Here is a 57,671-nt window from a genome sequence, read left to right as displayed (position 1 = left end):
GGTGCGGTGTGCGGTGCGCCGGCTTCTGCCGGAATTTGCAACGTGGGCAAGAGCTTCCGACGGTGGGTGCGGATCGTTGCAGTTGACGCTCGGTGTGCTCATCCGTTCGACCCAAAGTGGCGCACGTCACAGCATCCCGGTTGCCAAATCCGCCGAGGTCCGGAAGATGGGATGTACGAGGCACTGACGCTCGGTCGTCAGGCTCTACTGGAGGCTAAAAGTGAATGCACTGAGCCCGCTGCTGACCCGGGACGATCTCTTCGAGGGCGAGTTCGAGGAAGAAGAAGTTCTCGAGGAGTCCGAACCCTTCGTCGCCGTCACGCGCGATTCGGAGACCGGCTACGTTTCCGTCGTTCTCAACGAGCGCGCCCGTCAGGCCCTGTCCGCCGTGGTGAACTGCATCGACGACGACGGCCTGAACGAGAAGTACGATCACGCGTGGGACGCCGAGCACGTTCTGGCTCGTCTGCGCGCAGCTCTGTAGCTACAAACCTTTTCGGCGTCATCAAGCCACGGTGGCCCGGACCCGGTCGAGAGACCGCTGGTCCGGGCCTTTTTCACAGCCGTGATCAGAGGCCGCGCAAAGCAGTCGCGCCTGAACGAATTTCGCCGGTGAAAAGTTCCGGCTGTTCCCAGGCTCCGAAGTGCCCACCGCGCGGCGGTTCGCCCCAGTGCACCAGCTGGGGAAAGCGGTGCTCGGTCCATCGCCGTGACGGCCGGGGTACTTCCCGCGGGAAGACGGTAGCGGCGGTCGGCACCAGTACGGGCTCGATCGCGTCCGGGTCGGTGAACCAGCGCCCGACCTCGGCGATGCTCTCGGCGTAGAGCCGGGCCGAGGACGCGCCGGTGCGGGTGAACCAGTAAAGGCTGAGATTGTCCAGAATCTGCCGACGACTCAGGGCGTCTGGGCCGTCGGTCCAGCTCAGCAACTTCTCGCCGATCCAGGCCGCGAGGGCGGCAGGGGAGTCGGCCAGCGCGTAACCAATGGTCTGGGCCCGGGTGCGGTGAACCTCGGAGTACGCCGACGCGTCACCGGCGCGCTCCGAAAGTTCCTGCAATGCAGCTGTTTCGGCGGGGGTAAGATCTTGTCCGGACACAGGGGCAGCTAGCGGTGGTACCAGATGCAGCCCGAAAAGCCGCTGCGGATGCTGCCGGCCGATGCACGTGCTGATGCTCGTGCCCCAATCGCTGCCGGCAGCTATGAACTTGTCGTATCCCAGTCGCGTCATGAGTTCGGCCCAGGCGTCAGCGATGCGGTGGACACCCCATCCCGGCTGGGACGGCTGACCGCTGAAACCGTAGCCCGGCAATGACGGGACCACTACGTGAAAGGCCGGCTGGCCGGAGGTCAAAGGCTCCAGGACGTCCTCGAACTCGAGGAACGATCCGGGCCAGCCGTGGGTGAGCAGGAGCGGGGTAGCCTCTGGATCAGGCGAACGCAGGTGCACAGCATGGATCTTCAGGCCGCCGATCTCGGTGACGATCTGCGGTATCCGGTTGAGTCGGGCCTGGGTGGCCGGCCAGTCGTAGCCGTTGGCCCACTCGTCGCACAGGTCCTGCACCAGGTGCAGCGGCAGACCCTGCGAGGAGTCCGGAGCCGTTCCGGCGTCAGGCCACCTGGTGTTCTGCAGGCGCTGACGCAGCTGGTTCACTGCTTGCGGGGACACGCTGATCCGGAATGGACGCATCACTCGATGATGACTTCCGGGGCGTGCGTCGGCGAACCGGTATCGGCCCGGGCTTGAGCGTGAGCTGCAGCTCGCCGGGCCTGCGGGGCGGGGACATCGCCAGCAGACACATCGCGATCAGGCCGGCCAGGGTGAGGACCACCAGGTCGTAGCGCTGCTGGCCGAACCACACGCCCGGGTACCCGAGTTTCGGTACGTTCAGCTTGGCCACCCCGATCAGGTTCTCGATCGGCACCTCGGCGGTGTCCTGGGTCGGGTTCGCGTCGCCCTTGGTGATCAGGTGCCCGTCCTCGACCGCCTGGATCCGGTGCGAGAGCACCCGCCCCGGTTCGGACGGATCGTTGAAGACAGCCACCATGCCGGGCTTGAGCTCGGACTCCTTGACCGGGCCGGAAACCAGGATGTCGCCGACCTTGACCTTGGGGGACATCGAGCCTGAGGCGACGGTGTGGGCGGACCAGCCGAAGATCAGGGGAACCACCGCCCACACCATCATGCCGCAGATCATCGAAAGGACGTTGATCGACAGGAAGCGGCTGGCGATGAGCAGGCCGCCCCCGAGGCGCCGCGCGATCATCAGGCGGGGTTGCTCTTGGCGGTCCAGACGAACTCGGCTCCCGCGGTCTTGCCCTGCGCGGCGTTGGCGTTGGCGGCCACGTCGGCGGTGAAACGGTACCGCTTCGTGCTGTTGTTGCTCGCAGCGTTCCAGCTGATGGTGGTGCCGTCTCCGGTCGACTGGGAGACCTTCTCGTCGAGCGTCGTCGCTCCGGGCAGGATCTCGTTGGCGCCGGTCTGGCTCGCCCCGGCGCAGCCGCCCGCCGTGTCCACCTCTTCGATCTTGAAGTTGAGGTACTGCCCGAGGTCGTTGTTGCCCGACGGGTACTTCACCGACAGGGTGACCGTGGAGTCGACGCCACCCGTGTAGGTGACCACGACACACTCGGTCTCGGGGTGCCCGGGGGCCATGTTCGTCGCTGAGAAGTTGGAGACCCCCACCATGTTGGCGTTGACGTCTACCTGTGCCGCTTCGAACGTGTTGCCGCCAACGGTGCTCGAGGCGCTGAACGCCGCGTAGGACGTGTGCCAGACCATCATGCCGCTGGCGACGAGACCGGTGGTGATGGCGGCCGGTACGGCGAGGTGCTGACGGAGTACGCGCACTGAAACCTCCCAGTTCAGGCCGGAAGAACCTGTGCGGTCCGGCCTACCAACTTTCTTCGGGGAGCCTTGTCGTCGGCGCCGTGAAAGTCATTACGCAACGTGTTGCATCGGCCTTCGGCTTTATTCTTTCGGAGTAGTCGACCCCCGATCGGCAGCGCACCGTGACCGCAGGCCGGAAGTCCTGAGTTCGGACATTCCCGGGCGAGAAGGTCTGCCACTAGGCCGGTCGGGGGTCCCGGGCTCAAGCCGCCAGCAATCCTTGAGCCGTTCCTGAAGGTAACTAAATCACTGGGGCAGAGCAGATTACGTAGCCCTTCGGGTCCCGCCACACCCTCCCGCCGGGCTCGAACCAGGCTTGCGCTTCCCGCCGGATCGCCCCGATTACCTCGTCACGGTGCGGAAAGTCCGCGGCCACCCCGCAGAACGTCAGGGCTGCCTCGGCAAAAGCCGTCAGCGGAGCGGGTTCGTGGAAAACGAGCGCATTGTCCACGCGCACGACCCGCACTTCGCCGTAAGCAGTTGTCATCAGATCGGGCAGAGAGCCGGAGTTGACGTCGTTCAGCCCGGTGTCGTTGGTGTCGGCGCCGAAACGGGCGGCGACGTGGCGCACCCAGTCCATCGTCCGGGCGCAGTTGCGGGCGTGGTTCACCACCACCGTCACCCGGCCGCCGGGCCTGGTCACCCGGCCGAACTCGTGCAGCGCGGCCAGCGGGTCCGGCACGTGGTAGAGCATGTGGCGGGCGGTACAGATATCAACGGTGGACGTTTCCAGCGGCACCTTGAGTGCACTGCCGCGTAGTGCCTGCACCCCCGGGATCCGGGCCGCGGCGCTGACCGCTGCCTCCGAGGTGTCCAGCCCGATCAGCCGGCCGCGGTGCCCGGTCGTGGCCAGCTGCTTCAGGAAGGTGCCGGTGCCACAGCCGACGTCCAGCAGCGACTGCTCGGAGGGCAGGCCCAGCTCCGCCATCACCTCGGCCTCGGGATCGTTGGCCTGTTCGCTGAAGTGCTGGTGGGTGGCGATGCGGACCTGGAGCGGAGAAAGGTCCGCGTACTCCTTCAGTACTGCCGCGGTGTCCAACCCGGATCCCTTCTGATGGGTTATGGTCACTCTCAGCGTCGCGTGTCGATGGCCGTCCGGGCCAGGCATGGAGGCGCCGGATGGCAAGGAGCACGACGATGACTACGTCGTTCCCTTCGTCCGCCCGTGTCTGAGGGCGGAGAGAAGGCCAGGCTGATCGCCTGGAGTCAGGAACTGCTGCGGGTGCACGCCCGGCTGCGGGAAGCCCTGCAGATATCCCGTGCCGCGGGGGTCGAAGACCTGCTGCTGTACTGCCACGGCTTCTGTGCGGCACTGGACAGGCATCATCGGGGTGAGGACCGCACCCTGTTCCCGGCCATCGCCCGGGCCCATCCCGAACTGCGGGGCACCCTGGAGAAGCTGCAGCAGGACCATTCGATGATCGCCTACCTGCTGAGCGGCCTGCAGGCAGCGGTGGACCGCAAGGCCGGCCCCGAGGAACTGCAGCGGCACATCGAGGGGGTCGGCGCGATCATGGAGAACCACTTCCGGTTCGAGGAAAAGGCCCTGCTGGCCGTGCTGGAAGGCCTCGGCCTGCAGGCCCGGCCGGAGGACGCCCTGGGACCTTTGTGACTTTCGGCCCCCGACTACGATGCCTCCCGGTAAGCATCACCGAACTTGCGGGAGCAGCAATGACTCAGGAGAACCTCTGGCTCCGGCGGATCGCCGAAGATCCGGGTCATTCCCAGTGGTACATCGAGCGGTTCCGGGCGATGGCGGCCCAGGGCGCCGACCTGAACGGTGAAGCCCGGCTGATCGACGCGATGCTCGGGCGGGGCTCCCGGATTCTGGACGCGGGCTGCGGCCCGGGCCGGGTCGGCGGCTACCTGGCCCGGCAGGGGCACCAGGTGGTCGGCGTGGACGTGGATCCGGCCCTGATCGCCGCCGCCGAGAAGGACCACCCCGGCCCCACCTGGCTGACCGGCGACCTGTCCGAGCTGGACCTGCCCGCCCAGGGCATCGCCGAAGGTTTCGACGCGATCGTCTGCGCCGGTAACGTGATGACGTTCTGCGCGCCGAGCACCCGCCCGGAGATCCTGCGCCGCTTCCGCCTGCACCTGAACGAGCGGGGACGGGCGGTGGTCGGTTTCGGCTCCGGCCGGGGCTACGAGGTGGACGACTTCCTGAACGACGCGGTGAAGGCCGGCCTGAACACCGACCTGCTGCTCAGCACCTGGGACCTGCGCCCGTTCTCCCCGGAGGACGACTTCGTCGTGGGCGTGTTCTCCATCGCCTAACCAATCCGGGGGTCCACGTGCAGCTTGGGCCCGGCACCGGCTGGACGGGAGCCCTTGAGCACCTCGCTCACCCCGTCCAGCCCCACGGTGGTGGCCACCAGCGGGCGCGGATCCACCGCACCCTGGGCGAACAGCTCGACCACGCCGGTCAGACCACCCGAACCGGACAGCACGCCCACCGCGGTAACATCTTTCAGCGCCAAGGATCGGCTGTCCAGGAGACTGGGCTGCGCGGAAAGACCGATGAACACCACCCGCCCGCCCGGATCCACCACGTCCACGGCCAGGCTCGGCACCCCAGAACCGTTCGACGCGTCCAGCACCGCGTCGAACCCTGGGGCGTCGCGCACCGCATCCCCGGCCAGCAGCTCCGAAAACCCCAGCGAGGCAGCGAAAGCCAGCGAAGCGTCCGTTGTTCCGGCGATCGTCACCGAGAAGCCCAGCGCCTGACCGATCTGCGCGGACAGCAGGCCGATCGTGCCCGGCCCGATCACCAGCAGCCGCTTGCCGGGGCCAGGATCAGCCCCGCGAACCGCTCGCAGCGCATTAGCCGCCGGTTCCACCAGGGCGCCGGCCACAACGTCCACTGTTGGAGGCAGTTCGACCAGCGCGGTCACCGGCACCGGAAGCTTCTCGGCCAGCGCCCCCGGCCAGCCGTTCCGGATCCCGATCTCGTACCGCTCAGCGCACAGGTGCTGCCGATTGCTGGAACACAGCCGACACGAACGGCAACCGAGCATGGTGTCCGCCGCGACCCGCCGCCCCAGCCACGCCTCGTCCACCCCAGGACCGACCGCGCTGACCCGGCCGCACCACTCATGCCCGATCCGCAACGGGTACGCCGCCTGACCGGTGTGCAGGTAGGACATCTCGCCGGAGAAGAACTCGGCGTCGGTGCCGCAGACCCCCGCGCGTTCCACGTCCACCACCACCTGGCCAGCAGCGGCCTCGGGTTCGGGCACGTCCCAGACCTCGCCCACGCCCGGCGCGGTGATCACGAAAGCCCTCACAGCACCCGCTCAAGGGCCTGGATGCCGCTTTCGCTGCCGAACGCCGATCCGATCGCCACCGCCCGACAGCCAGCAGCCAGGAAATCACTCGCGTTGGCGGCCGAGATCCCGCCGGTGGCGACGAACCGCACATCGGGGAAGGGGCCGAGCTGAGCGCGGATCCAGCCTGGCGTGAGCTGCTCGGCCGGAAAGGCCTTGAGCCAGTTCAGGCCGTAGGAAAGCGCTTTGGCCACTTCGGTGGAGGTGGCCACACCGGGCAGGATCGGCACACCCCGGCGCAGGCACTCGGTGACGACCTCCTCGTGCAGACCTGGACAGACCACGAACGAGGCGCCGAAGGCCAGCACCTCCTCCAGCTGGTCCAGCCGCAGCACCGTGCCTGCCCCGACCAGCGCGCCACGCTCCTGCGCGGCCTCCACCGCGGCGCGCAGACTGGGCACGGCCGCGGGCGACTGCACCGGGACCTCGACCAGTTCCACCCCGCTGTCCCAGGCCCGATGGCACAGCTCGACCGTCCGTTCCGGGCTCTGGCCACGGAAGATGCCGATCACCCGGCGCCGGGTCAGGTGCGCTGCGAAGAAGTGGTCCACACCGGCACGCTACAGCTCGCGCACTTTGTGTGAAAGGGTCGACGGGGTAAGCCCGTAGCCAGCCGAAAGGGCGGTTCAATGCCGAATCTGCGCAGCGACGCGTGGTACGCCGGAGAAGATCGCAACGCCTACATCCACCGGTCCTGGATGCGCCGGGGCGTTCCGAACTCGGCCTTCGAGGGCCGGCCGCAGATCGCCGTCGCCAACACCGCCTCCGACCTCACCCCCTGCAACTCGCACCTGAACGAGGTGGCGCAGTCGGTGAAGAACGGCGTGTACGAGGCCGGGGGCATCCCGCTGGAGCTGCCGGTGGTGTCGCTGGGCGAGACCAATGTCCGCCCCACCGCGATGCTCTGGCGCAACATGGCGGCGATGGCCACCGAGGAGATGCTGCGGGCCAACCCGATCGACGGGGTGGTGCTGCTCGGCGGGTGCGACAAGACCATTCCCTCGCTGCTGATGGCCGCCGCCTCGGTCGACCTGCCCGCGGTGGTGGTACCCGGCGGGCCGATGCTGACCGGCACCTTCCGCGGTGTCCCGCTGGGTTGCGGCACCGACGTCTGGCGGCTGTCCGAAGAGGTCCGCGCGGGCACCCTGTCCCAGGAGGACTTCCTGCTCTCGGAGTCGGCCACCATCCGCAGCCGGGGGCACTGCAACACGATGGGCACCGCGTCCACCATGGGCCTGGTCGCCGAGGCATTGGGCACGGTGATTCCCGGGACAGCAGGCACGCCCGCGCCGGACAGCCGACTGCTGGCCGCCGCGCACCACACCGGCAGCCTGGCCGTGCAACTGGTCGCCGAAGGCCGCCGCCCCAGCGACTTCCTGACCAGGGCCTCGTTCCACAACGCGATCGTGGCGCTGGCGGCGATCGGCGGCTCGACCAACGCCGTGGTGCACCTGCTGGCCATCGCCGGGCGCCTGGGCATCGACCTGACCTTGGACGACTTCGACCGGATCGGCTCCCGGGTACCCCTGCTGGTCGACCTCGCCCCGGCCGGCCGGTTCCTGATGGAGGACCTGCACCGGGCCGGGGGCCTACTGGCGGTGCTGAAGCAGGTGGAGGACCTGCTCGACCCCAGCGCCCTGACCGTCACCGGTAAGCCCCTGGTGGAATACCTCGGCGCGGCCGCCATCTGGGACGAGCAGGTGATCCGCCCACGCCCCACCCCGCTGCTCGACGAAGGCGGAATTGCCGTGCTCAGGGGCAATCTCGCTCCCTCCGGCGCAGTGATCAAGCCTGCCGCCGCCTCCGCGCACCTGCTCAAGCACCGGGGCCGGGCGGTGGTCTTCGACAGCATCGAGGACTTCCACGCCCGCGTCGACGACCCCGAGCTGGAGATCGACGCCACCTCGGTCATGGTGCTGCGCGGATGCGGGCCCAAGGGCTACCCGGGGATGCCCGAGGTCTCGAACATGCCGCTGCCGAAGAAGCTGCTGGAGGCCGGGGTTCGCGACGTGGTGCGGATCTGCGACGGCCGGATGAGCGGAACTGCCTACGGCACAGTCGTTCTGCACGTCGCCCCGGAGTCCGCCGCCGGAGGGCCGCTGAGCCTGGTCCGCAACGGCGACTGGATCGAGCTCGACGTGGCCCGGCGCACCCTCACCCTGGACGTGCCCACCGAAGAGCTGGCCACCCGCCGGCACAGTCCCGAGGCGGCCGCCGGTTACGCCGCTCCGGGCCGGGGTTGGGAGAAGCTCTACGTGGAGCACGTCATGCAGGCCGACACCGGCGCCGACCTGGACTTTCTGATCGGCTCCAGCGGTGACCAGGTGGCCCGCGAGTCGCATTGAGGTAGTGCCTGCTGTACCTCGGCGGTAGGGCAGGCCCCCGGCCGGAGTGGGCAGCAGGAGGCAATGATCTGACCGCTTCCGGCCGACAGGCTTGAACCCATGACGACGACAACCACCAAGACCAAAGCGATCGCCCTCACCGCAGCCGCCGTCCTGGCCGGCTCTGGAGCAGTCATCACCGCGAGCTCGGCCTCGGCGCACCAGAAGCACCGGGAGACCATGGACCAGGTCGCCCGTGAGGTGCTGAAGTCCGGCGCCCCCGGGTACATGGCCCGGATCGACAACGGCCGCCAGGTCCAGCTGACCGCGCAGGGCGTGGCCGACCGCGAGACCGGCCGCAAGCTCAAGGCGAGTGACCGGTTCGAGATCGGCAGCAACACCAAGACCTTCATGTCCGCGCTCACCCTGCAGCTGGTCGACCAGGGCAAGGTCGAGCTGGACAGCAGCATCGAGAAGTACCTGCCCGGGGTGGTGCCGAACGGTGCGAACATCACCGTGCGGATGCTGCTCAACCACACCAGCGGCCTGTTCAGCTACACCGGCGACGAGGCCTTCGCCGAGGGGCTGTACAGCGACCCGGAGCGGGTCTGGACGCCGGAAGAGCTGCTGGAGGTGGCGTTCGCGCACGATCCGAACTTCGCCCCCGGCCAGGACTGGTCGTACTCGAACACCAACTACACGCTGATCGGGCTGCTGCTGGAGAAGAAGACCGGCAAGAGCCTGGCCGACCTGGTGCAGCAGCGCATCGTCAAGCCACTGGGCCTGAAGAACACCTACTACCCGGAACCGGCCGCCACCAACACCGGAAAGGGCTACGCCCGGGGCTACGCGATCAGCTTCGCCGACGGTGAGCCGACTTACGCCGACACCTCGTCCTGGCCGATCGGTGGCTGGGGCGGCGCGGCCGGCGCGGTGATCTCCGACCAGCGCGACCTGTCCAAGTTCTTCTCCGGGGTGATGCAGGGCAAGCTGTTCTCGCAGCAGCAGCTCAAGGAGATGAAGAAGACCGTCGAACTGCCGGCCGACTACCCGATCCAGGGTCGTTACGGCCTGGGCGTGTTCACCATCGAGTCGGCCTGCGGGCCGGTCTGGGGTCACGGCGGCGACACCAACGGCCACCACAGCACGGCGCTGGTCACCGCGGACGGGCGGCGCACGGCGGTCAGCGACACCACCGCCGGCCCGGCCGACCTGACCACGAATCCGGGTGTCGAGCGGTTCGCCCAGGTGGCCTTCGCGGCCCAGGACGTCACCGCCTGCAAGATGCTCGGCAAGCCGGTTCCGCAGACCGTCCTGGACGCCCTGCACGGCAAGGCGAGCTAGCATCCTTCGGGGAGCCGGGCTCGAGGGCTCCCGGCTGGTACGGCCTCAGGCCGGGCCGGACCGGGAGCCCAGCCGGAAACCGTTCCTCACCGAAACCTCATGATCGCTGCGCGAGAGTCTTCCCATCGAGATCACCCTCTGACCGGGAAGGACCGGAGATCATGGACGAGACCTTCGTCGACATCACCCACGAGCGCACCCCCAAGAGCCGCCCGGACGGCGCGCCGGGCTGGATCTTCCTGTCCCTGACCTTGGTGAACGCCGCGCTGACGGTGGTGGCCTACGCCGCGCCGGGCACGTTCTTCCTGCTCTGGCTGGCCGCGGCGGTGGGCTGGCTGGTGCTCGGGGCGGTCTTCGTGATCAAGGCCGGACTGACCCTGGTGTTCGCCGGCTGGAAGTGGAAGCACCTCTGGCGCTGGCTGGCCGTCCCGCTGGTCGTGCTCACCCTCGGCCTGGTGGTGACCACCGGTCTGCCGCTGCGCGCCGGTCTGGCCACCGCGCAGCCGGCGATGATGGACTTCGTGTCCGACCCGCAGGCACCGGCTCCGGAGAAGGCCGGCGTGTTCCAGGTTCTCTCGGCCGAGCGCAGCCCCGACGGAACGGCCCGGTTCATGCTGGCGGACACCGGTTTCATCGACGGCACGGGCTTCGCCTACAGTCCTTACCGGGCTCCGCAGAACAGTTCCGAGGAACTCTACGAGCACATCACCGGCCCTTGGTACGCCTGGACGCAGAGGTTCTGATGAGAGTGCTCCTCCTGGAAGACGATCCGGATCTCGCCCTCGGAGTTGCCGGGGCTCTGCGCCGGGCGGGGCTGTCGGTGGACGTCACCGGCACCCTGGCCGCCGCCGACGAGGCCTTGAGTGTGAACGCCTACGACACCGCAGTTCTCGATCGGATGGTGCCTGACGGTGACGCCCTGCAGCTGGTGGCCCGGATGCGGCAGCGCGGGTTCGGCGTGCCGGTGCTCTTCCTGACCGCCCGCGACCAGATCCACGACCGGGTAGACGGATTCGAGGCCGGGGGAGACGACTACCTGGTCAAACCCTTCGCGGTGCCGGAGCTGGTGGTCCGGGTGCGCAGCCTGTGCCGCCGCTCGGGAACCCTGCGCCCAGCCGTGCTGGAATGCGGCGACCTGCGGATCGACTCGGCCCGGCACGAGGTGGCCCGGGCCGGCATCGAACTCTCGCTCACGCCGAAGGAGTTCGCCGTGCTGGAGTTGCTGGCCACCCGGCCGGGCCAGGTGGTCACCCGCTCCGAGCTGGTCGAGCACTGCTGGGACGAGATGGCCGACCCGGCCTCCAACGTGGTCGACGTGGTGGTCGGCCAACTGCGCCGCAAGCTCGGCCCACCCGCGGTGCTGAGCACCGTGCGCGGGCGTGGCTACCGGCTGGATTCGGCATGAACCTGCGAGCCGGTCCGGCTCCGATGCCCACCGTCCAGGCCCTGAACCGGCTGCGCACGCTGCTCACCGTCTGGTTCACCGCGGTCCTGGCGCTCGGCGTGGTGATTCTCGTGGCCTCGGTGTCCTGGGTCTCGCAAAGCCCAAGTGGCTCCGATGCCTACGCCGAGGAATCCGGTTCCGCGGGCCAGACCCTCGCCCTGATCCTGGCCGGGCTGGGGTCCTTGGCGGTGGCCGGCTTCGCTCCGCTGACCTGGATGCTCCTGGGCCAGCTGCTCAACCCGGCCAACCGGGCACTCACCGCGCAGGAGTCGTTCCTCGGCGCCGTCGCGCACGACCTACGCACCCCGCTGGCCACGCTTTCGGCGCTGATCACCACGGCCCGAGAAGATCCCGAAACCAAGGACGAGGCCCTCCAGCGAGCTTCTCGGCTGATCGAGCGCAGTGGAGACACGGTCGAGGACCTGCTCCTGCGCGCCCGGCTGGCCTCAGGCACTCTGCCCGTGCGTCCCCGTGCCGCCCGGCTCGATCAGGTGGTGGAAGCGGTGATCGCCGACCTGTCGCCGGTCGACCTCGAGGTCGAGATCACCGACGAGGGAGCAGCTTCGGTCCGGCTCGAGGTGGACGGTCACACCGTCAGCCTGCTCGCCGAGCCCACCGTGGCGTTGCTCGACCCGGTCCTGGCCGAGCGGGCGGTGGCCAACCTGGTCGCCAATGCGTTGCGCCACGGCCATCGGCCCGGCGAACCGGCCCGGATCGCAGTCACGGTCGGCCTGCAGGAAGGCCGGGCCGTGGTCACGGTGGCCGACGCAGGCCCGGGCCTGCGCCCGCCCGTCGGGCCGGCTGGCCTAGGGCTTTCCGTTGTGCGGTGGGTAGCCCGGGCGCACGACGGTGCCCTGCTCCTGGGCGCCGGTCCGCAACCGGGCACCCGAATCCGCCTGGCCTTCCCGGTTCCCGCAGGACAGGCCCTATGCTGATCCAGATCGGACAAATGGGGGCGTTGAAGCATGAAGCTTGACCACCAGCTGCACCGGATCGGCAACGACATCGTCGCCGCCTACCTGGTCGTGACCGACGAGGGCATCACCGTGATCGACGCGGGTCTGTCCGGGCAGTGGCGCGACCTGCTCGCCGAGCTCTCCGGCCTGGGTCGCGCACCGGCCGACATCCGGGGCGTCGTGCTGACCCACGGCGACGGCGACCACCTGGGCTTCGCCGAGCGCCTGCGCCGCGAGCACGGCGTGCCGGTGTACATCCACGAGGCCGACGCGGCTCGGGCCCGGGGCGAGGTCAAGGTCAGTCCTACGTTCGGACGCGTGCGGCCCGGTCCGATCGCCCGTTTCCTCTGGTACGCGGCCCGCAAGGGCGGACTGCGCACCACCTACCTCACCGAAGTTCAGGAGATCACCGCAGGCCAGGTGCTGGACCTGCCCGGCGCCCCGCGGATCATCGGACTGCCCGGCCACTCGCCCGGCAGCGTCGCGGTGCACGTACCCGCGGTGAATGCCCTCTTCGTCGGCGACGCCCTGACCACCAAGCACGTGCTGACCGGTCAGGAAGGCCCGCAGCCGGCTCCCTTCACCGACGATCCCGAGCAGGCCCTGGCCTCGCTCGACGAGCTGGCTCAGGTCGAGTGCAAGTGGGTACTGCCCGGTCACGGCACTCCCTGGAGCGGTGGTGTCTCCGAGGCCGTGATTCGAGTGCGCGCGGCGCAGGGGTAGACCCCCGGGCTGACGTATTCTGCGCTGGTGCAGCAACCCCACCCTCTCGACAACCCGGTCTGGTTCACCCTCACCGGCCCGCACGCGTCCATTGCTCTGGGCGATCCCGCGACCAAGGTGCGCCGCTACCCGTCCGAGATCTCACCGTTCATGGCGATCGGCGACCTGGCAGACCCGCAGGCCTGGGCCGACCTGGCCGCGCTGGCCGGCCCGGACCGCCAGGTGTTCCTCAGCGAGATCCCGGAACTGCCCGACTACCTGCCGCCCGGCTGGGAGATCGTGCAGCCGTACCTGGGCATCCAGATGGTCGCCACCGACGCCCTGATCACCGCTCCCGACCCGGAGGCGCTGCGGCTGGGACCGGCCGACGTGGACGACATGCTCGACCTGGTGGCCCGCAGCGAGCCCGGACCGTTCGAGCGCCGCACCGTCGAGCTGGGCAACTACTTCGGCCTGCGCCGTGAGGGCAAACTGGTGGCGATGGCGGGGGAGCGGCTGAACCCGCCCGGCTGGCGCGAGATCAGCGCCGTCACCACCGACCCCTCGCACCGCCGCAAGGGTTTCGCCGGCCGTCTGATCCGCGCCGTGGCTCACGAAATCGTCGAACGCGGCGAAACCCCACTGCTCCACGTCGATTCCCGCAACGCCGGGGCAATTCGCCTGTACCAGTCCATCGGCTTCGCCATCCGCCGCCGCCCCACCTTCTTCCTCCTGCGAGCCCCCGAACCGGCGTAGAAGCTCACAGCTTCGGGGCCGGGCAGGTGGCGCCGGCCGCGGGCGTCTTCAGGTCGACGAGGTAGCCGGTCACGGCATTGGCCACGCAGGAACCGGCGGCCTTGCTGCCGACCACGCCGTGGCCCCAGCCCTCGTAGGTGAGGAGGGTGGCGCCGCTCTGGCGGGCCGCGTTCTGGGCCCACTCGTAGGGCGTCGAGGGGTCGAATCGGCTGTTGACCATCAGCACCGGCGGCACGTTGTTCCAGATCATCGGGGCCTGCGGGTTGCGGACCGGGGTCGGCCAGTTCTGGCAGCTGAGCACGGCGCCGATGGCCTGGCCGGAGACCCGCATGTCCGGGGCCACCGCGGCCGAGGCCTTCAGATGACCGCGCAGGGCGGCGGCGTTGGGCAACTGCACGTTCCAGTCGGCGCAGAAGATGCCGTCGGCGGTCTTCTCCACGCTCTGTTCCGAGGCCCCCGGTGCCGCAGCCTTGGCCGCGGAGGCCTTGGACTCGGCCAGCTTGGCGTGCCAGGTGGACAGCTGCTCCCAGCTCGGCGAGAGCAGGTACGACTGGGTGCTGTCGAGCAGCGTGCTGCTGCCGACCTTCTCCTCGGAGTCCGGGTCGACCAGCTTGCCCTGCGCGGCCCGGGTGCGGAGCTGGGCGAAGGTCTTGCGGGCACCCTGCTGGTGCACCGCACACTCGGTGCTGGTGTCGCACCACTTCACGTACTCGTCGAAGCTGTCCTGTGCCGCCTTGGCCTCGCTGACCAGGAAGGCGCGCAGCGGCAGGCTGTGGTCCATGTTGCTGTCCAGCAGCAGCGCCCGCACCCGATCGGGGAACAGCTGGGCGTACTGCTGGCCCATCAGGGTGCCGTAGGAAACGCCGTAGAACGTGAGCTTCTCGTCGCCGAGAGCCGCTCGGATCGCGTCGATGTCACGCACCACGCTCTGGTTGTCCAGGAATTCGAGCACCTTTCCGCTCTCCTGGCGGCAGGCTCGTCCATCCTGCTGGTTCGCCTTCTTGATCAGGCGTAACTGCTGTTCGTTCAGGGATTTTCCGGTGAATACCGCATCGATCAGGTCTTCGGTGAGAACGGTGCCGCGTACGCCGGGGACCGGGCACTTGACCGCTGCGCTGGATCCCACTCCGCGCGGGTCGAAGCCGACGATGTCGAACTGGCTGCGGATCTTCTTGCTGAACGCTTCGGCACCGCTGCCTTTCAGCATGTCCACACCGGAAGCACCCGGGCCGCCGGGGTTGTAGACCAGTGAGCCGATCCGCCGGCCCGGATCGGTGGCCGGCCGGCGGGCCAGTGCGATCTTGATCTTCTCGCCGTTCGGCTTCGACCAGTCCACCGGCACCGAGATTTTCGCGCAGTCGACCTCGGGCTCGTCTTTGCAGGGTTTCCAGTCGGGAGACTTCACCGAGGAACTGGGGACGCTGGGGGCTGGGCTTGCGTAGGCCGGCAGGACTCCCGTTGCGGTCAGGGCGGCGGTGACGGCCAACGCCACGAGGCTGCGATTTCTCATGGTCGGAACGCTAGTAGCCGACGGACGCCGGGCGCGTCGCCCCGAGGGACCAGAAGGACCCGTCATACCTGGGTTTGACGGGTCCTTCTGTGGTCGTACAAACCCTAGGCGTTGGTGTCCTTCAGGCCGTCCAGGAACGCGAGATCCTCGGCGGAGATGGTGAAGTCGACCTCGGCGTTCTCGACGATCCGCGAGGGGGTGACCGACTTCGGCAGCGGCAGGACGTCCTTCTCCAGCAGGTAGCGGATGCAGACCTGGGCCACCGACTTGCCGTACTTCTCGGCGATCCGGCCCACCTCGGGGTTGTCCAGGATCGCCCCGGTGGCCAGCGGCGAGTAGCCCTCCACCAGGATGTCGTGGGCCTTGCAGTAGGCCGTGGTCTCGTCCTGGGTGTAGCCGATGAACCAGCGGATCTGGTTGACCATCGGCTGGACCTGCGCGGTCTGCTTCAGCGACTCCAGGTCGGCGACCGAGAAGTTGGACACGCCGATCGAGCGGATCCGCCCGGCGGTGTAGAACTCCTCCATCGCCCGCCAGACCGCCTGGTTGCCCTCGGCGCAGTCCTTGCCCCGTTCCTCCCACGGCCACGGGGCGTGGATCAGGTAAAGGTCCACCGGGCCGAGGCCGAGCAGCGAGCTGGACTCCTCGAAGCTGGCCTTGGCCGCTTCGTAGTCCTTGATCTGGGCCGGGAGCTTGGTGGTGATGAAGATTTCGTCGCGCGGGATGCCGCTGTCGCGCACCGCCCGCCCGACGCTGGCCTCGTTGCCATAGGCCCGGGCGGTGTCGATGTGCCGGTAACCGCTCTTCAGCGCGTGCGTGACGGAGTCGTAGGTGTCGGCGCCGTCGGGGATCTGCCAGGTGCCGAAGGCGACCTTGTGGATCTGCACACCGTTGGCCAGGGCGAAGTATTCGTTGAGCACGGACATGCTGCTCACCCTACGAGGGCGGGCCGGGCCTGCCACCGCGGATACCGTAGAAAGCGTGATCAGTGACGTGCAGGTGTGGGCCCAGGAGCTGGCCCGGGCCGACATTCCGCCGATGCGGGCGCGCGGGCCGGTCGCCGAGGACTTCCGGGCCCGGCTGTCCACCACGGCGCTCGGGCCGGTCCGGCTGGCCGAGCTGGCCACGCCGGGTGGTGAGTGTTTCCGCGACGAGTCCCGGGTGCGCGAGCGGGACCAGGAGTTCTGCCAGCTCTACCTGACCGTGCACGGCCACACCCGGCTGGAGCAGAACGGACGGTCGGCCGACCTGGAGGTGGGGGATCTGGCCGTGGTCGATCCGGCCCGGCCGCTGCGGGTGGTCACCACCGACACCCGGTACCTGACGGTGCTGGTGCCGCGGCGTCTGCTCGGCATCGAGGCGAACGATCTGGCCCGGCTGTCGGGTGAGCGGATCCCCGGTACGCAGGGTTCGGCGGCGCTGCTGGCGGCGCTGGCCCGCACCGCGATCGGGTCCGCCGGCGAGTTCGATCCGGAAGAGGCAGCCCGTTCAGGTGTGGCAGTGGCCGAACTGACCACGGCGTTGCTGGCGGCGCGGCTGCCCAGGGCCCGGTACTCGCCGGACGAGGCGCTGCGCAGCCGGATTCGCGCGTTCGTGGCGGCCCGGTTGCCCGATCCGGGCCTGAACCCGGCGACAGTGGCTGCCGCCCATCATGTTTCCGTGCGCCGGCTGCACCAGCTGTTCCAGCGTGAACCGCGCACCGTGGCCGCGCTGATCCGGCACAGCCGGCTGGAGCGCTGCCGGGCCGAGTTGGCCGCTGAGGCGCACCGGCACCGGACGGTCGCGGCCGTCGCGGCCCGCTGGGGGTTCACCGACCCGGCTTACTTCAGCCGGCTCTTCCGGAGCGTCTACGGCTGTACGGCGAGCGAGCATCGGCGTAACGCGCTCATCTCCAACTGATCCTGCGTGCGTCTCCATGGCCGTGGCCCGGGCGGGCGCAGACGATGAAGCGGTCAGATCAGCGGGAGCAACAGGAGCAGAGAAGTTGGAACAGACTGTCGAGACGTTGAGCGCGGTCGCGTCCCGGATGGGCCGGGCCTGGAACGACGGGGACGCGGCCGGTTTCTTCGCCGACTTCGCCGAGGACGGCAAGCTGGTGGAGTTCGAGGGCACGATCGGTCAGGGCCGCCAGGCTCTGGTCCAGGCCCAGACCCCGCTGTTCGAGACCGTGCTCAAGGGCTCGCGGCTGGTGGACAGCTCGGTAGAGTTCGCCGAGATCGTCCAGCCGGGCGTCGGGATCGTGCACCACCGGGCCGTCCTGCTGATGGCCGGCGAGACCGATCCCTTGCCGACCCGGTACCTGTCGCAGCTGTACGTGCTGCACTGGCGCGACGAGCGCTGGCAGATCGTGGCCCTGCACAACTCCCGGGTGCTGTCGTTCCGGAGCATCGCCCAGCTGGACGCGCTGGCCGGGTAGCAGCGAACGTGAGAACGGCGGGTACGCCGCGCCAACAGCCCCCGCCGTTCCCACGAGTTCTTCGGCCCTGATCCACAGGACAGGCCCTAATCAGTAGCGAGCAACTCGAGCGTGTCCACCACCCGGTGGGAGAAGCCCCACTCGTTGTCGTACCAGGCCACCACCTTGATGTGATGTCCGTCCACCCGGGTCAGGGCCGCGTCGAAGATCGCCGAGGCGCTCTGCCCGGTGATGTCGCTGGAGACCAACGGCTCGTCCGCGTACTCGAGGATGCCCTTGAGCTTGCCCTCGGCGGCCGCCCGGTACGCGGCCAGCACCTCGTCCCGCGAAACCTCGCGCTCGACCGAGGTGTTCAGCTCGACCAGCGATCCGACCGGAACCGGTACGCGGATCGAGTCGCCGGAGAGCTTGCCGTCCAGTTGGGGGAGGACCTTGCCGATCGCCTTGGCCGCACCCGTGGTGGTGGGCACGATGTTGACCCCGGCCGCCCGGGCCCGGCGCAGGTCGCGGTGCGGGCCGTCCTGCAGGTTCTGCTCCTGGGTGTAGGCGTGCACCGTGGTCATGAACCCGTGCTCGATCCCGGCCAGTTCGTCCAGCACCGCGGCCAGCGGGGCCAGCGCGTTGGTGGTGCACGAAGCATTGGAGACGACGACGTGCCGGGCCGGGTCGTACACCTCGGTGTTCACACCGAAGGCCAAGGTGACGTCGGCCCCTTCCGAGGGCGCGCTGACCAGAACCTTGCGGGCTCCGGCGCTCAGGTGGGCCCGGGCCGCCTCGGCCTTGGTGAAGCGGCCGGTGGCCTCCAGCACCAGGTCGACCTCCAGCTCGGCCCAGGGCAGGTTGGCCGGATCCCGCTCCGAGAGCAGCCGGATGCGGTGTTCGCCCACCACCAGATCAGCGCCGTCCAGGCGCACCGGCAGGTCCAGCCGGCCCAGGGCGCTGTCGTACTTCAGCAGGTGGGCAGAGGTTTCCGGGGTGCTCAGGTCGTTGACCGCCACCACTTCGAGCTTGCTGTCGCGCTCCAGCAGGGCGCGCAAAGTGTTGCGGCCAATCCGGCCGAATCCGTTCACGGCGATGCGGGTCATCGCTCCCCCTCTCCATCTCGCCACCCATCCTGAACGAGCTCCGAGCCAGGCGACAGTGGCCTGAACGACAGCATGCGCAAGCTTCACGCCAGCGTGAATGCCAGCGAGCGCAAGGATCAAGCCAACCAGATCGCCACTGAGCGCAAAGATCCAGCCAGCCGGAGCGTCTGTTGCTGGAGAAATCAGGCCGAGAAGGTGTGCCGGTACTCGGTGGGCGATGTGCCCAGAATCCGCTGGAAGTGCAGCCGCAGATTCGCCCCGGTGCCCAGCCCGACGCGTCCGGCAATTTCTTCTACCCCCAGGTCCGAGCGCTCCAGGAGCTCGCGGGCCACGTCGATCCGGGCCCGTAGTACCCACCGCATCGGCGTATGCCCCGTGCTCTCCGCAAACCGGCGCGAGAACGTCCGTACCGAGACTCCGGCATGCCGGGCAAGATCGTCCAAAGTCAGGGGTTCGGCCAGACGCTCCAACGCCCACTGCCGCGTATCGGCGAACAGTTCCCCCACCACTTCCGGAACCACCCGGGGCACGTACTGCGCCTGACCCCCGCTGCGAAACGGCGCTGCCACCACCCGTCGTGCAACCTCGTTCGACAGGGCAACCCCGTGATCGGTACGCACCAGATGCAGACACAGGTCGATCCCCGAAGCCGCCCCCGCCGACGTAAGTACCTGCCCCTCGTCCACAAACAGCACGTTCTCGTCCACCCGCACCAGGGGATGCTTCTGCGCCAGGGCCTTGGTGTAGTGCCAGTGAGTGGTCGCTCCCCGCCCGTCCAGCAAACCCGTCGCCGCCAGAGCAAACGCCCCCGTAGAGATGGCCGCCAGCCGCGCGCCGCGCTCGCGGGCCTCCAACAAAGCCCCCACCACGGACGCCGGCGGTTCTGTGTTCGCCGGATCGCGGTAGCCGGGGATGAAGATGGTGTCGGCGTGGCTCAGCGCCTCCAGTCCCTCGGCCACGTGGTACGACAGTCCATCGCCCCCGGTCACCAGGCCGGGGGCGGCGCCGCAGACCCGCACCTCGTAGGGCATGGTCGGACGGTTGGCGAACACCTGGGCGGGGATGCCGACGTCAAGCGGCTTGGCGCCCTCGAGGACCAGAACGGCGATGCGGTGGTTGCGTTCGCTCACCCGGCCACGATCTCACTCCACGCGTACTCCGGGCAGCGTGCGCTGCAGCCAGCGCGGCGCCCACCAGGCTCGCTCGCCCAGCAGGCGCATCACCGCGGGCACGATCAGGCAGCGGATCACCAGCGCGTCGAGCAGCACGGCGGTGGCCATGCCCAGGCCCATCATCTGCAGCATCCGGTCCGGGCTGAGGACGAAGGCGCCGAACACCACGATCATGATCGCCGCGGCGGCCGTGATCACGCTGCCGGTGGTGGCCAGGCCCTCGCGGACCGCAGTGCTCGCAGTGCCGGTGCGCAGCCATTCCTCATGCATCCGGGAGACCAGGAAGACTTCGTAGTCCATGGACAGCCCGAACACGATGGCGAACATCATCACCGGCACGAACGCCTCGATCGGGCCGGGCTCGGCCCACAGCAGGCCGTGCTGGAACACCAGGACCATCACCCCGAGCGCGGCCGAGATCGAGAGCAGGTTCAGCACCGCGGCCTTGATCGCGATCGCCACCGAACGGAACACCATCAGCAGAAGCAAAGCCGAAAGTCCCACCACCGCAGCCACGAACAGCGGGAAGCGCTCGCCGACGGCCGAGGAGAAGTCCACCGTGGCCGCTGTCGGGCCACCCACCAGCACGCCGTCGGGCAGGTCGGCCCGTAGTTGCGAGACCAGGTCTGCGGTCTCCTCGTCCTGTGGGGCGGTGGTCGGGAAAGCGAGAGTGGTGAACAACTGGCCATTTTCGGACGCCTGCGGCGGGGTTGCCGCGGCGACCCCGGAGTGCGCATTGAGGACGTCGAACGCGGCTTGCGCCTTCGTCTCGTCGGCGTTGCTGGTCACCACCACGAGCGGGCCGTTCGCCCCCGGGCCGAAGGCCTCGGCGATCAGGTCGTACGCCTGGCGGGTGGTGCTGCCTGGTGCGTCGTTGCCCTCGTCGGCGAAGCCCAGGCGCAGGTCCAGAGCGGGAGCGCTGAGCGCGAGCAGGGCGACGACAGCGATCAGCAGGGCCGGCAGCGGACGGCGCTGCACCAGGGTGGCCCAGGCCCGCCAGCGCTTGCCGTTGCCACGAGGGCGCTTTCGGATGCTGCGCTCGATCCGCCGGCCGAAGATGGTCAGCAGCGAGGGCAGCAGGGTCAGCGCGGCGAGCATGGTGGTCAGCACGGTCAGGGTGACGCCGAAAGCCACGCCCTCCAGCGCTTTCAGGCCGAGCGTGTACAGGCCCAGCAAGGCGATCACGACCGTCGCCCCGGCGAAGAGGACCGAGCGCCCGGCGGTGTCCAGGGCGATGCGGGCGGCGGTTTCCCGTTCGGCGCCGTGCAGCAGCTCGGCCCGGTAGCGGGCGAAGACCAGCAGCGAGTAGTCGATCCCGACGCCCAGCCCGACCAGCATCAGCACCGGCGCGGTGTAGTCGGGGATGGTCATCAGGTGCGAGAACAGGGCCACCGCACCGAACGTGGTGCCGACCGCGAAGATCGCGGTGATCAGCGGGAGTGAGGCCGCCAGCAGCGAGCCGAACAGGAACAGCAGAATCACCAGGGCCGCGATCACTCCCGCGCCCTCGGCGCCGCCCCCACCGCCTTCTTCCACCTCGCGGATCGCATCGCCGGAGAGCTCGACTCGCAGGTCATCGCTCTCGTGCCCGAGCGCGACGTCCAGAATCGCCCGTCGGTCGTCGGCCGGGATCGCCCCGGCGGCATCGTCGAGCAGCACTGTGGCCAGGCCGACCGTGCCGTCGTCGGAAACCGGATCGGGTGGCTGGACTGCGGCGACGTGATCCAGGGGGCGCAGGTCGGCCAGCAGCGAGTCGATCGGCGCCTGCTGCCCGGCGAGCCCGCCGTCGGCCTGCAGTGCCACGATGATGCTGTCGCCGGTCTGCTGCGGGCTGTGCTCGGCGTAAGTGTCCAGCAGCTCCTGTGATTCGGTGCCGGGCAGGGTGAAGTCGTTGCTGTAGTCGTTGCCCGCCACGGTGGAGCCGGCGGTGATTGCGACCAGGATCAGCAGCCACAGCCCGATCGCGCTCCAGTGGTGCCGCTGCGACCAGCCGGCCAGGCGGGTCATCCGGGTGTGCCGCTCGTGCGGTGGTGCCTCGCGGGATTCGGTGGCAGTCACGACGGTCCCCCATGTACGTAGGCTGTCTACCTGTAGGCTGCCAATGTATGGCGCGCTTATGTAGGCTGTCTACATGAAGGCTGATGCGGTCCGGGGCCACCTCGACGCCCTGATCCTGGCCGCGCTGGAGCACCGGCCCCTGCACGGCTACGCGATCATCGAGGCCCTGACCGCCCGCAGCGGCGGCGAGCTGGACCTGCCCACTGGCACCGTCTACCCGGCCCTGCGCCGGCTGGAGGCGGCCGGTTACCTGGACAGCGACTGGTCCGAGGCCTCCGGTCGCAAGCGCCGCACGTACACCTTGTCGCGCGCCGGGCACAAACGTCTGGCCGCCGCCCGGGCCGAGTGGCAGGTCTTCGCCCGGGTCGTCGGCGGTGCCCTCGGCCCCGCCTGATTTCAGGGAGTTCCCCGATGCGCCCCGCACCCTTGTTGCGTCACTCTCGTCAGGTGAGCTACCTCGGCGAGCTGGACGCTGCCCTGACCGGGCCGCGCCGGCTCAAACGCGACCTGCTGCAGGAGGCCGCCGACCATCTGGACGACGCCACCGAGGCGCTGGTAGAGGCCGGGCACGCCCCGTCCGAGGCCCGGGCCCGCGCCGAGTCCGACTTCGGCCCGGTCGCCGAGGTGGCCGATGCCTACGCCGGCACCCTGGCGGTGGCGTCCGCCCGGCGCACGGTGGGCCTGCTGTTGTTCGTGCTGTCGTTCCAGCCGTTCCTGTGGGACAAGGGCGTCAACTTCGGCAAGATGTTCTCCAAGGAGAGCCCGGACACGTGGTGGTACGCGGTGCTCGACCTGAGCATGGAGATCGGCGGCGGCATCGCCCTGTTCGGTGCCGCGCTGGCCCTGGTGGTCACCGGCCTGGGCGGCCGCTGGTTCCCGGTCGGCCGCCGCACCGCCCGCGCCGCTGCCTTCTTCACCGTCGCCGCAGCCGTTTTCGTGCCCCTCAATGCCTCGGTCATGCTGGTCAGCGATGGTGTTCAGCCACAACTGTGGGGCCTGGCCGCCCTGCTCATGGTGATGCCCCTGGCGATTACCGTCGTCAGTGCCTGGGGCACCATCGCCAGCGCCCGGACCGTCGTCTCAGAGCCAGAAGCCGTCCGGCAGCAGGTCTGATCCAGGGCACACCGGAATCTCGAGGGCGCCCGGCTACGGGGCCCGGATCGTCCGTTCCCGGGTGGCCAGCCAGTCGTCCAGGGCCGAGGCGGCCAGCGGGCGCGCGATGAAGTAGCCCTGAGCCTGGTCGCAGCCGTTCTCGGCGAGCGCGGTGAGCGTGGTCTGGTCCTCCACCCCCTCGGCGACCATGTGCAACCCCAGGCTGTGGGCCAGTTCGATGGTGGAGAACACCAGGGCGGCGGCCCGCGCGTCCTCGGCCATCGGGAACACGAACGAGCGGTCCAGCTTCAGGTCGTCCACCGGTAGTTCCCGCAGGTAGGCGAGGGAGCTGTAGCCGGTACCGAAATCGTCCACGGCGATCCGGATCCCCAGATCGCGCAGCCGGGTGAGGATCTCACGGGTGCGGTCGTGGTCGGACATCAGGAACTCTTCGGTAACCTCGATCTCCAGGGCCTCGGCGGGCAGCCCGCGCTGGTTCAGCATCGCGGCCAGCTCGTAGGGCAGATCGGCGTCGACCAGCGAACTGGGGGAAAGGTTGACCGCCACCGACAGCGGCCGCCGGGCCCGGTGCCAGAGCGCGGCCTGGTCCAGCGCCTCGGTCAGCACGGCCTGGTTCAGCCGCCGCATCATGCCCGCGTCCTCGGCCAGAGTGAGGAACGAGTCGGGGTAGAGCAGGCCGCGTTCAGGGTGGCTCCAGCGCACCAGGGCCTCGACCGCGTGCACCTCGCCGGTGACCAGGTCGAGCTTGGGCTGGTAGTGCAGGGCCATCTGCCCCTGCTCCAGGCCGCTGTGCAGTTCCTGCAGGATCCGCAGCCGCATCGGGCCCGAGTCGTCGCTGTCGCCGGAGTAGACCAGTTGCCCCCGGCGCTGGCGTTTGGCCTGGTACATCGCGATGTCGGCGCGGCGCAGCAGCAGGGTCAGGGTGTCGCCGTGCTCGGGGGCCAGCACCATGCCGATGCTCGCGTCGGTGCGCAGGGCGATGCCTTCCAGGGTGAACGGCCGGGCGATCTCGGCGCGCAGGCTCTCGGCCAGCAGTTCGGCCCCGGGCTCGTCCACGTCCTCGATGAAGATCGCGAACTCGTCGCCGCCGAGCCGGGCCAGCAGGTCGCCCGGCCGGGTGGCGGCCTCCAGCCGGCGGCCGATCTCGAGCAGTAGCCGGTCGCCGATGTGGTGCCCCAGGCTGTCGTTGACCTCTTTGAACCGGTCCAGGTCGACCAGCAGCAGGGCGCACGAGCGCCGCCCGCTCAGCCGCCGCAGCCGGCCGTCGGCGTCGCCGTGGAACGCCCGCCGGTTGGCCAGGCCGGTGAGGTCGTCGGTGCTGGCCTGTTTGCGCAGCAGCGTCAGGCGGCGCAGTTGCCGGAAGGCGTAGAGCGTACGGACGCCCGCGGCCACCTGGGTGAGGACGGCCAGCCCGAGCGCGAGACCGGAGACATGGTCGCCCTTGAACCCGGTACCCGCCGCCACCAGCACGGCGAGGCTGGCCAGGGTGGCCAGGCCGGGCAGGAGCAGCGCGGGCTGGTGCTCCGTGTCGGGGGCGGGTTCGTGCGGGTCCACGGTCCAGGTGGCCATCAGCACCAGTCCGATGGTCCACAGCACGTCGGTGCCGCCGCCGGGCTGGTAGGAGTTGGTCAGCAGGGACAGCGCGGACATCATGTCGATCACGGTGAAAGCGGTCAACCCGCCGAGCAGCAGCAGCCAGTAAGGCCTAAGCCGGCGTCCCTGCATCGCGATCATCCCGAGGACGAACGCGGCCAGGAAGAGGTCGCAGAGCGGGTAGAACAGCGCCAGGCTGGCGCCCAGCGCATTGCCGGAGGCGCGCAGCAGCACCTCGTTCAGGACCATCGCGATCACGGCGCCCGAGCCGAGCATGCCCAGGGCGCTGTCCATCCAGACCTCCGGCCCGGCCCGGGTGTTCAGTTCGCGGCGCGCGGCCAGCCCGACCGCGATCAGCACCAGCGGGTAGAACAGGGCGAACCCGTAGTCGGTGGGGGCCGGGAAGTCGTATTCGATGCCCAGGGCGTAGAGCCAGACGTACACGCCGTTGCTCAGGGCGAAAACGCTCACCGCGGCGGCCATCGCCACGATCTCCGGCCGTCGGCGGCCCGCCTGACGCAGGTGCGACCAGGCCAGGGCGGCAGCGGCGATCTGGGTCCCGATGTCGAGGATGCCGTCCAGCAGCAGGCTCGCGTCAGCGCCGGTGCGCACGGTCAGCCACAGTGCGTACACGGCGAGCATGAGCCAGGTCAGACCCAGCAGTAGGCGATTCAAGACTCTCCCGGACCGACAGACGCCTCTCGTTCAGGGGAATCGGCCGCTCAACCCTGAGCCTTGATCACCGGAGCTGACGATCCACCGGCGGGTGGCGCGCACTCACCACGACCGGCCCACCCGGCGGTCCAGACCGGGCAAAACGGCACGTAGACTCACAGAATGTTGTTCGGACGAGCTTCCGGACTGAAGGTGATCGACCGGGTTCTCGGTCGGGCCCGGTTCGGTTGCGCCTCCACGCTCGTGATCCGGGGCGAGGCCGGGATCGGCAAGAGCGCGCTGCTGGCCTACGCGCAGACCCGGGCCGCAGACCTGACCGTGCTGAGCGCCCGCGGGCAGGAGGCCGCCTCCACCGCGCCGTTCGCCGGGCTGGCCCAGCTGTTCCGGCCGGTGCACCCGCAGATCCAGCAGTTGCCCGGCCCGCAGGCCCAGGCCCTGAACGCCGCGCTGGGATCGGGGCCGCCGGCGGCGCCGGGCGAACCGGTGCACGTGGACCGGTTCTCGCTCTGCGCGGCGACCCTGAGCCTGTTGCGCGCGCTCGCCGCGGAGAACCCGCTGCTGGTGGTGATCGACGATCTGCAGTGGCTGGACCCGTCCTCCCGGGAGGCCGTGCTGTTCGCGGCCCGGCGGATCACCGATCAAGGGGTGGGTCTGCTGCTGGCGGTCCGTACCGGCTTCGGGCCTGCCGAGGTGCTCACCCGCCAGTGCGCCGGCCTGCCCGAACTCGCCCTGACCGGCCTCGGCGCCGAGGGCTCGCGGCAGCTGTGCCAGGCCCTGGCCCCCGGCCTGTCCAAGGAGCAGGCCGATCAGATCCATGCCGACAGCGCCGGCAATCCGCTGGGCATCCAGGAACTGTGTGCCTCACCGGGCCGGCTGCCCGGCCAGACGCTGACCCAGATCATGGCCGGGCGGCTGGCCGAACTCCCGGCCCGGACCCGGAAGGCTCTGCTGCTCATCGCCGCCGCCGGTCACGGCCGCAATCTCGATCTGGTCCGCCGGGCCCTGCCGGTGATGAACCTGGGCCTGGCGGACCTGGCTCCGGCCGAGGCCGGCGGCCTGCTGGTGGTCGAGGGCGCGAGCGTCGAACTGCAGCATCCGCTGATGCGCTCGGCGCTGAACACGAACGCCGCCCGCAGCGAACTCGTCGAAGTGCACGCGGCTCTGGCCGAAGCCCTGAACCACTGGCCGGGCGCGGCGGCGGCCGACGCCCGGGCCTGGCATCTGGCCCAGGCCGTGCCGGCCCCGTGCCCGCAGGTCGGTGAGCTGCTGGCGCAGACCGCGGCGCGGGCCCGCTCCCGGGGCGGAAATGCCGAGGCGGCCAGGGCGTTCGAGAAGGCTGCGCACTTCGGGGAACCGGCGGACCGGCCGGCCCGGCTGGTCCGGGCGGCCCGCTGCTGGCAGCTCGCCGGGCGCACCGGGAAGATGATCCCGCTGCTGGACGAGGCCCTGGAACGCACCGACGATCCGCACCTGCGGGCCCTGATCCGGCACATGCGCGGCTACGTCCGGATGTGGCGGGCGCTCCCGCGGGACGGGATGAACGAGATGATCCGCGGCGCCCACGAGGTGCAGCAGGCCGATCCGGCCCGCGCCGCACTGATGTTCGCCGATGCCGCGATCGCCCACTTCATGCTCGGCGAGCCGGCCGAACTCCTGGCTGCCACCCGGCGGTCGTTCGAGCTCAGCCGGGACACCCAGGGCCCGGCCGCTCTGGTGGCCGCCGTGGCCCACAGCGCCGGCCTGGTGATCAACGGGCACCGCGCCGAAGGCCAGAAGCTGCTCAGCCAGGTAGTGCCCGCCCTGCTGAGCCAGCCGCCACTGCCCCGGGTGCAGGAGTACGCCCACGCCGCCTGCGTGGCGATCTGGCTGGAGGACTACCCGCTGGCAGACCGGCTGCTGCAGGCCGTCATCACCGAGGCCCGCGCCCACGGTGCCCTCGGCGTGCTCCCGCAGACCCTCGCCATCGCCTCCGAGCTGGAGTTCCGCCTCGGGCACTGGCAACGGTCCCTGGCCTGCGCGGCCGAAAGCGTCGAACTGGCCGAGGAAACCCGCCAGGCCAGCGTGTACGGAAGGTATTTCGCGGCCCGGGTGCATGCTGGGCAGGGGCGCAGCGAGGTGGCGGTGAAGATGCTGGCCCGCACCGGCGAGGTCACTGCGCGCTGCCAGGCGCCCGGCCTGGACCTGCAGATCACCCACACCCGGGCGCTGCTGGCGTTCGGCCGGGGTGATCTGAAGGAGGCCATCGCCCTGCTGGAGGCGGCGGCCCAGTTGCCGGGCACCCGGGAGCAGAGCATCGTGCCGTGGGCCTTCGACCTGGTCGAGGCCTACGCCGGGGCCGGTCGCCGGTCCGAGGCCCAGCAGTTGCTCGACGACATCGCGGTGGACGAGCCGGCCCCCGGCTGCCGCGCGGACCTGCTGATCGCCCGGACACTGCGGTGCCGGGCCCTGCTGGCCCACGAGCCCGAGGCCGTCTTCGCCCGGGCCCTGCAGGTGCACGACCGCCTGCCGATGCCCTTCGAACGGGCCCGCACCCTGCTCAGTCTCGGCCGCTCCCTGCCCCGGGGCCCGCAGGCCCGGGCCGTTCTGGCCCAGGCCCTGTACATCTTCGAGGACCTGGGCGCCGCGCACTGGGCCGAGCAGACCCGCACCGAGCTGGCCGGTCCGACCGGGCCGCTGACCGGTGGGACGAGCCGGGAACTGCTCGGCGCCACCAGGACCCGGACCCGGCCGGCCCGCACCGCCACCCGTCAGCAGCTCATCCTGAAAATCACCGCCACCAGAGCCTTCCCACCGGCGAAGTCCAGATGCCGGTAGTCCCACTCACGGCGTGACGATGTTCTCGACCAGCGAGGCGATGTGGGCGGCCCGTTCCTGCCGGGAGGCCGGTCGCCCGGGAACTCCCGGCCGCTGCTGCCACGGCTTGGGCCCGTCGGCCGGCCGGTACTCCACTCCGAGCGCGTCCAGCCGGGCCAGGTGATGCTCCAGCCGACGGCTGAAATCGGCGAAGTCACGCTCGGCCGGGCCCCACAGCGCCTCGGCCACCGCGCACAGCCGGGGGTAGGCGAAGAAGTCCACCGTGCGAGGGCTGTCCATGTGCTCGGTCCAGATGTTCGCCTGCCCGCCCAGCACGTGCTTGGCCTCGTCCGCGCTCAGCTCCGTAGGCACCGGCTCGAACGCGTAAACATCTTGCACGGTCAGCGGAATCGACACCGGGATCGGCTCGTCCGGTGACTCGGACTGCCGGTAATCCAGATAGACCACATCATCTGGGCAAGCGACCACATCGTGCCCCCGGCGGGCCGCCGTCACCGCTCCGGCCATACCCCGCCAGGAAGCCACGGTCGCGCCCGGAGCCAGTTCACCCTCGAGGATCTCGTCCCAGCCGTACAGCCGGCGCCCGGCCTTGCTCAGGTGCTCGTCCAGCCGCCGGATGAACCAGGTCTGCAGATCGGCCTCGCGAGTGATGCCGAGCTCCCGCATCCGCTCCTGGGTGGCCGGGTCGGCCTGCCACTGATCACGCGGGCACTCGTCGCCGCCCACCCCGATGTACGGGGACGGGAACAGCTCGAGCACCTCGTCGAACACGTTCAGGAAGAACTGGACCGTGGACTCTTCCAGATTGAGAACGTTCGGGTTGATACCCCAGTGCGGCCACACGTCCACTGGTTGCTTGTGGACGCCCAGCTCGGGATAGGCGGCCAGCGCGGCCTGGACGTGCCCGGGGGTTTCGATCTCCGGGACCACGGTGATGAACCGCTCGGCGGCGTAGGCCACGATCTCGCGGATGTCGTCCTGGGTGTAGAAGCCGCCGTGCGGACGTCCGTCGGTGGGGCTCTCGGGTCCGGCCCCGACCTGCGACTCCTGGCGCCAGGCGCCGACTTCGGTGAGCCGCGGGTAACGCTTGATCTCGATCCGCCAGCCCTGGTCCTCGGTCAGGTGCCAGTGCAGGGTGTTCAGCCGGTGCACCGCCATCAGGTCGATGAAACGCAGCACGTCGTGCTTGGGCAGGAAGAACCGGCACACGTCGAGCATCACGCCGCGCCAGCCGAACCGCGGCGAATCCGTCAGCCGGACGGCCGGAACCGCCCAGCGAACACCGGAAACCGCTGCCTTGCGGTAGATCTGCGGCGGTAGCAACTGCAGCAGGGCCTGGCACCCGTAGAACACCCCGGCTGGAGCGCCCCCGATGATCACCGCACCCTGGGCCGTCACCTCCAGCCGGTAAGCCTCCTCACCGAGCGCCTCGTCCAGCCGCAGCTCCACGGTACCCACCGGCGATTCGTGCAGCGGCAGACCGGTGGCCGGGCGCAGCGCCTGCTGCAGCCAGGCCAGCGCCCCGCTGAGCTGGTCAGGAGCGGACAGCGTGGTGCTGCGGTCGAGAACGAGTTCGCCCTCGTCGTAGACGGATTCGAGCGGACGGGGAATCAGCATCGATCAACCCTTCTAACCCTTGACGGCGCCGGCGGACATACCGGCCACGAGATTGCGCTGGACGATGAGGAAGAACACCACGACCGGCAGCGAGAAGATCACCGAGGCGGCCATCTGCCCGCCGTAGTCGGTGCCCACGTTCGGGTTGGTGAACGAGGCCAGCCAGACCGGCAGGGTGTAGTGGTCCTGGTCCTGCATGAAGGTGTAGGCGATCAGGTAGTCGTTCCAGGCCGCGATGAAGGCGAAGATGCTGGTCGCGATCACTCCCGGGGCCACCAGAGGGAACAGCACACTGATCAGGATCCGCCAGGTCCCGGCCCCGTCGCAACGGGCGGCCTCCTCGATCTCCACCGGGATGGCGACGAAGAACCCGCGCATCACCCAGATCGAGAACGGCAGGGTGGTGGCCAGGTAGGCGAGGATCAGCGCGTAGTAGGTGCCGAGCAGATTGGCGGTGTTGAAGAGCGAGAACATCGGGATCAGCAGGGCGGTGCCGGGCAGCATCTGCACCGCCAGGATCACCACCAGGACGGCCCGGCGCCCGGTGAACCGGAAGCGGGACAGGGCCGCCGCGGCGAAGATGCCGATCGCGATCGAGAGGACCACCGTGGCCGCCACCACGATCACGCTGTTGCGCAGGTTGGTCAGGAAGTTCTCCTGGGTGAAGGCGGTGACGAAATTGTCCAGGGTGGGGTGCGCGGGGACGAAATACGGCGTGGTGCTCTGCAGTTCGTCACGGCGTTTGAAGGCGCTGTTGATCATCCAGTAGACCGGGAAGACCCAGACCAGGCAGAACAGCGCGGCCAGCAGGTCGGCGCCCCGCTTCACAGATTCTCTCCCGACTTCAGCAGGTTGCGGATGTACAGCGCGGTCAGGCCGAGCAGGATCAGCGTGGTCACCACCGAGATCGCGGCGCCCTGGCCGATGTCGAAGCCGATGAACGCGGTGCGGTAGGTGAACACGCCCAGGGTGGAGGTGGCCTCGCCCGGGCCGCCGGCCGAGAACAGCCAGATCTGGTTGAACACGTTGTAGTCCCAGATCACCGACAGGATGGTGACCAGCAGCAGGGTCGGGCGCAGGAAGGTCAGGGTGATCACCCGGTACACGGTGAACTCGCCCGCCCCGTCCAGCCGGGCCGCCTCCTGGTACTCCGGGGGCACCTGCTGCTCGGCCGCGTTCAGGGTCAGCGCGATGAACGGCACCGCCTGCCAGACGATCAGCAGCCAGATCGCGGTGTAGGCCAGCATCGGGTCGTCGGCCCAGTTCAGGTCGGTGGTGTCGCCGAACACCCGCAGCTGGGCCAGCAGCCAGTTCAGCACCCCGTAACCGGGCTGGAAGAGCCAGTTCCAGACCAGGGTGGAGGCCACGTTCGGCATCGCCCAGGCCAGGATCAGCACCACCGTGGTGGTGTAGCGCCAGAACGTGCTCACCCGGGTCAGCAGGTGCGAGACGGCCATCCCGATCAGCATGCTGCCGGCCACCATCGCCGTGGTGAACAGCACGGTGCGCAGCAGCGAACGCCAGAACGCGCCGCTGCTCAGCAGACTCGTGTACTGATCGAGGCCGGTGTAGGTGAACTCACCGGTGAACAGCGTCCTCTGGTTGTAGTCGGTGAAGGACGTGTAGACCAGGTAGAAGATCGGCGCGATGGTCACCACGGTGATCACCAGGCCGGCCGGGGTCAGCAGCCACAGCGGGGTGAGGTCCCGGCGGCGCCCCCGCGCACTGGGCGCGGGGGCGGCGGAAGTGCTCGGGGGAGCGGGGGTACGGACGCTCACAGCGTGTCGGCGAGGTGGGCGTCGAACTCCTTGGCAGCCTCTTCGGGTGTCTTCGCCCCGGTGGCGATGGCCGAGAAGAGCTGGTTGATGCTCTTGTCACCCTCGATCGTGGCCCACTGCGCGGCCGCCGGGGTGGCCTTGGAGTTCAGCGCGGCGTCGTAGAAGCCCTTCAGCGGCTCGGTCAGGGTGGCCTGCGCGGCCTCGATCGCCTCGGTGCTGTTCGGGATCCAGCCGTCCTTGCCGTACACGTACTCGTCCTGGAACTGCGGGCTGACCGCGATCTTGGTCCAGGCCAGAGCCAGGTCCACGGCATCGCTCTTGGCCGCGATGCCCCAGTCCGAGCCGCCGAGCATGGCCGGCTGGGTCTCACCGGAGATCCCGGGCAGCGGGAAGGTGCCCAGATCCTCCTCCTTCAGGTCGGGATTGCGCTCCAGGATCAGCGCGATGCTGCCGGTGGTGGTCAGCATGGCCGAGGTCTTCTCGTCGGCGAAGAGCTGGTTGAAGTCGGGGTTGTCGGTGTGCAGGGCCTGAGAGGCCTTGGCCGAGTACTTGTTCTGGATCGCCTTCCAGTCGTTCAGGCCCTTCTGCGCCTCCGGAGTGGAGAAGCCACCGGTCCAGGTATCACCCTCGGCGGTGGCGATCTCGGCGCCGGCGTCCCAGACCCACTGCATGCCGGCCGCCCAGTACTGACCGGGCAGGTAGAACGGCGAGAAGTCCGAGGCGGTGTTGTCGGCCTTGATCTTGTCCAGCGCCGCGGTGAACTCGGCGTAGGTGGTGGGGGCCTCGGTGACACCGGCTGCGGCCCAGATCTTCTTGTTGTAGACCACGGCGCGGGCGCCGGCGAAGCCCGGCACGGCGTACAGCTTGCCGTCCACGGTGGCGGGTTCCTCCAGACCGGCCAGCCAGGTGCGGCCCTGGGCCAGGTCGTCCCGGTAGTCGGTGACGTCGACCAGGCCCCCGTTGGCGGCGAAGCTGGCCACCTGGGTGTTGCCCAGGTCGAGGACGTCGGGGGTGTTGTCGGTGGACAGGGCGGTGCTGATCTTGGTGGTGATCCCGTCCCACTCCTGCATCTGCACGTCCACCTCGGCGCCGGTCTGCTCGGTGAACTCGGCGTTGATCGCCTCGAGGGTCTCGGGCGTGTAGTCACCGTTCATCGACCAGACGGTGAGGGTCTGGCCCTCGCCCTTGGCTGCTGGGACGGCCTTCGGCCCGCCCCCACTGTCGGTCGATCCGGAACTGGAACCGCTGCTGGCGCAGGCGGAAAGGGCCAGCGCGGCAGTGAGACCGAAGACGGCGGCGGTGGTGATGCGACTCATGGTTCAGGACTCCTCAGGAAGCGGGACCGGACGGGTACGGCGAGAACTGCTCAGGCCGCTGCTTCAGCCGCGACAGCGGTGGCGACGGCGCCCAGAAGAGCGGCCCGGGTTCCGAGCTGGGCGGGTAGGACGGTGATTCCCTCGGCGGTGCGAGGTTTGGTGTAGCGCTCGACGGCATTGCGGATGGTGTCGGCCAGATGGGTTCCGCCACCGGCGAGTTCGCCGCCGACCACCACGGCCTGCGGGGCCAGCACGTTGCACAGGGCCGCCACGGTGCGGCCGATCGCCAGACCGGCGTCGGTGACCACCCGGATCGCCGCGCGGTCACCGGCCTGGACGAGCTCGGCCAGGTCGGCGGCGGTGCGGACCTCGGGCCGGACCACCCGCAGCGCGCTCAGCACGTTCTCCAGCGAGGCCTGGGTCTCCAGGCAGCCGCGGTTGCCGCACAGGCACAGATCGCCGAACTCGGCCACCTCCATGTGCCCGAGTTCGCCTGCGCCGCCCTGGTAACCGCGGTAGAGCCGGCCGCCCAGCACCAGCCCGGCGCCGATCCCGGAGGAAGCCTTCACGTAGGCGATGTCGTCCATCCCCAGCGCCGCGCCGAAGCTGTGCTCGCCCAGGGCGCACAGATCCGCGTCGTTCTCCACGTAGGTGTCCAGGCCGGTCGCGGCGGCCAGTACCGGCCCGGGGGCCAGCTGTTGCCAGGCCGAGACCCGGGCCGAGCTGATGTAGCCGGTGCTGGTCTCCACCACGCCGGGTACTCCCAGCACCAGCCGGGTGATCGGTCCGCGGACCGCCCCGGCCGCCTCGTTGACCAGAGCGGCGATGCGGGCCAGCGAATCGGCTCGGTCCACCTCGACCGGACGGGTCTGTTCGGTGAGAACCGCGCCGGACAGGTCACAGACGGCCGCGGTGACCTCGTCCCGGGTCACCCCCAGAGCGATGACCAGTCCGCGTTCGCCGACCAGTCGCACCAGCCGGGCCGGACGGCCGGTCCGCCCGGTCCGGCTGTGATCGTCCACCCCGCCCTCGGCCACCATGCCCTGAGTCGCGAGTTCGGTGATCAGGCTGGAGACGGTGGTGGCGGAAAGCCCGGTGCGCCGGGCCAGATCGGCGCGGCTGAGCTCACCGTGCTCGCGCAGCAGGTCCAGCAACCGGCGGCGGTTGGTGGAGCGCAGCGCCTTCAGCCCTCGCGATCCGGACAACAACGACATGAGCCGCAACGATCACAGTTAGCCCAGTGACCGTCAATATTCCTCGTGTATGAACGCGGTAAACGGTTTGTTTCTCCAAAGTCCGCAGAAACCGCCAGGATCTACGGACGTCGGCCCGGTTGTTTATCCGGGAGGGCGGCCGAACTCGGTCGGGTAGGGCGCCAAACGACTGCTGTTCTCGTCGATCGCCAGAGCCTTGCCGATCTGCGGCACCGCCCGCTGGGCGCAGTCGTCGCGCACGCAGGTCCGGCAGCCCGGCCCGATCGGCACCGCGGCGGCCCGGTCGGTCAGGTCCAGGCCGCTGGAGTAGACCAGGCGCCCGGCGTGCCGCAGTTCGCAGCCGAGGCCGATGGCGAAGGTCTTGCCCGGGGCGCCGTAGCGGTGCGGGCGCTGGGTGACCGTGCGGGCGATCCAGAAGTAGTGCTTGCCGTCGGGCATCACCGCGATCTGGCGCAGCACCCGGCCCGGCGCCGCGAACGCCTCGTAGACCCGCCACAGGGCGCAGGTGCCGCCGGTGCGGGTGAAGTGGAAGCCGCTGGCCGACTGGTGTTTCGACATGTTGCCGGCCCGGTCGACCCGGATGAACGAGAACGGCACGCCCCGGGCGCGGGGCCGCTGCAAGGTGGACAGGCGGTGGCAGATCATCTCGAACCCGGCGCCGTAGTGCTCGGCCAGCCGCTCCACGTCGTAACGGAAACGCTCGGCGGTGGCCAGGAAGTCGCCGTAGGGCAGCAGCAGGGCGGCGGCGAAGTAGTTGGCCAGGGCGATCCGGGCCAGGGTGCGGGTCTCGTCCTGATCGATCTGCGCGGTCAGCTCGGCGATCTGGTCCTCCTGCTCGATGAAGGCCAGATGCCCGGCCATCCGGAACGCCTGCCGGCCCGGACCTAGCCGTTCGGACAGGTGCAGGACCCGGGCCTTCGGGTCGAAGCGGTGCAGATCGTCGGCGTTTTCGGGGCTGACGGCGATCCGCACCCCGTAGATGCCGAGCCGGCGGCTCAGCACCTCGTGCGCCCGGCGGTCGGGCAGGTCCAGCAGGGCGGCCAGGCTCTCGGCGGCCTGGTCCAGGCCTGCGAAGTGATTCTTGTGGCGGTACAGGAAGGTTCGCACCTCTTCGTGCGGCATCGGTGTGCCCGCGGCCGGCTCGCGGTCCCCGGACAGCGCGGCCACCTGTTCGCTCGCCTGCCGGTAGCGGTGGTGCAGCAGGGTCACCGCCCGTGCGCTGTCCGGGAAGTGCCGGGCCAGCTCGGCCGCATCGGCGGTGGACACGCCCAGATCGGCGAACACGTCGCGCAGCTCGGCGCTCAGCCGGGTGGTGTCGTCCCCGGAGAAGAAGCTGGTGTCCACCCCGAACACCTCGGTCAGCTTGAGCAGCACCGGCACGGTGAGCGGCCGCTGGTTGTGCAGCAGCTGGTTCAGGTAGCTGGGCGAGATCTCCAGCAGGCGGGCGACGTCGACCTGGCTCAGCTGCCGATCGGTGATCAGCTGACGCAGGCGCGGCCCGGCGAACGTCTTCTCCACCTCGGCAAGATAACCACAGCGGGAAATCCGCAAATTCGCAGTCCGCAGCGAAAACTTGGCCGGAATTGGCGGATTGGGCCCCTCGTCCGTCCCCGACCGGACTGCGATGGTGGAACGAAAGCTACCGAGGAGGCCGACATGACCAACGCCAATCACCTTGCCGCCCAGTGGAAGTCGGACGAGCGCTGGCGGGGGATCGAGCGCACCTACTCGGCCGAGGACGTGGTCCGGCTGCGCGGCACGGTCGTGGAGGAGCACACCCTGGCCCGGATCGGGGCCGAGAAGTTGTGGCGTGCGCTACACAGCGAGGACTACGTGCCCGCCCTGGGCGCGCTCACCGGCAACCAGGCGGTGCAGCAGGTGCGGGCCGGGCTCAAGGCCATCTACCTCTCCGGCTGGCAGGTCGCGGCCGACGCCAACCAGGCCGGCCAGACCTACCCCGACCAGAGCCTGTACCCGGCCAACTCGGTGCCCCAGGTGGTCCGCCGGATCAACAACGCGCTGCTGCGGGCCGACCAGATCGCGCACAGCGAGGGGCAGCAGGGCACCGACTGGCTGGCCCCGATCGTGGCCGACGCCGAGGCCGGGTTCGGCGGCTCACTGAACGCCTTCGAGCTGATGCGGGCGATGATCGCGGCGGGCGCGGCCGGGGTGCACTGGGAGGACCAGCTGGCCTCGGAGAAGAAGTGCGGCCACCTCGGCGGCAAGGTGCTGATCCCGACCGGGCAGCACGTGCGCACCCTGAACGCCGCCCGCCTGGCCGCCGACATCGCCGGCGTGCCCAGCCTGATCATCGCTCGGACCGACGCCCAGGCGGCCACCCTGATCACCAGCGACGTGGACGAGCGGGACCAGGAGTTCATCACCGGCGAGCGCACGGCCGAGGGCTTCTACCGGGTCCGCAACGGGATCGAGCCGTGCATCGCCCGCGGCCTGGCCTACGCCCCGCACGCCGAGCTGCTGTGGATGGAGACCTCCAAGCCCGATCTCGACGTCGCCCGGAAGTTCGCCGAGGCGATCAAGGCGCAGTACCCCGACCAGATGCTGGCCTACAACTGCTCGCCCTCGTTCAACTGGCGCAAGCACCTGGACGACGACAGCATCGCCAAGTTCCAGCGCGAGCTCGGGCACCTGGGCTACAAGTTCCAGTTCATCACCCTGGCCGGTTTCCACGCGCTCAACCATTCGATGTTCACCCTGGCCCGGGGCTACGCCGAGACCGGGATGAGCGCCTACGTCGACCTGCAGGAGCGGGAGTTCGCCAGCGAGGCCGACGGCTACACCGCCACCAAGCACCAGCGGGAGGTCGGCACCGGCTGGTTCGACCTGGTCAGCACCGCGATCAACCCCGCGGCGGCGACCACCGCGCTGGCCGGCTCGACCGAACAGGAGCAGTTCTGATGCAGATCCTGGGCACCACCGGCGGCCGGTACGCCGAGATCCTCACCCCGCCGGCCCTGGCCCTGATCCAGACCTTGCACGAGGCCTTCGAGGAGCGGCGGCAGGAGCTGCTGGCCGAACGAGTGGCCCGGCGGCGCCGGCTGGCCTCAGGCGAGGAAAAGCTGGACTTCCGGCCCGAGACCGCCTGGATCCGTAACGGCGACTGGCGGGTGGCCGGGGCGGCCGAGGGGCTCCGGGACCGCCGGGTCGAGATCACCGGTCCGCCCACCCCGAAGATGACGGTGAACGCGCTCAACTCGGGCGCGCAGGTCTGGCTGGCCGACTTCGAGGACGCGTTGGCGCCTACCTGGCCGAACCTGGTCGAGGGGCAGCTGGCCCTGCTCGACGCTGCGCGGGGACGGCTGGACTTCACCGAGAACGGCAAGCGCTACCGGGTCGGTGCGAACCCGGCCACGGTCGTCGCCCGGCCGCGGGGCTGGCACCTGGACGAGCAGCACATCCTGGTGCACGGCCGTCCGGTCGCCGGTGCCCTGGTCGACTTCGCCCTCTTCCTCACCCACGCCGGCCGCGAGCGTCCCTACTTCTACCTGCCCAAGCTGGAAGGCCACCCAGAAGCGCGACTCTGGAACGACGTCTTCAATCTGGCTCAAAAGCAGCTGGGGATGCCGGAGGGGACGATCCGGGCCACCGTGCTGATCGAGACCATCACGGCCGCGTTCGAGATGGAGGAGATCCTGTACGAGCTGCGTGAGCACTGTGCGGGCCTGAACGCCGGGCGCTGGGACTACCTGTTCAGCATCGTGCGCACCTTCGGCGAGAAGCAGGTGCTGCCGCAGCGCGACCAGCTGAGCATGACCGTGCCGTTCCTGCGGGCCTACACCGAACTGCTGGTCAGCACCTGTCACCGCCGGGGCGCCTACGCGATCGGCGGGATGGCGGCCTTCATCCCCAGCCGCGACGCCGAGGCCAACGCGGTGGCCGAGGCCAAGGTGCGTCAGGACAAGGAGCGCGAGGCGGAGGACGGTTTCGACGGCTCCTGGGTGGCGCATCCGGGGCTGGTCGGTCTGTGCCGGGAGGTCTTCGACGACGTGCTGGGGCCGCGGCCGGATCAGCTGCACCGGCGGCGCCCGGAGGTTTGGGTCAGCGCCGAGGAGCTGCTGGACTTCAGCTCGGCCGGAACTCTGGTCACCGAGGACGGGCTGCGGGAGAACATCGCGGTGACGGTGCGCTACCTGGATGCCTGGCTCAGCGGCAACGGCGCGGTGGCGATCTTCGGTCTGATGGAAGACGCCGCCACCGCCGAGATCTCGCGCTGCCTGGTCTGGCAGTGGGTCCGGCACGAGGTGTTCCCGCGGGCCCTGGTCGAGCGGCTGGTCTGGGAGGAGACGGCCGGCCTGACCCACGGCGGCAAGGTGTTCGACCTGTTCGTCCAGACCGCCCTGGGCCCCGACCTGCCCGCCTTCTTCACCCCGCGGGCCTACGCCCAGCACCTGGTGCAGCTGGAGGATCTGAGCTCGGCGGCCTGAGCTCGGTGTGCCGCTCTCCGTCCAGCGGTGAGCGGCACACCGACGAAACGTGCATTCTGCGAATATCGGACCCTCATGAGGTTGGAGGGGCGCATGAATCTGCCGCGGGACTTCGTCTTCGGGACCAGCACGGCCGCCTACCAGATCGAGGGCGCGATCATGGCGGACGGCCGGGGCCCGAGCATCTGGGACACCTTCAGCGCCGAGCCGGGCCGGATCGTCGACGGCACCAGCGGGGCGATCGCCTGCGCCCACTTCGAGCGCTGGGCCGAGGACGTGGAACTGCTCAAGCAGCTCGGGGCCGGGGGCTACCGCTTCTCCATCGCCTGGCCGCGGATCCAGCCCACCGGCAGCGGAGCGGCCAACCAGAGCGGCCTGGCCTTCTACGACCGGCTGGTGGATGCGTTGCTCGAGGCGGGAATTGCGCCGATGGCCACGCTGTACCACTGGGATCTACCGCAAGAACTTGAGGACGTGGGTGGCTGGCTGAGCCGCGACGTCGCCTTCCGCTTCGGTGAGTACGCGGCGGTCGTGGCTGACCGGCTGGCCGATCGGGTGACGCACTGGTGCCCGGTGAACGAGCCGAACGTGGCTGCGCTGCAAGGGTATGCGCTGGGGGAACTGGCGCCCGGGCGGACCTTGCTGTTCGATGCCCTGCCGGCCGCGCATCATCTGCTGCTGGGGCACGGGCTGGCGGTTCAGGCGCTGAGCTCGGCCGGGGCGGCGCAGATCGGCACGGCGACCAACCACTTCCCGGTCCGGGCGATCACCGACAGCGAATCCGACCGGGTGGCAGCCGCATTCCTGGATCTGCTGTGGAACCGGCTGTTCGCCGACCCGATCCTGCTGGGCCGCTATCCGGACGGCCTGAGCGAGGCGATGCCCGGCCCGCTCGAGGAGGACCTGGCCCAGATCGCCCAGCCGCTGGACTTCTACGGGGTGAACTACTACAACCCGATGGGTGCGCGGGCGGCCGCCTCCGGAGCCGCGCTGCCGTTCGAGTACGCCGATCTGACCGGCTATCCCACCACGGGTTTCGGCTGGCCGGTGGTGCCCGAGGCGCTGACCGAACTGCTGCTCGACCTGCAGGCGCGCTACCCGGGCCTGCCGCCGGTGATCATCACCGAGAACGGCTGCTCGTACCCGGACCGGCACGACGACCAGCCCCGCATCGACTACCTCGAGGCCCACCTGGAAGCGGTGGCCGAGGCGGTGGCCCGCGGGGTGGACGTGCGCGGGTACTACTGCTGGTCGCTGCTGGACAACTTCGAATGGGCACACGGGTACACCCAGCGATTCGGGTTGGTGCACGTCGAATTCGAGACGCTGGTGCGGACCCCGAAGCGTTCGTTCCACTGGTACGCCGAGCGGGTCCGGGCGCACCGCGCCGGATCGGCGTGAGATCCCGGCTCTGGGTCTTCGGGCTCTTCCTGGCCAGCATCGGTCTGTGGTCGGGGTTTTTCGGTCCGATCCAGGTGTTGCTGGCCCAGCAGGCCGAGGCTCTGGCGCCGGAGCACAAGGAGTCGGCGCTGTCGCTGGTGACCGGGGTGGGTGCGGCGGTCTCGACGGTGACGAACCCGTTCTGGGGCGCGCTTTCGGACCGGACCACGCTGCGGCTGGGCCGAAGGCTGCCCTGGGTGCTGGGCGGGGCCGCCGGCGGGGCCGTGGCCATGCTGCTTCTGGCCGCGGCCGAGAACATCGGGCAGATGGTGGCGGCGTGGGCGCTGGCCCAGGCCGCGCTCAACGCCATGCTGGCCGCCCTCACCGCCACCGTGCCCGACCAGGTGCCGGTGGGCGAACGCGGAACCGTCGGCGGAGCGCTCGCGGTCGCTCAAACCCTGGGCGTGGTGGCCGGTTCCGGTGTTGCCGCGGCCACCGGGAGTATTGCTGCCGGCTATCTCGCCCTCGCGGCACTGCTGCTGATCACCACTGTTCCCTACGCCCTGAACTCGCGGGACACCCCGAGGACCGAGCCACCCACGTCCTTTGCCTGGTCGTCGTTCTGGGTCTCCCCGCGGGCCCATCCGGACTTCGCCTGGGCCTGGATCACCCGGTTCCTGATGAATCTGGGCAACGCCCTGCTGATCCTCTACCTGCTCTACTACCTGCAGGACGCGGTCGGCCTGCCCGACGACGAGGCCGAGAGCACGGTGTTCGCGCTGACCGCGGTCTACGGCGCCTGCACGGTGCTGACCGCCTTCGCCGGCGGACTCGCCTCGGACCGGATCGGCCGGCGCAAGGTCTTCGTGATCGGCTCGGGCCTGGTCACCGCGGCCGCGCTGCTGCTGTTCGCCCTGGTGCCAACGGTTCTCGCGGCCTGGGTCGGGGCGGTGGTGCTGGGCATCGGCTTCGGCGCCTACACCGCCGTGGACTTCGCCCTGATCACCCAGGTGCTGCCGGCCGAGGACGACCGGGCCAAGGACCTCGGCGTGATCAACATCGCCGCTGCCCTGCCGCAGGTCCTGGCGCCGGTGCTGGCTGCCGCCGTGCTGGCGGTGGATCTGGGCTACGCAGGCGTGTTCGGCCTGGCCGCGGGGATCAGCGTGCTCGGCTCGGTGCTGGTCGGGCAGATCCGCTCGGTGCCCTGAGCGGCTCTACGTATCGCAGATGAACGAGGCATGGCCTGGCGGTGACATTTTCCCGCCAAGACCGACGTCGGGGGTATCTATTCGGTAACTAAAGGACGTACGTCACTTATGTGGTGGACCGTGGAGGCCGGACGCACACACCGGGGGGTGGAACTGATGCGCAAGGTGCCGGGCCGCTCCATGCTCGGACTGCTGCTGACGGTGGTCGGCGTCCTGGGGATGCTCCTGGTCGGGCTCAACCCGCCGGAACCGGTGCCGGTCGCGCCGGTCGTGGACGAGGACGCGCGGGTCGAGCTGAAGATGCTGGCCGGTTCTGAGCTGCGTGACCTGCTGGACCCCGAGGACGCGGCCGACCCGGAGTTCCGCCGGCGGCTGGAGCGGGAGACCGGGGTGAGCCTGAAGGTCGAGTTCACCGGCAGTCTGAGCGGGGCCGAGAAGATCGCAGCCTCCCCGAAGGCGTACGAACTGGCCTGGTTCGCCAGCAGTTCCTACCTCGACGTGCTGCGCAAGTCCTACGTCCAGGACCGTGAACCGGTGATGGAATCGCCGGTGGCGCTCGGCGTGCGTCCGGAGGTCGCGGCCGAGTACGGGTGGGATCAGGAGGCGCCCACCTGGAAGGAGATCGCGGCCAAGACCCAGCCCGACCCGCAGACCGGCGAGGGTTTCGCCTTCGCGATGACCGATCCGGCGATGTCCAACTCCGGCCTGTCGGCGCTGGCCGCGGCGGCGACCGCGTTCAACCACGGCGAGCCGCTGAGCACCGCGGCCATCGACGCGGTCGGCCCCAGGCTGACCAGCCTGTTCCGCGGCAACGGGGCGACCGGTGGCCTGCAGCGGATCTCCGACAGCTCGGGCTATCTGGCCGACCAGTTCCCCGCCCTGATCGACGTGGACGCGCTGTTCAACTACGAGTCGGAACTGCTCACCCTGGAACAGGACTCCGGCGTGGTCGAGCTGGTCTACCCGAGCGACGGGGTGGCGATGGCCGACTACCCGCTGATGCTGCTGAACGAGGTGAGCAGCGAGCAGAAGGAGGCCTACGGTCGGCTCACCGGCTGGCTGATGGACAGCTGGGCGCAGACCCGGATCGTCCAGGACACCCGGCGCCGCTCGGTCGCCTTCCCCGGCCTGAACCAGGACTTTCCCGAGATCGCCGAGGAGGTCGCCATCCCGGCCAGCAAGACCGAGCTGGACGACCTGATTCTGACCTACCAGAACGAGTCACGGAAGCCGCCCAGCACTCTCTATGTGATCGACACCTCCGGGTCGATGGGGAACGAGGAGATCGAGGGCCTGACCCAGACCCGGATGCAGGCTCTGAGCAACGTGTTCCGGGAGTTGTCGGGCGGTGATGCGCGCAGCGCGGTACCGCAGTTCCGCCGGTTCCGTAACCGGGAACAGGTGTGGATCCTGCCGTTCAACAGCGAGCTGCCCGGTCAGGTGGCCGCCGACGGAACGCTGCGCAGCCGGCGCGACCTGATCCTGGCCACGATCACCGGCCCGCCCGGTTCTGCGGCCCAGCAGGAGCTGATGGCCCGGGTGGACGCGATCGAGCCGACCGGATCCACCGCGCTGTACGACGCGCTGTACGAGGGTTTCTACCGGCTGGCCGAACTCGGCCGGCAGGAGGCGCCGGACGGCAACTGGGAAACCTACAGCGGCCGACACTATTCCACCATCGTTCTGCTGACCGACGGAGTCACCGGCAAGGGCATGAATCTGCGCCACTTCGAGGAACTCTGGAAGAAGCTGCCGAACCGGGACGTCCCGGTCTACGTGGTGGCGATCGGTCAGGGACCGGTGGCCACCACCTGCGAGAACCTGAAGGACCCGATCCAGCAGAGCGAGGAGCCGCTGTGCCGGCTGGCGGCTCGGACCGGTGGCCGGGTCTTCGACACCTCGACCGAAAGCCTCCTGGACGTCATGCGTGAGATTCGCGGGAACCAATGAGCACCAGCCGGCCTGCCGACCCCGGGCCCCGATGGCTCGAGGAGGTGCTCAGCTACGCCGGTTCCACCCTGCACCTGAGCGCGATCGGTGCGGCCATGACCTACCTGCTGGCGATCGCGTTGCTGGATCAGGGCGGTTGGCCGGCCGCCCTGCCGGCCCCGGTGGTCTACGGCGGTGTCGTCGCCGCGCTGCTGTATCGCAACCGGACCCCGGACCAGCGGTATTTCGTGTACCTGAACGATCCGCGGATCATCCTGGTGCTGCAGGGGCTGGGCCGGTCGGTGACCGAAGGCTCGGTCACCGTGGTGCAGGGGGCCAACCTCGGCATCAACGGCGTCAACGCGCTCAACGCGGGTTTCAACCGGCAGCGCGAGATCACCCAGAGCCTGAACATCTCGCCCCGCGAACGGTACCGGAAGCTGGAGAAGTACTTACGGATACCGCCGGCCGTGAAGTTCCCCCGGCATCCCGACGGCTACACGATCTACAAGATGCATGTCCAGATCCTGCAGTCCGAGCGGGTCTCCGAGCAGGAGACCCTGCTCAAGGTGTGGGTGGCCGAGGCCGAGGGCGAGGCCTGGACCCGGATCGAGCCCCGGTTCCTGCTGGACGAGGGGGTGATCGTGCAGACCGGGACCACCTTGTCGACCGTCGGATGGCTGCAGGCCGCTCAGCCGCTGCCCGAGGACAGTCCGCTCCGGGGGAAGCCGGACCTGCGGCTGAGGTGCCTGGCCATGTGGTCGCCCCGCGATCCGGAGCACCACATCCCGGCGCCGCCGCAACCAGCCACCCCCTGACCGTCACCGGCCTGATCGAGGCGAGGAGGACGTCTCACATTTCTGCAGCCAGCCCGAGCAACTCCGCCTGCCACGCCTCGCGCCGAACCTGGTTGCCGGTGCTCCGGATACCGTGCAGCGCACTCATCGACCAGCACTCCAGCCCGGCCAGTTCCTCGGCCTGGACCTGTTCGAAGCGCACCTCCTGGGCGCGGCCCGCAGCGATCTGCAGGACCAGGGCCCGAGTCACGCTTGGTAGCAGACCCGGCCCTTCCGGCGGCGCGCACAACACCTCTCCCCGCCACCACATCAGCGAACTCAGTGCCCCCTCCCGCACCCAACCCTCGGGGGAGAGGAGCACCGGCTCCCGGCCGTCCCCGGTTTGCGCCCTCAACTGCACCAGGGTTTCCAGATCCGGTCCCTTGACTGAAGGACGCCGGCGTGGGTCGGGCACGCCCGGCAACCGGAGTGCGACCTCGGTGGCGATCGGTGGGGCGGGCCTGACCTGGACGGTGAACTCGCCCTGAGCCAGTTCCACGCGCGGGAACCAGCGCCCGGACCGGGGCAGCCGGGCCACCACGTCGTCGAAGAACCGCTCACCGCCGCCGCAGGACCGGGTGAACCGCGCGCGGTGGAGGTCCAGCCCGCGGCAGCGCCCATCGTCCACGAGCCACGAGTCGGCCACCTCGACGGGACTGATGAGGTTCGGGGCGGGGGCGAATCGGCCCGGGCCCGTCCAGCGCTCTTTCACGTCGGGCATTGTCACCCATGGTCACGCAGGCGCTGTCACCGCTAGCCTGAACCGGCACAGATGCGACAAAGGCGCCGGACCCTGCACCGGCGCGGATCGGGAGGGGAACCCGTGACCGAGCCAGTGAATCCGCTGGAAGACAGCACCGTCCGTCAGCAGGCGGTCCACCCGGATCATCTGATCCCGAACTCGGCGCGGATGTACGACTACTGGCTGGGCGGCAAGGACAACTACGCGGCCGACCGGCAGCTGGCCGATTTGTTCCTGCAGAAGATCCCCTCGATGCGCGAGATGGCCCGGGCCAACCGCGACTTCGTCAACCGGGCCGCGCACGTGCTGGCCGCCGAGGGGGTGCGCCAGTTCCTCGACATCGGCACCGGCATCCCCACCAGCCCCAACCTGCACGAGACCGCGCAGGGGGTGGCGCCGGACGCGCACGTGGTCTACGCCGACAACGACCCGGTGGTGCTGGCCCACGCCCGCGCCCTGATGATCAGCAACGAGGTGGGCCAGGTGGCCTACATCGACGCCGACGTGCGCAAGGCCGAGGAGATCCTGGCCAACCCGGAACTGCAGGCCCAGCTGGACCTGGAGCGCCCGGTCGCGCTGATGCTGATCGCGGTGATGATGCTGATCGGTGAGGAGGAAGGGCCGCAGGCCTCGGTGGCCAGGCTGCGCGAGGCCCTGCCCTCGGGCAGCTACCTGGCCATCACGCATCCCACCGCCGACTTCGACCCGCCGGTGGTGGCCGAGGTCACCGATGCCGCCCGGGCCTCCGGGATGACGTTCGTGCCGCGCTCGAAGGCCGAGGTGCAGGCATTCTTCGGCGACTGGGAGCTGATCGAGCCGGGACTGGTGCCGGTGCGCGCCTGGCGGCCCGACGGCCCGGTGGAGAACCCGGAGTCGGCCTGGTACTGGGCCGGCATCGCCAAAAAGCCTTAAGCCACGTGGTGGAGCAGTGCCTGCCACTGGCGCAGGTACTGCTCGACCGTGTGCTCGGCGGCCTGCTCGCGTGCGGCCCGGCTGAGCTGTTCCACCAGGCCGGGCTCGCGGATCAGGCGCAGCATCCGCTCGGCCAGCCCGGCCGTGTCGCCCGGCTCGAGGAGAAAACCGCCGTCGCGCACCTGTTCTCGCGGTCCGTAGGCGATGTCGTAGGCGATCACCGGGCAGCCTCGGCGCATCGCCTCCAGCACGACCAGCGGATACCCCTCGAACCGGCTGGTCAGCAGCAGCGCCGTGGCCGTGTGCAGCTCCTCCTTCGCGGCCGGGTCGTATCCCCTGAGCTCAACTGATTTTTCCAGCCCGGCGGCGCGAATCTGCTCCTCCAGCTCGGCGCGCTGGCTGCCCTCGCCGTAGATCTCCAGACGCGCCCCCGGCTCCTCGGCGACCACCAAGGCAAAGGCGCGCACCGCGTCCGCAATCTGCTTTTGGGGTTCCAGGCGGCCCAGAACGACAAATCTCAGCAACGGACGTCGGTCGCCGGGTTCGGCGGTCGGGCCACCATCGATCGGGTTGGGGATCACGCGCAGGTTGTTCGCCGTGGCGAAACGGGCTGCGATGTCTTCGCCTTGGCGTCGGGTGAGGGTGACCAGGGCGTCGAGTTCGGGGATGGCCTCCAGGACCGGCTCGTGCGACGGCTGGATCGGGGAGTCGCGCTGGTAGGGAGCAGTGACGTGAATGTTGTGGACCACGTGGATCAGCCGGACCTGCGGGTTCTGCTTCAGCGGGACGAGACTGCGCACGGCGAAACGACTGTCGCTGATGATGAACACCCTCTGGCCGGGGTCGAACTGCCGGCTCAGCCACCAGCCGCGCAGGGCCCGGACGCTGTCGAACCGGTGGGTGATCCGCTGATCGGGACCGGCCAGGAACACCCCGTCCGGGCTCTTGCGCAGGTAGACGCTGCCGTCCGGGCGGTGGTAGTCCCGGCCCGGGACCGAGAGCTTTTCCTGGGTGGCCGGAAAGTTTTCTGTGCTCAGCGATTCGTGCAGATTCCGGAACTGCGTCTGCTCGGTGACCTTCCCCTCGGCCCGGAGCGTGGCGCGGATCCGCTCCTGATCCACCTGGTCGTCGAAAGAGACCAGGGTGGGCACTATTCCGGCATGCTCGGCGAAAAGCCGGTTGCGCAGCAGGAACATCGCGGTCTGGCCGCCGGCGTCCAGGGCGAGGCGGGAGGTGACGGCGAGGTACTGGCCTTCGGGGAACACTGCCCCATTATGACCGGTTCGGTACCAGCACCCGGGCCAGGGCCGGGTCGATCGCGGCGGCCAGCCGGTCCCGGACGAACGGGGCCAGGGTGGCGGAGTAGGTGCCGGACAGATGGTGGTCGTCGCGGTAGATCAGCACGTCGCCGATCACCGCGGGGCACTGGGAGAAGGTGCACAGCCGGTCGTTGAGGTCCAGCACCGGGTCCCCGGCCCGCTGCGCCGCGGCCTTCACGATGCCGGAGCCGGACAGCGCCTCCACCCGGTCCTTGGCGCAGCCGGCCAGGGTCTGCAGGTTCAGGCTGACGCACTCGGGCACGTCCATCGCCATCCGCGGGGTCTCGGCGAAGGTGACCACCGGAATGCCCTGGCTCTTCATCTCCTCCAGGCGCACCCCCAGCCCGCGGATCATCTCGCGGCGCTTGGCCTCACCCTTGACCACCCGGCCCTCCAGCAGCACCGGGTAGGTCTCCAGCTGGGTGGTGAACAGCAGGTCGGGGCCGATCGCCCGGATCTGCTCGAGCACGCTGTGGTTCCAGGTGATGCAGGAGGTGTACAGCGCCCGGTTCTCGTTGCGCTGGGTGTCGGAGAAGGCGCACCCCGCCTTGGTCATCGAGATCAGCCGCCAGTTCTGCTCCTGGGCGATCTCCTGCAGCGCGGGCACCCACTGGCCCATCTTCGAGTCGCCGACCGCCACCACGGTCGGCGAGGCCGGGCCGGTGCGGAAGTCGAACACGCACGGCCGGACACCCGGGTCGGCGTAGTTGGACGGGCAGCCGCGGGTGTAGATGTCGCCGCTGTCGTTCTTGGCCTCCTCCGGCCGCGGGGTGAGGGCGTTGGCCGTCGGCTGGACCACGATGTCGCCGGCCGCTCCGAGGGCGTGCACCGCCTCCGGTACCGAGCGCTGCTGGGCCAGCACGGAGCCCGAGCCCGCCGCCACCAGCGCCAGGGTCAGGCCACCGGCCAGGCCGAACTTGGTGGGGGCCCAGAACCGGGCGCTGCGGGCCGGATTCTCCACCAGCACGTACGTGGCCGCGGCCAGGGCCAGGCTGATCGCCACGATCGCGAGCCCTTCGGTGGCCGTGAGCTCGCCGTCCACCTGGGCGAACACCACCAGGGGCCAGTGCCACAGGTAGAGCGAGTACGAGATGTCGCCGATCCGGGTGAGCACCCGGTTGGACAGCAGCCGGTGCGAGCCCTGCGGGGCCAGGCCGTAACGCAGGATCAGCACCGTGCCCACGACCACCAGCACGGTGAGCGGGCCCGGCCACATCGTGCTGGGGCCGACCACGAACAGCGCGCCGATGATCATCACCAGCCCGGCCCAGCCGAGCCCGGCCTTGAGCCGGCTCTGCCCGGTGGAGGCGGCCTGCAGGTGCCGGCCGCGGCGCGGGCGGGGCATGGTGATCGCGCACAGCGCCCCGGCCGCCAGCTCCCAGACCCGGGTGTGGGTGGTGAAGTAGGTCTGCGGCGAGTAGGTCAGCAGGGCCAGTCCCAGCGAACCGGCGATCACCGCGCTGATCGCTGCGATCGCCAGCAGCCGGGTGCGGACCAGCAGCACCAGGCTGATCAGCAGCGGCCAGGCCACGTAGAACTGCTCCTCGATGGCCAGCGACCAGAAGTGCTGCAGCGGGCTGGGAGCCGCGCCCTCGCTCAGGTAGTCCACCGACTCGGCGGCCATCCGCCAGTTGATCGCGTAGGCGGCCGAGGCGATCGCGTCGTGCCCGATGTCCTCCCAGCGCGCGGCCGGCAGCCACCAGCGCGCGGTGACGCAGGTGAACAGCAGCACCAGGACGCTGGCGGGCAGCAGCCGCCGGGCCCGCTTGGCCCAGAACGCGGCCAGCGCGATCCGGCCGGTCTTGTGGTGCTCGCGCACCAGCAGCCCGGTGATCAGGAAGCCGGACAGCACGAAGAACACGTCCACGCCGAGGAATCCGCCGCTGGGCCCCAGACCGGTGTGGTAGAGCAGCACCATCAGCACGGCCACCGCGCGCAGGCCCTGCACGTCCGAGCGGAACGGGGTGCGCTCGGCGGCGGCCCGGGCCGGCCGGACCGGAATCGGCTCGGTGCGCGGGGTTTGGAGCGGGATCCAAAGACCCGACGAAGGTGGGCCCAGCCGGAGGGTGCCGGCGGCGGGCGTTCGGCCGATCCGGGCGGCCGGCTCCGGGGCGGTACTCGTGCGCGGGCGAAGCGGGAGGCCGGTGCCTGCTTCCACTGACGTTCCCCCGGGGATGGATCGTGCCGTCCTGGCGCTGCGCATCCCTTGGATCCACGTCACCAGGATGACCTTGATGATCACGCTCGGTGATCTGCTGTCTGCAAGTTACCGCACCCTCCGGGGTGCTGTCGCCACTACCGCCGATCCTCCGCATCGCCTGCGGCAGAACGGGAAAGAAGAGGGTGTTGCGCGATCCGGGGCGAAGTGAGAATCTCCTCCCCAAGAGACACGGGGTGCCCCGATTGCGGCGGCTGAGATCACACCCGTTGAACCTGATCTAGTTCGTACTAGCGAAGGGATGTCTGCGGATGACGGATTTTGCCGTTCCCGTGAACACCGTCGGAATGCCTGCAGTTGCGCGCGTATTGTCGATCGCCGGCACCGATCCCACCGGAGGAGCCGGGATCCAGGCCGACCTCAAGAGCATCGCGGCCAACGGCGGCTACGGCATGGCCGTGGTCACCGCCCTGGTCGCGCAGAACACCCAGGGCGTGCGCTCGGTGCACACCCCGCCGGTCGCCTTCCTGCGCGAGCAGCTCCAGGCGGTCAGCGACGACGTGCAGATCGACGCGGTCAAGATCGGCATGCTCGGCGACCGTGACGTGATCGGCGTGGTGAGCGCCTGGCTGGAGCGGGTGCGGCCGCCGGTGGTGGTTCTCGATCCGGTGATGGTCGCCACCAGCGGAGACCGGCTGCTGAGCACCGAGGCCGAGCACGCGCTGCGCGATCTGCTGCCGCAGGCCGGGCTGGTCACCCCCAATGTGCCTGAACTGGCGGTGCTTTCCGGGGCGGGTGAGGCCGGTGACTTCGACGAGGTGGTGCGGCAGGCGCTGGAGGTGTCGCAGCGCTGGGGTGTGCGGGTGCTGGCCAAAGGTGGGCATCTGGCCGGTGAGGTGGTCAGCGATGCCCTGGTGGACGCGCACGGTCCGGTCGCGGTGCAAAGGCTGGATTCGGTGCGGATCACCACCAAAGCCACGCACGGCACCGGGTGTTCACTGTCCTCGGCGGTGGCCACCTGGCAGGCGGCCACGGGGGAGTGGTTCACCAGTATCGAGCGGTCCAAGCGCTGGCTGACCGAAAGCCTGCGGCACGGCGAGGCGTTGGCGGTCGGGCGGGGCCACGGGCCGGTCAGTCATTTCGCCGGGCTGTGGGCGCGGGGCGGGCTGGAGACCGGCTTCACCGGTGAGTGGTGGGCGCGGATCGCCTCGTTGCGGCGGGCCACCGGTGCGGACCCGTTCCTGGCCGGGCTGGCCGACGGCAGTCTGGACCGCTCGGCGTTCACCGCCTATCTGGCGCAGGATGCGCAGTATCTGGACGGTTATGCGACGGTGCTGTTCCGGCTGGCGCAGTTGGCCGGGGAGCCGGACGAGCGGGCCTTCTGGTCGGCGGCGGCCGCGGCTTGTCTGACGGCCGAGAGTGCTCTGCACCGGACCTGGCTGGACGGCCATGTGGCCGAGCTGGATCCGGTCACCGGTGACTATCTGGCGCATCTGGACCAGGCGGTGGCCGCGGGGTACGAGCAGGGGGTGGCCGCGGTGCTGCCCTGCTACTGGATGTACGCCGAGGTGGGTGTGCGGCTGGCGCCGGCCGCGGCGGGCAATCCCTATCGCGAGTGGATCGACACGTATGCGGCGCCGCTCTTCGTGCAGTCGGCCGAGCAGGCGCGGGTGATCACCGACCGGGTGGCTGCGCGGGCCTCGCTGGTGGTGCGGGAGCAGATGGGGCAGGCGTTCGAGCGGTCGGCCCACCTGGAGCGGGAGTTCTTCGCTGCCTCCCTCCGGGTGGGCCTGCCGGCTTGACCTGCTGCATGATCTGTTCTGTCGACGCGATCCGTTCGTCCAAGGAGCACTTTGCCCGCCGCACCAAACCTGGTCGCCCGCATGGAACGCCACCAGGTCGTCCTCTATCTGCTCGCCCTGGCCGCCGGGGCCCTGCTCGGCTGGGGTGCTCCCGGAGCCGGCCCCACGCTCGAGCACACGATCAACCCGGTCCTGGCCCTGCTCCTGTACGTCACGTTCCTGCAGGTGCCGGTGGCCGAGCTGGGGCGCTCGCTGCGGGACCGCCGGTTCCTGGCCGCCGTCGGGGTGGCCAACTTCGTCGTGGTGCCGCTGGTGGTGGCCGCGATGTTCCCGTTCCTGCCCGGCGACCAGGCGATCCGGCTCGGCGTGCTGCTGGTGCTGCTGGCCCCCTGCGTGGACTACGTGATCGTGTTCAGCGGCCTGGCCGGGGGCAGCAGCCGGCGGCTGCTGGCGGCCACCCCGCTGCTGCTGATCGCCCAGATGATCCTGCTGCCGGTGTTCCTGCTGCTGTTCCTCGGCCGCGACCTGGCCGAGGTGGTCGAGGCCGGCCCGTTCGTCGAGGCGTTCGTCGTCCTGATCGTGATCCCGCTGGTCCTGGCCTGGCTCACCCAGCTGCTGGCGTCGGCCTGGATCCCGGTCCTGAGCGCCACGATGGTGCCGCTGATGATGGCCGTCCTGTTCACCGTGGTCGCCTCGCAGACCCCGAAACTCGGCGACGGCCTGGCCGACGTGGCGCCGGTCGTCCCGTTCTACGTGCTCTTCCTGATCGTGATGGCCTTCGCCGGGGCGGCGGTGGCCCGGCTGTTCCGGCTGCCGGTGGCGGCCGCCCGCTCGGTCGTCTTCACCGGTGCCACCCGCAACTCGCTGGTGGTTCTGCCGTTGGCCCTCGCCCTGCCCGAGGCGCTGGCCGTCGCCGCGGTCGTGGTGGTGGCCCAGACCCTGGTCGAGGTCCTCGGCATGGTGGTCTACGTCCGGGCCGTCCCCCGTCTGGTCGGCGGAAGTGCGCCTGTAGCGAGCAAAAGCGCGAGGGCCGCCAATCGGCCGTAATGTTCTGAGCCGGGCCGGAACGACTTTCGAGAACCCCTTGCGCGCCACGCCGTTCAACCGGGTAATGCGACGGTTACCGGTTTAACCTGATGCCATGTCGCCGGCACCCGCCCCCCGCAACGTCTTGGGTCTGCTCGGCGCCTTCGTGGTGACCTCTCTGGTGGCGGGCATCCTCGCGGCCGGCCTGGCGGTCCCCGCGATCGGCGCCTCCGGACTGGCCACCACCACCGCCATCGACGCCTTCAACGAGCTGCCCAGCGAGCTCGAGGAGCCGCAGGTGGCGGCCAACACCCGGGTGCTGGCCGCGGACGGCTCGCTGCTGGCCACGTTCTACGACGAGAACCGGGTGCCGGTCGACCTGAAGCAGGTCTCGCCGTTCATGCAGACCGCGATCGTGGCGATCGAGGACGAGCGGTTCTACGACCACGGCGGGGTCGACCCGAAGGGCCTGATCCGGGCGCTGGTGGTGAACGAGATCAGCGGCGGGGTCTCGCAGGGCGCCTCCACGCTGACCCAGCAGCTGGTCAAGAACCTGCTCAAGCAGGCGGCCTACCTGGAGGGCGACGAGGCGGCCTACGACGCGGCGCAGGAGCAGACCAACGAGCGCAAGCTGCGCGAGATCCGGCTGGCCTCGGCGCTGGAGAAGAAGCTGAGCAAGAAGGAGATCCTGCAGGAGTACCTGAACATCGCCTGGTTCGGCGGGCAGGTCAACGGGATCGAGGCGGCCTCGAAGTACTACTTCGGCACCAGCGCGGCCAAGCTCACCCTGCCGCAGGCGGCCACCCTGGCCGGGATGGTGCAGTCACCGCCGCAGTTCAACATCGCGGTCAAGTCCCGCCAGAAGGACGCGCTCAAGCGCCGCAACACGGTGCTGAACAAGATGTACCAGCAGGGCATGATCGACGAGGAGACCCGGGACAAGGCGGTCGCCTCCAAGCTCAAGCCCAAGATCACCCCGACCTACCAGGGCTGCGCCAACTCCGGGCGCCGGGCCTACTACTGCGACTACGTGTTCAACCTGCTGACCAAGAGCCCGGACTTCGCCTTCCTGGGCAAGACCGCCGAGCAGCGGGCGCTGCAGATCAAGCGCGGCGGCTACACGATCAAGACCTACCTGGACCCGAAGATCCTCAAGAGCGCCTGGGAGGCCTCGATCGAGGCGATCCCGCCGAAGGACGACAGCCGGGTGGCCACCGCCACGGTCACCGTCGAGCCGGGCAGCGGCAAGGTGCTCTCGATGATCCAGAACAAGTACTACAACCCCGGCAAGGGCCGGCAGAACACCACGATCAACTACTCCACCGACTTCAACTACGGCGGCTCCTCCGGCTTCCAGACCGGATCCACGTTCAAGCCGGTGGTGCTGGCCGCCTGGCTGAAGGCGGGTAAGTCGCTGAACGCCAGCATCAGCGGCTCGGCCCCCTACGTGGCGGCCAACGACAGCTTCAAGACCTGCGTGGACACCCCGCTGGTGGGCACCTGGACGGTGTACAACGCCAGCGACAGCAAGGGCGGCGGCAGCATGTCGGTGATGAACGCGACCGCGCAGTCGGTCAACACCGCCTACGCCCGGATGGAGCAGCAGCTCAATCTCTGCGACGTGGCCGAGACCGCGGAGGAGCTGGGCATGCACCAGGCGCAGACCACCCGCGACCCGTGCATCACCGGCAACCTCGGCTCGGACGTGAAGAAGCCGAAGATGACCTCCAAGATCCCCGGCTGCGTGCCCTCGGTGGTGCTCGGCGTGGCCAGCCAGTCCCCGCTGACCATGGCCAACGCCTACGCCACGTTCGCCTCCGGGGGGATCCGCTGCGATCCGGTGGCGATCAGCTCGATCACCGACCGCTTCGGCAAGGAACTGCCGATCCCGGACGCCGAGTGCAAGCGCACCATGCAGGCCAAGGTGGCCAACACCGTCACCCTGGGCCTGAGCAAGGTGTTCACCGGCGGCACGGCCAGCAGCACCGGCCCGCTGGAGAGCGGGCAGCCGGCCTCCGGCAAGACCGGTACCACCAACAACTCGCAGGACAGCTGGTTCGTCGGCTACACCCCGCAGCTGGCCACCGCGGTCTGGGTGGGCCCGGAGACGGTGAACGGCAAGCGCAAGGAGATGCGCCGGATCTACATCAACGGCAACTACGAGTACAACGTGTACGGCGGCACCATCGCGGCGCCGATCTGGAAAGAGATCATGACCGACGCCCTGAAGGGCAAGAAGATCAAGGAGTTCCCGGAGGCCGACGACGAGCTCACCAAGGTGCCCACCACGAGCGTGCCGTGGGTGGTCGGGATGAGCCCGGACGACGCGCGGGACCGGCTGGAGGACGCGGGCTTCGCGGTCCAGCAGGGTTCGGAACTGGAGACGTCCGACCAGCCGGCCGGCACGGTGGCCCGGATGGATCCCTCGGGCCGGGCCAGCACCGGCACCACGATCACGATCTACATCAGCGCCGGTCCCAACACCGGCGGCGGTGACGACGATCCGGGCGACGACGGCGGCGGGGACCAGGGCGACGGCGGGGACGACGGGGACGACGGCGGCGGGAACGGTGGCAACGGCGGCGGCGATGGTGGGAACGGGGTCGACCAGGCCCAGAACGCCGCCGACCAGGTGCAGAACGCGGCCGAGGAAGCCCGGGACGCCACCGGACGCGGCAGGCCCTGAGCCCGCCCGGCAACGGTTTGGCGCAGATGGACCTTCGGCATTGCGGCGCAGGCGGTTCAGGTGCTGGAGTTCAGTCCCCTGCACTGATCAAGGATGAGGCAAGTGACACCAAGCACGGACGCAGCAGCGCGTGAAGCCATCGAGGCCGGGCGCACCGCCCTGGGCATCGAGCTGGGATCGACGCGGATCAAGGCGACGCTGATCGACGAGACCGGCACGGCCCTGGCCACCGGCTCCGCCACCTGGGAGAACCAGTTGGTGGACGAGGTGTGGACGTACTCGGTCGAGGCCGTGCACGCCGGTCTGCAGCAGGCCTACGCCGACCTGAAGGCCCAGGTGGGGCAGCAGTACGGGGTGCGCCCGGTGACCTTCGGCGCGCTCGGCGTCTCGGCGATGATGCACGGCTACCTGGCCTTCGGCGCCGACGGCGAGCTGCTGGTGCCGTTCCGGACCTGGCGCAACACCAACACCGGCCCGGCCGCCGAGGCGCTGTCGCAGTCGTTCGGGGTGAACATCCCGCTGCGCTGGTCGGTGGCGCACTACTACCAGGCGCTGCTGAACGACGAGCCGCACGTGCCCCAGGTGCGCTCGCTGAACACCCTGGCCGGTTACGTGCACAAGCTGCTCAGCGGCCAGGACGTGCTGGGTGTGGGCGACGCCTCGGGCATGTTCCCGATCGACGCGGCCACCGGTGGCTACGACGTGGCCCTGCTGGAGAAGTTCCAGCAGTTGGCCGCGGCCCAGGGCTCCGACGCCGCGCTGCTCGACCTGCTGCCCAAGGTGCTCCCGGCCGGAGCCGACGCCGGCCGGCTCACCGAGGCCGGCGCCGCGCTGCTCGACACCGACGGCGAGCTGCAGGCCGGCGTCCCGCTGGCCCCGCCCGAGGGTGACGCGGGCACCGGCATGGTGGCCACCAACGCGGTCAGCCGCCGAACCGGCAACGTCAGCGCCGGCACCAGCATCTTCGCCATGGTCGTGCTGGAACGCCCGCTGGCCAACATGCACCACGAGATCGACGTGGTCACCACGCCCGAGGGTCTGCCGGTCGCGATGGTGCACTGCAACAACGGCTCCAGCGAACTGGGGACGTGGGTGGGCATCTTCGCGGAGTTCGCGGCGGCCCTGGGCGTCGAGGCCAGTTCCGACCAGATCTTCCAGGCCGTGCTGGGCGGGGCACTGGAGGCCGGGGAAGGTTCTGAGGGGCTCCTGGCCTACAACCTGCTCTCCGGTGAGCCGATCGCGGCGCTGGACGAGGGGCGTCCGCTGTTCGTGCGTACCCCCGGATCCCGGCTCACCCTGGGCGGTTTCGCCAAGGCCCAGCTGTACGGCGTGTTCGCCACCCTGAGCCTGGGCATGCGCATCCTGGCCTCCGAAGGCGTGGCGATCGACACGATGTTCGCTCACGGCGGCCTGTTCCGTACTGGCGGCATCGCCCAGAAGACGCTGGCCGCGGCCGTGGGCTCACCGGTCTCGGTGGGCGAGAGCGCCACCGAGGGCGGCTCCTGGGGCATCGCCCTGCTGGCCGCCTACACCCGCGCCGTGGCCGACGGCACTGCCGCCGGTCGTGACCTGGGAACCTGGCTGAACGAGACCGTGTTCGCCGCCGCCCAGGCCGAGTCGGTCACCCCCACCGCCGAGGAGATTGCCGACTACGCGGCCTACCTCGAGCGCTGGCAGGCCGGGCTGGCCGTGCAGCACGCCGCGATCGACTCGATCAAGTAGGGCTTGGCGAACTCGGAAGGGGCGGTCTTCGGGCTGCCCCTTCCGAGTTCAGGCCGCCCGGACCAGCTTGTAGTGCAGTCGTAGCACCGAGGCCGACCACAGCTTCAGGTGATGGTCGGTGCGCAAGGTGCCCTCGTCGTCCACAAAAACTCTGAAGGTCTCGTGCAGCGGTACCCGGGCGGCGTGCGCCTGGCCGTTCTCACTGACCGTGACGTAGGCGCCGTCGCTGCCGAACCGGCCGCTGGGCGAGGCCAGTTCCAGAGCACCGCCGGGCAGGACTCGTGGGCGCAGGAACACCTGGACGTTGCCGGACTCCAGCGGGAAGGTGACGTGCACGCTGCTGCGGTCGGCGCCCGGCAGCCGGCGGGCAGAGTAGGCGCCGCTGAACACCCATTCGCCGGTGGCCTTCAGAGTCCGCAGCCAGGCGGCCCCCCACCTGGGCGCCGGAAGCATCGAGGAGCAGCACGACCCGGCTGTCCATCCCGCGAGAGACGTCCAGCGGCCGGGTGGGCAGCGCCAGTTGCTGCAGACGGCGCCCGAAGAACCGGGAGATCAGCTCGCCACCGGGCTGAAAGAGCAGGTTCCACTGCGTCCACGCCTCCATCCGCCAGTCAGAGGTGTGCTCGTAGAAGTCCCGCACCAGCGGATGCAGATCGGCGGCGCAGAAGCCCGGTCCGTCCAGTTCTGACATGTCGGCGTAGAGCCCGGCGCCCGGCACCTGGTAGGAGGCGCGGCCGCCCAGTGACCGGGCCGCGGCCTCGACCCAGCCGTCGCCCACGGTCGAGCCTACGTTGCGCGGTGCGTCCAGCCAGGCATGCTCCCCGCTGAGATCGGCCGGGCGCCCGGTGCGGCGCCAGAAGCTGCGGGTCAGACCGTCGAGAAGATTCAGCGAGAGCACCCGGTCAGCATGCCATCGGAGCAGTCTTCATCCGGGCGTGACGAAAAGATCCTTGTTGTTCGGTTTTAGGGCGATTACGGTCGTGATCATGATGGGGGAATCGAAGGACGATCGCGGGAGCGGATCAGACAGACGGCACGTCGTGGTGCCGTCCCCGACACCTGTACGGCAACTTTCGGCGGCACGGACCGACGATCTCGGCCCCGGGCGACGGGAAACCTATTTCCGGCGGCCGCTGCGCGCGCATCTGCACGAGCACCTGTTCCTCGAGACCTACGGTCACCAGCTGGCCGGCTACGCAACGTTCCTGCCTCCGCCGCAGGACGAGTTGCGCTGGTCGGTGCGGGCGGACGAGCGCCGCGGCTATCTCTTCGCCGCCGGTCACCGGAGCCGGCCCGGCGTGGGCTTCGAGCTCGAGTTCGCCGACCGCACGATCATCGTTCCCCAGCAGCCCGTAACCCTCCCGGCCGAGGCATCTTTCGCCTGGCCGATCCGGCAGCCGTTCGG

Annotated in this window: 49 protein-coding genes and 1 riboswitch (1 of these 50 cut by a window edge); of the genes, 27 read left to right on the top strand and 22 right to left on the bottom strand. The window is 69.6% G+C overall.

Annotated features, from left to right (window positions below):
- The first annotated feature begins 220 nt into the window (after positions 1-220).
- The gene (locus LR394_RS10205) at positions 221-484 is read left to right on the top strand and encodes a hypothetical protein (protein WP_231440450.1); all 264 of its coding nucleotides are present in this window, start codon (positions 221-223) and stop codon (positions 482-484) included.
- Between the two features lie 85 nt (positions 485-569).
- Here LR394_RS10205 and LR394_RS10200 read toward each other — a convergent pair whose 3' ends face one another.
- The 4 genes from LR394_RS10200 to LR394_RS10185 form a co-directional block, all read right to left on the bottom strand.
- Positions 570-1,688 carry an epoxide hydrolase family protein gene (locus LR394_RS10200; protein ID WP_231440449.1) on the bottom strand — a complete coding sequence of 373 codons (1,119 nt, stop codon included), beginning with the start codon at positions 1,686-1,688 and terminating at the stop codon, positions 570-572.
- The gene (locus tag LR394_RS10195; protein WP_231440448.1) at positions 1,609-2,265 is read right to left on the bottom strand and encodes a signal peptidase I; all 657 of its coding nucleotides are present in this window, start codon (positions 2,263-2,265) and stop codon (positions 1,609-1,611) included. The genes LR394_RS10200 and LR394_RS10195 overlap by 80 nt, the downstream gene beginning before the upstream one ends.
- A complete protein-coding gene (locus LR394_RS10190; RefSeq protein ID WP_231440447.1) occupies positions 2,265-2,849 on the bottom strand; it encodes a hypothetical protein in 585 nt (194 codons plus the stop codon). The genes LR394_RS10195 and LR394_RS10190 overlap by 1 nt, the downstream gene beginning before the upstream one ends.
- Positions 2,850-3,129: 280 nt before the next feature.
- Positions 3,130-3,927, bottom strand: a complete 798-nt coding sequence (locus tag LR394_RS10185; protein ID WP_231440446.1) for a class I SAM-dependent methyltransferase — start codon at positions 3,925-3,927, stop codon at positions 3,130-3,132.
- Between the two features lie 126 nt (positions 3,928-4,053).
- Between LR394_RS10185 and LR394_RS10180 the strand changes: the two genes are divergently transcribed.
- Both LR394_RS10180 and LR394_RS10175 read left to right on the top strand, forming a co-directional pair.
- Complete coding sequence (locus tag LR394_RS10180) at positions 4,054-4,500, top strand: hemerythrin domain-containing protein (RefSeq protein ID WP_231440445.1); 447 nt, start codon at positions 4,054-4,056, stop codon at positions 4,498-4,500.
- Positions 4,501-4,559: 59 nt separating this feature from the next.
- Complete coding sequence (locus LR394_RS10175; RefSeq protein ID WP_231440444.1) at positions 4,560-5,165, top strand: class I SAM-dependent methyltransferase; 606 nt, start codon at positions 4,560-4,562, stop codon at positions 5,163-5,165.
- Here the strand turns inward: LR394_RS10175 and LR394_RS42835 are convergent.
- Both LR394_RS42835 and LR394_RS10165 read right to left on the bottom strand, forming a co-directional pair.
- Positions 5,162-6,175 (bottom strand): zinc-dependent alcohol dehydrogenase, encoded by a 1,014-nt coding sequence (locus LR394_RS42835; protein ID WP_231440443.1) that lies wholly within the window; start codon positions 6,173-6,175, stop codon positions 5,162-5,164. The two genes, LR394_RS10175 and LR394_RS42835, sit on opposite strands and share 4 nt — an antisense overlap.
- On the bottom strand, positions 6,172-6,765 hold the full coding sequence (locus LR394_RS10165; protein ID WP_231440442.1) for a bifunctional 4-hydroxy-2-oxoglutarate aldolase/2-dehydro-3-deoxy-phosphogluconate aldolase: 594 nt from the start codon (positions 6,763-6,765) through the stop codon (positions 6,172-6,174). Before LR394_RS10165 ends, LR394_RS42835 begins: the two co-directional genes overlap by 4 nt.
- 78 nt (positions 6,766-6,843) lie before the next feature.
- Between LR394_RS10165 and LR394_RS10160 the strand changes: the two genes are divergently transcribed.
- From LR394_RS10160 to LR394_RS42830, 7 genes are all read left to right on the top strand, one after another.
- Positions 6,844-8,559 (top strand): IlvD/Edd family dehydratase, encoded by a 1,716-nt coding sequence (locus tag LR394_RS10160; RefSeq protein WP_231440441.1) that lies wholly within the window; start codon positions 6,844-6,846, stop codon positions 8,557-8,559.
- Between the two features lie 99 nt (positions 8,560-8,658).
- Positions 8,659-9,882, top strand: a complete 1,224-nt coding sequence (locus LR394_RS10155) for a serine hydrolase domain-containing protein (protein WP_231440440.1) — start codon at positions 8,659-8,661, stop codon at positions 9,880-9,882.
- A 161-nt stretch (positions 9,883-10,043) separates the two neighbouring features.
- Entirely contained in the window at positions 10,044-10,625 is a 582-nt protein-coding gene (locus LR394_RS10150; protein ID WP_231440439.1) for a hypothetical protein, read from the top strand.
- A complete protein-coding gene (locus LR394_RS10145) occupies positions 10,625-11,287 on the top strand; it encodes a response regulator transcription factor (RefSeq protein ID WP_231440438.1) in 663 nt (220 codons plus the stop codon). The genes LR394_RS10150 and LR394_RS10145 overlap by 1 nt, the downstream gene beginning before the upstream one ends.
- Positions 11,284-12,261: a sensor histidine kinase gene (locus LR394_RS10140; protein ID WP_231440437.1), complete on the top strand. Its 978-nt coding sequence runs from the start codon at positions 11,284-11,286 to the stop codon at positions 12,259-12,261. The genes LR394_RS10145 and LR394_RS10140 overlap by 4 nt, the downstream gene beginning before the upstream one ends.
- A 30-nt stretch (positions 12,262-12,291) precedes the next feature.
- Positions 12,292-13,005 carry an MBL fold metallo-hydrolase gene (locus LR394_RS10135; protein ID WP_231440436.1) on the top strand — a complete coding sequence of 238 codons (714 nt, stop codon included), beginning with the start codon at positions 12,292-12,294 and terminating at the stop codon, positions 13,003-13,005.
- Between the two features lie 27 nt (positions 13,006-13,032).
- A complete protein-coding gene (locus LR394_RS42830) occupies positions 13,033-13,740 on the top strand; it encodes a GNAT family N-acetyltransferase (RefSeq protein ID WP_231440435.1) in 708 nt (235 codons plus the stop codon).
- Positions 13,741-13,744: 4 nt separating this feature from the next.
- On the opposite strand, the gene LR394_RS10125 is transcribed toward LR394_RS42830, so the two are convergent.
- Together LR394_RS10125 and LR394_RS10120 are read right to left on the bottom strand one after the other, a co-directional pair.
- A complete protein-coding gene (locus tag LR394_RS10125; protein ID WP_231440434.1) occupies positions 13,745-15,250 on the bottom strand; it encodes an alpha/beta hydrolase in 1,506 nt (501 codons plus the stop codon).
- A 104-nt stretch (positions 15,251-15,354) separates the two neighbouring features.
- Positions 15,355-16,176 carry an aldo/keto reductase gene (locus tag LR394_RS10120; RefSeq protein WP_231440433.1) on the bottom strand — a complete coding sequence of 274 codons (822 nt, stop codon included), beginning with the start codon at positions 16,174-16,176 and terminating at the stop codon, positions 15,355-15,357.
- 55 nt (positions 16,177-16,231) lie between these two features.
- On the opposite strand from LR394_RS10120, the gene LR394_RS10115 reads away from it, so the two are divergent.
- Both LR394_RS10115 and LR394_RS10110 read left to right on the top strand, forming a co-directional pair.
- Positions 16,232-17,149 carry an AraC-like ligand-binding domain-containing protein gene (locus LR394_RS10115; RefSeq protein WP_231440432.1) on the top strand — a complete coding sequence of 306 codons (918 nt, stop codon included), beginning with the start codon at positions 16,232-16,234 and terminating at the stop codon, positions 17,147-17,149.
- Between the two features lie 85 nt (positions 17,150-17,234).
- Positions 17,235-17,666 carry an SgcJ/EcaC family oxidoreductase gene (locus LR394_RS10110; protein WP_231440431.1) on the top strand — a complete coding sequence of 144 codons (432 nt, stop codon included), beginning with the start codon at positions 17,235-17,237 and terminating at the stop codon, positions 17,664-17,666.
- An 86-nt stretch (positions 17,667-17,752) separates the two neighbouring features.
- Here LR394_RS10110 and gap read toward each other — a convergent pair whose 3' ends face one another.
- From gap to LR394_RS10095, 3 genes are all read right to left on the bottom strand, one after another.
- Positions 17,753-18,751 carry a type I glyceraldehyde-3-phosphate dehydrogenase gene (gene gap, locus LR394_RS10105; RefSeq protein WP_231440430.1) on the bottom strand — a complete coding sequence of 333 codons (999 nt, stop codon included), beginning with the start codon at positions 18,749-18,751 and terminating at the stop codon, positions 17,753-17,755.
- A 182-nt stretch (positions 18,752-18,933) separates the two neighbouring features.
- Positions 18,934-19,881 (bottom strand): GlxA family transcriptional regulator, encoded by a 948-nt coding sequence (locus LR394_RS42825; RefSeq protein ID WP_231440429.1) that lies wholly within the window; start codon positions 19,879-19,881, stop codon positions 18,934-18,936.
- A gap of 12 nt (positions 19,882-19,893) precedes the next feature.
- Positions 19,894-21,930 (bottom strand): MMPL family transporter, encoded by a 2,037-nt coding sequence (locus LR394_RS10095; RefSeq protein ID WP_269328945.1) that lies wholly within the window; start codon positions 21,928-21,930, stop codon positions 19,894-19,896.
- A 124-nt stretch (positions 21,931-22,054) separates the two neighbouring features.
- Between LR394_RS10095 and LR394_RS10090 the strand changes: the two genes are divergently transcribed.
- Both LR394_RS10090 and LR394_RS10085 read left to right on the top strand, forming a co-directional pair.
- Entirely contained in the window at positions 22,055-22,375 is a 321-nt protein-coding gene (locus LR394_RS10090; RefSeq protein ID WP_231440427.1) for a PadR family transcriptional regulator, read from the top strand.
- A gap of 53 nt (positions 22,376-22,428) precedes the next feature.
- Complete coding sequence (locus LR394_RS10085; RefSeq protein WP_231440426.1) at positions 22,429-23,094, top strand: permease prefix domain 1-containing protein; 666 nt, start codon at positions 22,429-22,431, stop codon at positions 23,092-23,094.
- 33 nt (positions 23,095-23,127) lie between these two features.
- Here LR394_RS10085 and LR394_RS10080 read toward each other — a convergent pair whose 3' ends face one another.
- Positions 23,128-25,362 (bottom strand): putative bifunctional diguanylate cyclase/phosphodiesterase, encoded by a 2,235-nt coding sequence (locus LR394_RS10080; protein ID WP_231440425.1) that lies wholly within the window; start codon positions 25,360-25,362, stop codon positions 23,128-23,130.
- 162 nt (positions 25,363-25,524) lie between these two features.
- Here LR394_RS10080 and LR394_RS10075 point away from each other — a divergent pair, with 162 nt between their 5' ends.
- Positions 25,525-28,176 carry an ATP-binding protein gene (locus LR394_RS10075; protein WP_231440424.1) on the top strand — a complete coding sequence of 884 codons (2,652 nt, stop codon included), beginning with the start codon at positions 25,525-25,527 and terminating at the stop codon, positions 28,174-28,176.
- A 6-nt stretch (positions 28,177-28,182) separates the two neighbouring features.
- Here the strand turns inward: LR394_RS10075 and LR394_RS10070 are convergent, their stop codons facing one another.
- The 6 genes from LR394_RS10070 to LR394_RS10045 form a co-directional block, all read right to left on the bottom strand.
- Positions 28,183-29,793: a beta-N-acetylhexosaminidase gene (locus LR394_RS10070; RefSeq protein WP_231440423.1), complete on the bottom strand. Its 1,611-nt coding sequence runs from the start codon at positions 29,791-29,793 to the stop codon at positions 28,183-28,185.
- Between the two features lie 12 nt (positions 29,794-29,805).
- Complete coding sequence (locus tag LR394_RS10065; protein ID WP_231440422.1) at positions 29,806-30,621, bottom strand: carbohydrate ABC transporter permease; 816 nt, start codon at positions 30,619-30,621, stop codon at positions 29,806-29,808.
- Positions 30,618-31,571: a carbohydrate ABC transporter permease gene (locus LR394_RS10060; protein ID WP_231440421.1), complete on the bottom strand. Its 954-nt coding sequence runs from the start codon at positions 31,569-31,571 to the stop codon at positions 30,618-30,620. Before LR394_RS10060 ends, LR394_RS10065 begins: the two co-directional genes overlap by 4 nt.
- Entirely contained in the window at positions 31,568-32,887 is a 1,320-nt protein-coding gene (locus LR394_RS10055) for an extracellular solute-binding protein (RefSeq protein WP_231440420.1), read from the bottom strand. Before LR394_RS10055 ends, LR394_RS10060 begins: the two co-directional genes overlap by 4 nt.
- A 50-nt stretch (positions 32,888-32,937) precedes the next feature.
- Positions 32,938-34,101: an ROK family transcriptional regulator gene (locus LR394_RS10050; RefSeq protein ID WP_231440419.1), complete on the bottom strand. Its 1,164-nt coding sequence runs from the start codon at positions 34,099-34,101 to the stop codon at positions 32,938-32,940.
- Positions 34,102-34,224: 123 nt separating this feature from the next.
- Positions 34,225-35,619 (bottom strand): short-chain fatty acyl-CoA regulator family protein, encoded by a 1,395-nt coding sequence (locus LR394_RS10045; RefSeq protein ID WP_231440418.1) that lies wholly within the window; start codon positions 35,617-35,619, stop codon positions 34,225-34,227.
- A 138-nt stretch (positions 35,620-35,757) separates the two neighbouring features.
- Between LR394_RS10045 and aceA the strand changes: the two genes are divergently transcribed.
- The 6 genes from aceA to LR394_RS10015 all read left to right on the top strand — a co-directional run bounded on the left by aceA (position 35,758) and on the right by LR394_RS10015 (position 43,881).
- Positions 35,758-37,020, top strand: a complete 1,263-nt coding sequence (gene aceA, locus LR394_RS10040) for an isocitrate lyase (protein WP_231440417.1) — start codon at positions 35,758-35,760, stop codon at positions 37,018-37,020.
- Positions 37,020-38,546, top strand: coding sequence for a malate synthase A (gene aceB, locus LR394_RS10035; RefSeq protein ID WP_231440416.1), 1,527 nt, complete (start codon positions 37,020-37,022; stop codon positions 38,544-38,546). The genes aceA and aceB overlap by 1 nt, the downstream gene beginning before the upstream one ends.
- A 93-nt stretch (positions 38,547-38,639) precedes the next feature.
- On the top strand, positions 38,640-39,947 hold the full coding sequence (locus LR394_RS10030; RefSeq protein WP_231440415.1) for a GH1 family beta-glucosidase: 1,308 nt from the start codon (positions 38,640-38,642) through the stop codon (positions 39,945-39,947).
- Positions 39,944-41,134 carry an MFS transporter gene (locus LR394_RS10025; protein ID WP_231440414.1) on the top strand — a complete coding sequence of 397 codons (1,191 nt, stop codon included), beginning with the start codon at positions 39,944-39,946 and terminating at the stop codon, positions 41,132-41,134. The genes LR394_RS10030 and LR394_RS10025 overlap by 4 nt, the downstream gene beginning before the upstream one ends.
- A 156-nt stretch (positions 41,135-41,290) precedes the next feature.
- Positions 41,291-43,084, top strand: coding sequence for a vWA domain-containing protein (locus LR394_RS10020; RefSeq protein ID WP_231440413.1), 1,794 nt, complete (start codon positions 41,291-41,293; stop codon positions 43,082-43,084).
- Positions 43,081-43,881, top strand: a complete 801-nt coding sequence (locus LR394_RS10015; RefSeq protein WP_231440412.1) for a hypothetical protein — start codon at positions 43,081-43,083, stop codon at positions 43,879-43,881. Before LR394_RS10020 ends, LR394_RS10015 begins: the two co-directional genes overlap by 4 nt.
- Before the next feature lie 34 nt (positions 43,882-43,915).
- Here LR394_RS10015 and LR394_RS10010 read toward each other — a convergent pair whose 3' ends face one another.
- Positions 43,916-44,620, bottom strand: a complete 705-nt coding sequence (locus LR394_RS10010) for an aminotransferase class IV (protein WP_231440411.1) — start codon at positions 44,618-44,620, stop codon at positions 43,916-43,918.
- A gap of 171 nt (positions 44,621-44,791) precedes the next feature.
- Between LR394_RS10010 and LR394_RS10005 the strand changes: the two genes are divergently transcribed.
- The gene (locus LR394_RS10005) at positions 44,792-45,553 is read left to right on the top strand and encodes an SAM-dependent methyltransferase (protein WP_407937017.1); all 762 of its coding nucleotides are present in this window, start codon (positions 44,792-44,794) and stop codon (positions 45,551-45,553) included.
- Here LR394_RS10005 and LR394_RS10000 read toward each other — a convergent pair.
- A complete protein-coding gene (locus LR394_RS10000) occupies positions 45,550-46,818 on the bottom strand; it encodes a glycosyltransferase (RefSeq protein WP_231440409.1) in 1,269 nt (422 codons plus the stop codon). The genes LR394_RS10005 and LR394_RS10000 overlap by 4 nt on opposite strands.
- Positions 46,819-46,825: 7 nt before the next feature.
- The gene (locus tag LR394_RS09995) at positions 46,826-49,030 is read right to left on the bottom strand and encodes an acyltransferase family protein (RefSeq protein WP_231440408.1); all 2,205 of its coding nucleotides are present in this window, start codon (positions 49,028-49,030) and stop codon (positions 46,826-46,828) included.
- Between the two features lie 222 nt (positions 49,031-49,252).
- Positions 49,253-49,349, top strand: a riboswitch (TPP riboswitch).
- Between LR394_RS09995 and thiD the strand changes: the two genes are divergently transcribed.
- From thiD to LR394_RS09975, 4 genes are all read left to right on the top strand, one after another.
- The gene (gene thiD, locus LR394_RS09990) at positions 49,342-50,832 is read left to right on the top strand and encodes a bifunctional hydroxymethylpyrimidine kinase/phosphomethylpyrimidine kinase (protein WP_231440407.1); all 1,491 of its coding nucleotides are present in this window, start codon (positions 49,342-49,344) and stop codon (positions 50,830-50,832) included. It overlaps the preceding riboswitch by 8 nt.
- 81 nt (positions 50,833-50,913) lie before the next feature.
- Positions 50,914-51,879: an arsenic resistance protein gene (locus tag LR394_RS09985; protein WP_407937016.1), complete on the top strand. Its 966-nt coding sequence runs from the start codon at positions 50,914-50,916 to the stop codon at positions 51,877-51,879.
- Positions 51,880-51,973: 94 nt separating this feature from the next.
- The gene (locus tag LR394_RS09980; protein ID WP_231440405.1) at positions 51,974-54,544 is read left to right on the top strand and encodes a penicillin-binding protein; all 2,571 of its coding nucleotides are present in this window, start codon (positions 51,974-51,976) and stop codon (positions 54,542-54,544) included.
- A 93-nt stretch (positions 54,545-54,637) separates the two neighbouring features.
- Positions 54,638-56,266 (top strand): xylulokinase, encoded by a 1,629-nt coding sequence (locus LR394_RS09975; protein ID WP_269328888.1) that lies wholly within the window; start codon positions 54,638-54,640, stop codon positions 56,264-56,266.
- Positions 56,267-56,314: 48 nt separating this feature from the next.
- On the opposite strand, the gene LR394_RS09970 is transcribed toward LR394_RS09975, so the two are convergent.
- Positions 56,315-56,719, bottom strand: a complete 405-nt coding sequence (locus tag LR394_RS09970) for a hypothetical protein (RefSeq protein WP_231440403.1) — start codon at positions 56,717-56,719, stop codon at positions 56,315-56,317.
- A gap of 533 nt (positions 56,720-57,252) precedes the next feature.
- Between LR394_RS09970 and LR394_RS09965 the strand changes: the two genes are divergently transcribed.
- Positions 57,253-57,671 carry the 5' portion of a hypothetical protein gene (locus LR394_RS09965; protein ID WP_231440402.1) on the top strand. The gene runs 868 nt beyond the window's last position, so only the first 419 of its 1,287 coding nucleotides appear in the window; its start codon is at positions 57,253-57,255; the stop codon falls past the right edge of the window.

Origin of the sequence: Kineosporia babensis (genome assembly GCF_021129305.1) — a bacterium.
Classification (GTDB): domain Bacteria; phylum Actinomycetota; class Actinomycetes; order Actinomycetales; family Kineosporiaceae; genus Kineosporia; species Kineosporia babensis.
This window is presented reverse-complemented; position numbering and strand designations above follow the sequence as displayed.

Excerpts from the sequence above, each read along its gene's own strand:
- LR394_RS10200 (WP_231440449.1), bottom strand. The coding sequence starts at position 1,688 with ATGCGTCCATTCCGGATCAGCGTGTCCCCGCAAGCAGTGAACCAGCTG.
- LR394_RS10195 (WP_231440448.1), bottom strand. The coding sequence starts at position 2,265 with ATGATCGCGCGGCGCCTCGGGGGCGGCCTGCTCATCGCCAGCCGCTTC.
- LR394_RS10175 (WP_231440444.1), top strand. The coding sequence starts at position 4,560 with ATGACTCAGGAGAACCTCTGGCTCCGGCGGATCGCCGAAGATCCGGGT.
- LR394_RS10160 (WP_231440441.1), top strand. The coding sequence starts at position 6,844 with ATGCCGAATCTGCGCAGCGACGCGTGGTACGCCGGAGAAGATCGCAAC.
- LR394_RS10155 (WP_231440440.1), top strand. The coding sequence starts at position 8,659 with ATGACGACGACAACCACCAAGACCAAAGCGATCGCCCTCACCGCAGCC.
- LR394_RS10150 (WP_231440439.1), top strand. The coding sequence starts at position 10,044 with ATGGACGAGACCTTCGTCGACATCACCCACGAGCGCACCCCCAAGAGC.
- LR394_RS10145 (WP_231440438.1), top strand. The coding sequence starts at position 10,625 with ATGAGAGTGCTCCTCCTGGAAGACGATCCGGATCTCGCCCTCGGAGTT.
- LR394_RS10140 (WP_231440437.1), top strand. The coding sequence starts at position 11,284 with ATGAACCTGCGAGCCGGTCCGGCTCCGATGCCCACCGTCCAGGCCCTG.
- LR394_RS10135 (WP_231440436.1), top strand. The coding sequence starts at position 12,292 with ATGAAGCTTGACCACCAGCTGCACCGGATCGGCAACGACATCGTCGCC.
- LR394_RS10125 (WP_231440434.1), bottom strand. The coding sequence starts at position 15,250 with ATGAGAAATCGCAGCCTCGTGGCGTTGGCCGTCACCGCCGCCCTGACC.
- LR394_RS10120 (WP_231440433.1), bottom strand. The coding sequence starts at position 16,176 with ATGTCCGTGCTCAACGAATACTTCGCCCTGGCCAACGGTGTGCAGATC.
- gap (WP_231440430.1), bottom strand. The coding sequence starts at position 18,751 with ATGACCCGCATCGCCGTGAACGGATTCGGCCGGATTGGCCGCAACACT.
- LR394_RS10095 (WP_269328945.1), bottom strand. The coding sequence starts at position 21,930 with ATGACCCGCCTGGCCGGCTGGTCGCAGCGGCACCACTGGAGCGCGATC.
- LR394_RS10090 (WP_231440427.1), top strand. The coding sequence starts at position 22,055 with ATGAAGGCTGATGCGGTCCGGGGCCACCTCGACGCCCTGATCCTGGCC.
- LR394_RS10075 (WP_231440424.1), top strand. The coding sequence starts at position 25,525 with ATGTTGTTCGGACGAGCTTCCGGACTGAAGGTGATCGACCGGGTTCTC.
- LR394_RS10070 (WP_231440423.1), bottom strand. The coding sequence starts at position 29,793 with ATGCTGATTCCCCGTCCGCTCGAATCCGTCTACGACGAGGGCGAACTC.
- LR394_RS10055 (WP_231440420.1), bottom strand. The coding sequence starts at position 32,887 with ATGAGTCGCATCACCACCGCCGCCGTCTTCGGTCTCACTGCCGCGCTG.
- LR394_RS10050 (WP_231440419.1), bottom strand. The coding sequence starts at position 34,101 with ATGTCGTTGTTGTCCGGATCGCGAGGGCTGAAGGCGCTGCGCTCCACC.
- aceA (WP_231440417.1), top strand. The coding sequence starts at position 35,758 with ATGACCAACGCCAATCACCTTGCCGCCCAGTGGAAGTCGGACGAGCGC.
- aceB (WP_231440416.1), top strand. The coding sequence starts at position 37,020 with ATGCAGATCCTGGGCACCACCGGCGGCCGGTACGCCGAGATCCTCACC.
- LR394_RS10030 (WP_231440415.1), top strand. The coding sequence starts at position 38,640 with ATGAATCTGCCGCGGGACTTCGTCTTCGGGACCAGCACGGCCGCCTAC.
- LR394_RS10020 (WP_231440413.1), top strand. The coding sequence starts at position 41,291 with ATGCGCAAGGTGCCGGGCCGCTCCATGCTCGGACTGCTGCTGACGGTG.
- LR394_RS10015 (WP_231440412.1), top strand. The coding sequence starts at position 43,081 with ATGAGCACCAGCCGGCCTGCCGACCCCGGGCCCCGATGGCTCGAGGAG.
- LR394_RS10010 (WP_231440411.1), bottom strand. The coding sequence starts at position 44,620 with ATGCCCGACGTGAAAGAGCGCTGGACGGGCCCGGGCCGATTCGCCCCC.
- thiD (WP_231440407.1), top strand. The coding sequence starts at position 49,342 with ATGACGGATTTTGCCGTTCCCGTGAACACCGTCGGAATGCCTGCAGTT.
- LR394_RS09985 (WP_407937016.1), top strand. The coding sequence starts at position 50,914 with ATGGAACGCCACCAGGTCGTCCTCTATCTGCTCGCCCTGGCCGCCGGG.
- LR394_RS09980 (WP_231440405.1), top strand. The coding sequence starts at position 51,974 with ATGTCGCCGGCACCCGCCCCCCGCAACGTCTTGGGTCTGCTCGGCGCC.
- LR394_RS09975 (WP_269328888.1), top strand. The coding sequence starts at position 54,638 with ATGAGGCAAGTGACACCAAGCACGGACGCAGCAGCGCGTGAAGCCATC.
- LR394_RS09970 (WP_231440403.1), bottom strand. The coding sequence starts at position 56,719 with ATGCTTCCGGCGCCCAGGTGGGGGGCCGCCTGGCTGCGGACTCTGAAG.